The following is a 57,671-nucleotide window of genomic DNA, read 5'->3' as shown; positions in this document are numbered from 1 at the left end:
AACCAATTTAATTCATTCTTGGGAGCGTTCTTAACGCGCCTTGTTAATACTTCATCAGCAGAAAGAGCAAAACTTAATAAAATATTATCCGTTTGCGCTGGCATTGCGAGTAATACTTGCTTTAATCCCCAACCTTCACCTTGATAACGTTCTTTAGGTGAAATACCTTCACCCTTAAAGTTAATGTAATCGAGTAAAATAAAAATACCTTCTGGTGTTGCCGTTAAAGCTGACACTTGTGTTTTTATTTTCTTTTGTTCAGATTCAGAGCTGGCTTGTAAAATGGCTGGAATACCTTTTTCTAAACGTTGAGTGATAAACTTAGCCTGTAAAGGCATGGTATTTTTTAACAGGGTTCTTAAATCACTTAACTTACTATTACTAAAGTCATTATAGAAAGCTTCTCTATTCTTCCAAGGAGCAACTTTAGTTGTTAATAACCAATCGGGAACTTTTACGTTATTGTTAACCAAATAAGCAACAAGTTCAGGAAATTGTTCGATATAAGGCCCCTTTTGCTCAGTCGGGTACCAAATAAAATGACCTATGCCTAGTGAAGGGAAGGCTTCATTTTTATTCCAAACCGTTAAATTTTCAATTAAACCAGCGCCTTCATTTTTCCAAACTAATTGGGCTAAGGTGTTGTTCTGTTGATTTGTTAAAGAAATTGAATAGGATTGAGCAATTGAAGAAAGAGGAAAAAATAACAGAGAGGAAAGCAATAAAATGCGTAACATGAGTAACCTAATTAATGAATAAGAAAGATGGCCTGCACAGTTTGCATCGTTCAGACAACAAAATGAAAACTCATACTTTCTATAATTTCATCTCGTTTCTCTTGATTTGCAACTTCGAAATATTTATCTAAAGCGCCACGGTCTTTGGCAGAAGGTTGATCATAACCTAATGTATCATTTAGCGACTCTTCTTGTTGAGTCGATAAAACTAAAGAGAATTCATTAGGATTAGCTTTTTTAACAACAGGTGTAACTTCGTTAACTTCTGCGGGTTTTTCATTTTTTTTAACTTGCGACAAATTACCTGTATTAATAGGTACATTAGTCATTGCAACGTTATTATGAATCGCCATAAGTTATCCGAACATTCTCTTATTAAATCAATGATAAAAAATCGTTATCAATAGTATAGACAGCTATTGTAAAAAATCATTCACGACCAGGAAGTTTTTTCCATGTCACGGTATCACGTAAATAAACGGGTACTGCTAATTCAGGCTCTACTGCACTGTTTTGTTCAATTAACAATTTACCTGCTTTTAACATATTTGCTGCATTAGGATAAATAATATCCGATATTGTGCAGTTTGCAAAATATTCTTGTAAAGCTGGGTAAGCTTCCCAGCCCGTTCCGACTAAATCGCTGCCAGCAACTATTTCTGTACTTTCAAAACTTGCAATCAGTTGTTCTGGTTTAATGACGATTTCATTTTCTTGAAGTACCATTAAACCTGCATCATTTTTATAATGTGCAAAATAGACTTCGCCCATACGTGCATCAATTGCAGCATAAACACTTTGCGTACCATTAACATCTAACGCTTGTTGTGCCATGGCTTGTAATGTAGAGACTCTGACCATTTTTATTTCTAACCCAAAAGCTAACCCCTGCGCGATGCTGATACCAATTCGAACACCAGTAAAACTACCAGGGCCTTGACCGTAAACAATGGCATCAATATCCGATAAATTTAGTCCCGCTTCTTCCACTACTTCATTAACAGTTGGTAATATTTTTTGAGTATGCTCTCTTGGAGCTAACATAAAGCGCTGATGTACTTTTTCACCTTGAGCTAATAAGGCAATAGAACAAGCCTCTGTTGAAGAGTCTAGGCTTAAAATAGTTAATGAAGATGCTGACATGGGAAACGCCTGTAATAAATAATGTTTAAAATAAAATGATGTTAAGAAAATGAAATAAGTCTATTCGATCAACGATAGGAAATCGATTGCTTTTTCAAGGTCTCTTGTACGTGGCATGCAAGGTAAACTATTCAAGAACAAATTACCATATTGGCGACTTACCAATCGTGTATCACAAACAATTAATACCCCTTTATCTTGCTCAGCTCGAATCAAACGTCCAACGCCCTGCTTTAAAGTGATCACCGCTTGCGGGAGTTGCACATCAAAGAAAGGATCGCCTCCTTTTAATTCAGCATCTTCCATACGTGCTTTTAGTAAAGGTTCTTCTGGTGAAGCAAAGGGGATTTTATCGATGATCACGCAAGATAAGGTTTGTCCGCGTACATCTACGCCTTCCCAAAAACTGCCTGTTGCAACTAACAGCGCATTACCATGAGAAATAAACTCATCTAATAAAGCTTGTTTACTTTTTTCACCCTGTAATAAAACTGGGAAGGTTAAGGTTTCTCTAAAAGCTTGAGCCAGTTGGTTCATCATTGAATGGCTTGTACAAAGAAAGAAACAACGTCCTTTACTGGCTTTAATTACTGGCGTCAACATACTTACTAGCTTAGCTGCTAATCCAGGCGTTCCAGGTTCTGGGATTAATCGAGGAACCACAAATAAACTTTGCGTCGCGTAGTTAAAAGGACTGCTTAACTGTAAACATTTAGAAGATGTTAGCCCAAGTAAATTAGTAAAATGCTTAAACTCCCCTTTTACTGATAACGTTGCTGAGGTAAATATCCAGCTTGCCTCTTTCTTTTGGCATTCAGTTTGAAAACGGGTTGCAACACTCAAGGGAGTTATATTCAATGAAAAGTGTTGCTTGGTACATTCATACCAATAACTAAATCCACTTTCATGTGTGTTATTCAAACGTTCAAACAATAAAATATACTGGTTAATTTTCTCAAAGCAATGATCTAACACTTCGCTCTTACCTAATCGCTCTGTAACAACTTGTTTTAGAAAATCTAATACTTGGCGTAAACGTGTGACATGCATTTGCATTGCTCTGTCTTTGCTTTTATCACGCCAACTGCCCGAACCTTTTTCCATGGCAAAGGCTAAACGAAAATCTAATGACGCGGCTCTTAATTGTTCCGCAGCCTTAGACATTTGTTTCGCTTCCTTCAATTCAGTGCGATAAACAAAATCGATTTCCTTAGCCAGTTCAGTTAACTGCTTACTTGAAAGCGTTTCACCAAAGTATTGGCTTGCGATATCAGGTAATTGATGTGCTTCGTCGAATATATAAGTGCTCGCCTCTGGAATCAATTTGCCAAATCCTGTTTCTTTAACCGCAAGATCCGCAAAAAACAAATGATGATTAATCACAATCACATCAGCATCCATGGCTTTAGTTCGCGCTTTAATCACAAAACAGCCATCGTAACTCGGACATTCCTTACCTAAGCAATTGTCATTGCTACTTGTAATAGACGGAATGATCATGGCGTCTTCAGGTAAATTATCAACTTCAGCAATATCGCCTGTTGATGTACCTACGGACCAATCTTTAATGGTTACCAACTCAGTGTGTAAATTCGGTTGTTTGAAACGCGTTTCTAACATGAACCGGTTTAAACGCTCTGTACACAGATAATTACTCCGACCTTTTAATAGCGTGCAATGGCCAGTAAAATTGGTGGCTTGTATTAATAACGGAAGATCTTTTATATAGAGTTGTTCTTGAAGTGCTTTACTGCCCGTTGAAATAATGAGTTTTTGTCCGAGAGATTTATCTAAATTAAGTAAAGCAGGTGCGAGATAAGCAAAAGTTTTACCGGTTCCTGTTTCTGCTTCAACAACTAATGAACCCTGTTGTTTTATAGCCAAGTCAACGGATTCAGCCATTTTTACTTGTGCATCTCGTCCTCTAAAATGAGGAATAATATTAGCAAGCTCTCCTGTTGGAGAAAAAAACGAAGCAATCAAGACGGTAAACTCTATATCGGATAATAATCATTATTCTACGTCAATTAATGAAAGCTGAACATGACTTAGTATGATTCATTAAATACTTAACCAAATAAAATAATCAAACTAGACGTTTATGCGAGATAAAATAAAATTAACCGGCAACTTAGCTATAGAATTGAAAACAATCATTGCAATGACTGATATCTATTGTCGCGATCATCATTCAACTAAAGAGTGTCAATCCTGTGAAGACTTTATTGAACATGCAAAACTGAAATTAGATAGATGTGTTTACGGGGATAAAAAACCAGCTTGTAAAAAGTGCCCTATTCATTGTTATAAACCAGACAAACGTGAACAAGCTAGAATTATCATGCGCTATTCTGGACCTAAGATGCTATTTAAACACCCATTATTGGCTATCAAACATTTAATTAAAGCGACTAAAAAGTTTCCGGCGACAATACCGGAAGGGATTTCAAACTATCATTTACGAAAAAACAAACAATAGAAGAATGTGTTACCAGTTTAAACAATAATATCTATATGCTCAGTAGTTTCATCATCTTTATCGTCTGCACTTGTTGGATTCTTGCTTTTAGGTTTATTGAATTTTTTATATTCAACTTCCTGTTTAGCCTCTTTCTTATTACCTATAATGGCTTCAACTTTTTCATTTGAATGAAGAGTGTCGGTTTTAATATCGTGAACACTTTCCTCTATATCCTGAGGTGAAGTATTGTTTTTACGATTGGATGCTTGATATTTAACCAATTTCTTATTAACAATCTTTTCTCCCGTTAAAGGTTTAAAGATAGTTGCACGATGAATAAAATCGTTAATCAGATGCTGACTCATATAACCTCCTTAGTTATTGTTCGAGAGAATTGACTTAATTATAGCTGCAATTAAACTTTTCGCGTTATACATCCATTGTTGGTTTAGGACTGTTTACACTGAAATAAAAACACAATAGAAATCAGATTTGAAATTAACCGAATAATCTTTACAATACCGCGTCTAAAAAGGATTTAACATGAACCGTAAAAAGAAAATTAATAGCATTCTTAAGAAGCGTCTTAAAAAGATCAATGCTAAATCAGCGCCTGCCAATAAAGAGAAATATATCTCTAAAGCTGAACGTGCAAAATTAGAAGCACAAGCGAATGAACAAGCGACAACTGATTCAGCAGTGTTAGAGAATAGTTAATAAAAAACTAAGATATTCCTATTTAGTTGAAAATAGATACAAAAAAAGTTTCACATTTTAAGGCTAGATTGGTAATATCAGTGGCAATTAATTTAAAGAGTTTTAATCACAATGAAAAAGAACAATCTGAAAGCACATCACCATCATATTACTTAATCTTTCAGGATTTTCTTGGAAGAGATTTTATGTGCTTCCAGTGGTTACCCAAATTTAAACCCTCGGAAGTTAAACTCCCGAGGGTTTTTTAGTTTTAAATGCAAGGAAAATAGAATGCCAGAACAACGTTTAAGAATCGCGATACAGAAAAAAGGTCGCCTAAGTGACGATACAGTTAAATTATTAAAAGCTTGTGGCGTTAAGGTAAACCTTAATACACAACGTTTAATTGCTCACAGTGAAAACATGCCAATTGATATCCTTCGTGTGCGCGATGACGATATCCCGGGCTTAGTGATGGATGGCGTCGTTGACCTTGGTTTTATTGGTCAAAACGTATTAGAAGAAGAAAGCATGATGCGTAAAGTAGCGAATGAACCTACTGCGCACAAAGTCGTAAAAGAACTCGCATTTGGTGGTTGTCGTTTCTCACTAGCTGTTGACAACGATTTTGATTACCAAGGCGTACAATCGCTAGCAAACTTACGTATTGCAACAACTTACGTACATATCCTTAAACGTTTTATGGCTGAAGCTAACGTACCTTACACATCATGTATGTTAACGGGTTCTGTTGAAGTTGCTCCACGAGCTGGTTTAGCTGATGCAATTTGTGACCTAGTTTCAACGGGTGCAACGCTAGAAGCAAACGGTTTAAAAGAAGTTGAAGTTATTTACCGCTCTACTGCTGTATTAATGCAACGTGACGAACCATTAACAGGTGACAAGCAAGCATTAGTTGACCGTATTTTAACGCGTATTGACGGCGTTCAAACGGCGAAAGAATCAAAATACATCATGTTAAATGCTCCAAAAGCAAATCTAGCTGCAATCACTGACCTGTTACCAGGTTCTGATTTACCAACAGTCATGGATTTAGCTGGTAGTGATGACCATGTTGCACTTCATGTTGTAAGTAAAGAAAACCTGTTCTGGGAAACAATGGAACAATTAAAAGCATTAGGTGCAAGTTCAATTCTGGTTTTACCAATTGAAAAAATGATGGAGTAGTCCAAATCATGGGAATGAAAACGGTCAACTGGGAACAATTAACACCTGAACAGCAAACAGAACTGTTGAGTCGTCCTGCAATGGCAGACTCATCAAGTCTTACTGCAACAGTTTCAGATATTATTACTAATATTCGTAAAAATGGTGATCAAGCCCTGCTTGAATACACAAAACGTTTTGACAAATTAGAAGGTGATAATTTCACGTTAACAAATACAGACATTGAAGCGGCAACCAAACGCCTTGGGTCTGACATAAAAGATGCTATTAAAGTGGCATACGAACAGGTTGTGAAATTTCATAAAGCACAACAGCAAGATGTTATACGTGTAGAAACCATGCCGGGTGTTGTGTGTGAAATGCATACACAAGCAATTGAATCAGTTGGCTTATACATTCCTGGTGGCAGCGCGCCGTTACCATCAACGGTGATCATGACAGGTGCTCCGGCTCAAATAGCCGGTTGTTCACGTTTAGTTTTATGTTCACCACCGCCCCTTGCAGATGAAATTCTATATGCAGCATCACTATGTGGTGTTGATGAGATTTATTCTGTAGGCGGCGCACAAGCCATAGCTGCACTAGCTTATGGTACAGAAACAATTCAAGCGGTAGATAAAATATTTGGTCCAGGTAATTCCTTTGTAACTGAAGCTAAACGTCAAGTTAGCAATGATTTTTCAGGTGCTGCAATTGATATGCCTGCTGGCCCGTCTGAAGTTTTAGTGATTGCCGATGAAAAAGCTGATCCTGCATTCATCGCTTCAGATTTATTATCACAAGCTGAGCACGGCCATGACTCGCAAACCATTTTGGTGACACCATCACAACAAGTTGCTGAACAAACTGCTCGTGAAATTGACAGTCAATTAGCCGTATTAGAACGTCGTGAAATAGCAGAAAAAGCCATTGCCAATAGTGTAAGTATTGTGTGTAAAGATATTGACCAAGCGGTAATGATTTCAAACCGTTACGCACCAGAGCATTTAATTGTACAAACTGAACAACCGCGCTTGTTACAACCTTTGCTTAAAAATGCAGGATCTATCTTTTTAGGCGCTTGGACGCCAGAATCGGTAGGTGATTATGCAAGTGGAACAAACCACGTATTACCCACTTACGGTTATACAAAAACCTATTCAAGTTTAGGTTTGGCGGATTTTGTTAAACGTTACACGGTACAAGAATTAACGCAGGAAGGCTTAAGAAACCTTGCGCCAGCGGTAACTTGTCTTGCTGCTGCAGAAGGATTAACTGCGCACAAACGTGCTGTAACTATCCGTATGGAAAAGCTTGAAAGCCAAAACAATAAATAAGTTAACTAAATAACCTGAGCAAACCGTTGCTCAGGCACTCGTTAGGGATGAAACATCGATGAGTAACATCAAAAAGCTTGCTAGAAAAACAGTTCAGGCATTAACACCTTATCTTTCCGCTCGCCGTATTGGTGGTAATGGAGATGTTTGGTTAAATGCCAATGAAGCTCCCGATTGCAGTATCTATCAACTTGATTCATCAACACTACATCGTTACCCAGAATTCCAGCCACCACAAATTATCAATGCCTACGCAACTTACGCTAAATTAAATGCGGACCAAGTGTTAACTACTCGCGGCGCCGATGAAAGTATCGAAATTTTAATTAGAACATTTTGTGAACCAGGCCTTGATAGTATTTTAATTTGTCCGCCAACCTATGGTATGTACGCAATCAGTGCAGAAACCTGCGGTGTTGAAATTGAAGAAGTACAACTACAAGCTAACTTTGATGTCGATTACGAGGCAGTTAAACAAGCTGTATTAAAGTCTGACGGTAAAATAAAAATTGTATTCTTATGCGCGCCAAATAACCCAACTGGCAACATGTTAGACAAAAGCAAATTAGCTGATTTATTAACAGCAACGGCAGGCAAAGCATTAATTGTTGCCGATGAAGCTTATATCGAATTTTGTCCTGAATTCACGCAAACTGACTTAATTGTTGATCACGACAACTTAGTGATCACAAGAACCCTTTCAAAAGCCTTTGCGTTAGCTTCTATCCGTTGTGGTTTTACATTAGCGCAATCATCAGTGATTGAAATGATGAGTAAAGTGATTGCACCTTATCCTGTACCAGCGCCTGTTGCACAAATTGCAGAACAAGCATTATCCGCTGATGGATTAGAAGTGATGCGCGACCGCGTTGTTGTGTTAAACAATAACCGACTTGTATTAGCTAATGCGCTAAGCAAATTAGATTGTGTTGTCGATATCTTCCCAACAACGGGTAACTTTTTGTTAGTTCGTTTTAAAGATTCAGCTAAAGTGTTTAAAGCCTTTGCTGACGACGGCATTATAATGCGAGATTTTGCAAACAAACCTCGCTTAGAAAATTGCGTTCGTATCACCATTGGTAATAGTGATGAAATGAACAGAACATTAAATACCTTAAACTCACTGTAGGAACCTAAAATGAGTACACAAAAATTTCTATTCATCGATCGAGATGGAACATTAATCGATGAACCTATTAGTGATAAGCAGGTAGATAGCCTTGAGAAGTTGGTTTTTGAACCTTACGTAATTCCAAGCTTATTAACATTACAAGATGCAGGATTCACATTAGTGATTGTCTCTAATCAAGATGGTTTAGGCACAGACAGTTATCCTCAAAGTGACTTTGATATTCCACAAAATAAAATGATGGAAATCTTTGCATCGCAAGGTGTTAAGTTTGAATCAACCCTGTTATGTCCGCACTTTCCAGAAGATAACTGTAGTTGTCGTAAACCACACTTAGGGATGGTGAAAGAATATTTACAGTCTGGCCGAATTGATCACGCAAACTCTTACGTGATTGGTGATCGCCAAACGGATATCGGTTTAGCTGAAAACATGGGTATTACAGGTATTCTTTACAATAAAGAAACATTAGGCTGGAAAAAGATTGTTCACCAACTAACAAGCCGCGGTCGTACTGCTTCTGTTACGCGTACTACCAAAGAAACAGACATCAATGTCTTTGTTGATTTAGACACAACTGGCGAAAACAAAATTGATACTGGCATGGGCTTCTTTGACCATATGTTAGATCAAATCGCTACGCACGGTGGCTTCCACATGAACGTGAGCGTAAAAGGTGATTTACATATTGATGATCATCACAGCGTAGAAGATACAGCACTAGCCCTAGGCGAAGCATTAGATAAAGCATTAGGTGACAAACGTGGTATCGGCCGTTTTGGTTTTGTACTACCAATGGACGAAACCAAAGCAAGTTGTACATTAGATTTATCAGGCCGCCCTTTCTTAAAATTCAAAGCGAATTTCACGCGTGAATTAGTTGGCACAATGTCAACGGAGATGGTTGAACACTTCTTCTATTCATTAGCACAAGCAATGCGTGCAACGATTCATTTAGAAGTTGAAAATGGTAATGCGCATCATATGGTTGAAGGTTTATTTAAAACATTTGGCCGTACATTACGTCAAAGTGTACAAATTATCGGAACGGATCTTCCTTCAAGTAAAGGTGTTTTATGATAGTTATTATTGATACAGGTTGCGCTAACCTATCGTCAGTACGTTTTGCAGTTGAACGTTTAGGTTATGAAGTGGTTGTGAGTAAAGACCCTGTGATTCTACAACAAGCGACGAAACTGTTTTTGCCTGGCGTAGGTACAGCCAAAGAAGCAATGGCAAATTTAATTGACCGCAACTTAGTTGAAGAAATTAAAAAACTAACTCAACCTGTTTTAGGTATTTGTTTAGGTATGCAAATGTTAGCCGAAGGCAGTGAAGAAGTCTTTGCAGAAGAAGCTGCTTCAGAGAATGCTGAAACTGAAGTGATCAACACTTTAGGCTTGGTCGATGGATTCGTTGAAAAAATGGATGTCGCACCTTTACGCTCTCCGCATATGGGTTGGAATCAAATCACACCTAAATTGGACGAGCCTTTATTTAAAGATATCCCTGCAGGTAGCTACTTCTACTTTGTACATAGCTACGCATTACCGGTTAACGAAAACACAATTGCAAGTTGTGAGTATGGTTCTCCGTTTACGGCAGCAGTGAATAAAGACAATTTTTATGGGGTGCAATTTCACCCAGAGCGTTCAGGTAAAGCTGGTGCGCAATTAATCAAAAACTTCTTGGAGCTTTAATACTATGATTATCCCAGCACTTGACTTGATCGACGGTAAAGTTGTTCGTTTATACCAAGGCGATTACGATCAAAAAACAGTTTACAGCGATGATCCACAAAGCTTATACACTATTTATAACGAACAAGGCGCTAATTGGTTACACCTTGTTGATTTAGATGGCGCAAAAGATATTACTAAACGTCAACTTGGCGTGATTGAAAGTTTAATCAAAAACACCCCTGCTAAAGTACAAGTTGGCGGCGGTGTGCGCACAGAAGCTGACGTAAAAGGTTTATTAGATGCAGGCGCTCATCGTGTTGTAATCGGTTCAACCGCGGTTAAAGAGCCAGAAATGGTTGCAGGTTGGATGGAAAAATACGGCCCAGAACATATCGTGTTAGCCTTAGATATCAATATTGATGCTGAAGGTAACAAGATCGTTGCAGTATCAGGTTGGCAAGAAGACAGTGGTCAAACAATCGAATCGCTATTAGAGATCTACATGAAAGTTGGTCTAAAACATGTGTTATGTACTGACATTTCTAAAGACGGTACATTAACAGGCTCAAACGTTGATTTGTATAAAGAAATGGCTGTTGCCTTCCCAAGTGTCGCTTGGCAAGCATCAGGCGGTATCGGTTCATTAGATGATATTGCAGATGTAGCACGCTCAGGCGCACAAGGCATGATCGTAGGACGTGCGTTGTTAGAAGGCAAGTTCACAGTAGAAGAAGCCATTAACCGCTGGCAGAATGCTTAGTTTTTAAGTTTCTCAACTAGACATAAATAAGAACCACCTTTTTAGGTGGTTTTTTGTTTTTATGAACTTGATTTTGAAATTAAGCATCAAAAGAAACGGCAAGCTCAACCCAGTTTTTATAGTCATCAATTACATCATCATTTTTATACATTTCAATAAGTAATAAATGTTTTTTATATGCAACTGAGCCCATACTTGCTCTATCATAAAACCTCTCCGCTCTTTTTCTTCTATTTTGTTCACGTAGATGTGGAGGTTCATTAAATGAATTATATATTTCTGAAAGTAAATCTTTTAATTGAATTGAAAAAAAAGGTTCTTCACTTTTTACAAAGACATATTTATCGACGAAATTTATTACTTGATGTGTAATAGGTTCCAGATTATTCGTGTCGACCGTATTTGATATTTGTAATTTAGATGGATTAATAATACCTGCGTAATTTCTTTTATCTCTATCATGTAACATAAATAAGTAAATTAAAAAAATTAGATTAATTTTTTTATTTGATATTAGAATTACTGCTATTACTTTATCGATTAATTGTTCTAAATCGCGTAATGAATAGTCATAAACTTGCTCCATTTGATTTATTAAACTTACAAAATCATCTATTCCTCTTAATTGTGGCCAAGTTTCCCACTTTTCAAATACAGACTTAGTGAGTTTAAATTTATGGGTTATAAAGTTGGTAATAAATTGTGATTTGGAAACACTTTGTAACGTACATCGGCGGTTAAAAAATCGGCCTAAATAAGTTTGAGCTTCAAAGCCCTGTCCATAAACGGCTTTAACTGCATATTGCAGTTGTTCGGTATCCGTTGCCACCACAAAGATAATATTATCCATTTCAAAGAAATGTTTAATGACTTCTAACATTTGCACCGCATAAGTTGGGCGGCAACGATCTAATTCATCAATAAAAATAAATGCTGGTGCGCTTAATTTTGAATTACCTTGTATCGCTCCAATCCACTCCTGTATGGCTTTTTTAAATGTAGTAATAGAATTTAACGTCGAATTATGATTTTTAATCATTTTATCCGTCACTTTAGCTGCAATGTCACCTAACATTGCCCCATCTGCTTTTGATAGATCATGCTCGCCATCATCATTCAAATCAATGCCCGTAGCTTTCTTCATTACACCTTTTGCAACAATTGGAGCAATATCTTTAATAAAACCACCAACTTTCCCAGCGGTATTACCAATAGTTTTTGCTTCAATTGGTTGAAATTCTTTTAATTGACTAATTATCGAAGAAACAACAGACAGCATAGGATCGTTAGAAAAGTCTTGTTTCCATGCATCAATATAAACAACGGGGTGTTCTTCTTTTAAATTTATCAACCAGCGATTTAAAAAATAGGTTTTACCGGTTCCCCACGGTGCGTTGATGTTTAAAACATAACCACCATGACTTGCTTCTGCAATTAAGAAGTTTGTAAGAAAAGATGCATATCTAGCACGATCTAACGTATCAACTGGATAAGTAATGCCTTCATGAGTTGTTTCGCTATCCCATGAAAAGGTATAAGGTTGTGCATTTCCCATTTTAAATCACCCGCTATGTAATTTGCATTTCACTTTAATATTGGTGGATATATATTTTATAAAGTCTCATTTGGTTTCAATTAAATTTCAATAAAAGTAATAATATTAAATAGAGTGGACTGACTATAAAACATCGACAAATAACTTGTCACCTATGATACATGTTGCGCATTTATTTTTTGTTTCAAATGCCTCTTTTTGACATTTCTCATTTAAAAGATAATATCACATGATATTTTTTTGCCTTACTCGGAAACCTTGTGATTTATAAAACATTAGTTAATAGAAGTTTACTCATCGTTCTTTTTTTCTCACCTCAACTTTCCGCTATCGAATTTAAGCACGAGTTACAAGAAGAACTCGAAACAGCTTATACAGAAGAAGTATTTAGAGATGACAATGGAGCTCCGACAATCTTCTTTGGTAAAAAAGATCCTAAATGTACAAAAAATTGTAGTAACGCTTTATCTTTTGACGGAAAAAGAAAACTAACGTTTCCGAAAAAGTCTTATTTGCTAACAACGACTCGTTATACTGGGGAGAGTTTTGCCATTATTAGGCAGCCTATAAAAGACTCAAGTTACAGTCACTTTTATTTCATCTCAAGTTCATCGTTAAATAAATCATTCTCTTATAAATTAATATTTACGCCGTGCTCTGGTTCATCAACCATCATTACTCGTGATGGAGCATTGGTTTGCCTGTCAGAGAAAACAATCGAAATTTATAAAAAACCAACAGGTCGAGATCAGAAAGTTGACGAGTCCAACGTACAAGTTTTAAAACTGCCTGCAAAAGCACAGATAAGCAAACTCAATAACAATTTAACTGGCGATATTGGTATAGCCATTATCAACACAGAACAACAAAAGCTTTATTATGCTGAACTAAATAATTTATTAATGCTCAATCGAGCAAATTCTGCTTGGTCGTCACACTACACACTCATACATGATCGCTCAGATTCACGCGACGTGTTGGCCGTTTACCCTAACAGCAGTTCTCACGGCGTTGTTGCCGCTTATGAATATGTTAACGTTTTAAATAAAAATACAACCATCTATAACTTTGAAGATAACGCTGCCAGCAGACGTATTATTACTAATAATATAAACGGTAATTTTGGCACTAACCCCGAAGTCTTCTTTTATGATGATGAACAGGTATTGTTTACCGCTAAATCATCAGAAGATGGCGATCTACATTCTTATTTAATTGATGTTGAAACATTAAAAGCAGAAGAAACTTTCTATAGTGACAATCCTGAACAATCTAATATCGACTTTTTATCTGGTTACAGTATTGCTTTAAATAGTTGGTTTATGTCCCAAAGTGCAGGTGATTCCATCAGAACCGATTACGATATTAACAACAGTTTACTGCAGAGTGTTTATTTTCAAGCTCGATATCGCGATACTCAATTAACGTTAAAATACTTAACCAACGAAGTGAAAGAAAGTTCAACAAACTCGGTGAGTTATTTAACTGGTCTTGTAGACTTTAATGGCTTTTTTGATGGAGCTGATACCTTACGTTTACAAGTAGATTGGTCACAACTCAGTGGAACAGCTACGTATAAATCAACAGATTACCTAATTAATGGCGAAAGCGAGTTTTCAAGTAAGTTTGAATCTGATTATAAAAATTTTGAACTGCTCATTTTTAGTGAACATGGCAATTATTTTGGCTTTAGCTACTCGACGATGGCAATGCCAAGTGCCATCGGTTTATCAATATCCGAAGAAAGCACCTCAATCGTTGGTTGGGCATTTGATGAAGATTATAAACAAACAACACTTATGCTCAAAGCGGGTTCTGATGAAGCAGCTTACGGAGCGAGATATGAAGTTAACTATAATCGAGGTTTTTTCCGACCTAACATTGGTGTTGGCCTTGTTGGAAGAGGCATTTCAGACGCCGCAATTACCGAAGCAACTTCATCGACAACGACTAAAAAGATTACTGGGGATTGGACTTGGGTTGCATTACTAGGCCTCGACACCGGCTATACACATCAACGTCGTTGGGAGGAATATAAGGGTATTGGTTACTCTGTTCAACTAGGCTTACGTGCTGAACTTTATTATCAAGCGGAAAGTTATCAAACAGCTGACGATGAAGAACTCTTTGTGAATATGGAACGCGTTGATTTTAATTTGGGACCTTATGTTCAATTCAATGCGATATTTTGATAAAAAATACCAAATAAGAAACGATGCATCGTATAGAAACTTCTATAATTTGGGAAAGTTAAGTGATGGCAGCCTACACTTTACTCATTGTGTGTAACTTATATGCAATCAATATTTGAACAGCCACTTGGATTTCATCAACTAATATTTAATTGTGTTATCACAATGGTTCAATATAAATTTAGTTACTTTCATTCCAACAAGTTTACTCAATCGCATCCTAAGCTAATTTTAAACATTAAATAAGACCTTAGTGTTTTAATTTGTTTTAAACCTTAGAGAGTCTTTAAATTAACCTCACGCATTAAAACTAAAACAGTTTCTAGAACAACTTAATCAATTATTATTTTTTAAAAGAAGGGGAAGGTTGGGATCATATTGATGAACATTTATAATATTGCTCACCGGGCTATTGCTCACTGAAGTATGCCAGAACATACCTCACTTTTTCTTCCTGCTGTTTTTTTAAATCGCGCTTCTACAGATTTAATATAATTTGTTTTTACACTTCCAATCTGCACTTAAATTTAACTAGAAGTTATTGGTTTTGAATGCTGAACGGAATAAATAATGTTATTTAAAACAAAGACAATACCTTCACTCTATTCCTTTAACTTATAGAAACAACATAACTCACCTAGCACAGAGAACCCCACGCAGTGCAGGTAAGCTCTGATTAATGGCGAACCTTGTTACAACACTTTAGCACTCACTTTAATTCCATGCCACTGCGCGACACCACTTCGTCATGCCGCTTAATTTTATCACTTGCAATCAAATCAAGTAGTACCACTAAGCAAAGAGGTTTACTGGTATGACTAAGTTTATATGTCGTATCTTTGAACCATAAAAAAAGCCCCTACAACAATTGAAGTTGTAGAGGCTTATGAGATTATTTTTAAATGAGATTTATTGCATTAAAATTATTTTCTTGCGACTAAATGAACCGTGCTGGTGGATCGTTCTAAAAACGCCCCTTCGCAATAAGCTAAATAATATAACCATAAACGTTTGAATTCTTCATCGTATCCAAATTGTGGTAATTCAGACCAAGAGGCTAAAAAGTTGTCTCGCCAATGAGCCAGTGTTTTTGCATAATCCAAACCAATATCATAAAGGCCTTCGATTACCAATTCAGTATTGTGTGCGACTTGATCTGAAAGAACACTAACAGAAGGTAAAAAACCACCAGGAAAAATGTAACGTTGAATAAAATCTACATTACTCTTGTAGTGTTCGAAACGTTGATCAGCGATGGTGATAGATTGAATCAATAACTTACCACCCTCTTTTAAACGGTCATTACATTGTTGAAAGAAACTTGGTAAAAATTCATAACCTACCGCTTCAATCATTTCAATTGAAACGACTTTATCAAAAGTACCTGTTAAATCTCTATAATCTTCTTTTAACAAAGTTATTTGAGATTCTAGACCGAGATCTTTCACTCGTTGCTCTGCATATTCATATTGTGCATCTGAGATTGTAGTAGTAGTTACCTTGCAACCAAAGTGCTGCGCTGCATAAATAGCTAAACCGCCCCAACCTGTACCAATTTCTAATAAGTGATCTTCTTTTGTAAGTTCTAATCTTTCACAAATTGTTTTTAGTTTATATAGCTGCGCGTATTCTAAGGTTGTTGTTTCTGAGGGGTAAATTGCTGAAGAATACTGCATTTGTGGATCTAAGAATCGAGTGTAAAGCTCATTTCCTAAGTCATAGTGCGCTAAAATATTACGTTTTGAGCCAGACTGCGTATTTCTATTTTGCCAATGAGTGACTGCGTTTTTTATTTTATTAAGTAAGGATTTATTTGCATCTAACTTATCTGTTTGCTGTTGGGCTTTTGCAAAAACACGTATAACATTAGTTAGGTTAGGACTGCTCCATTTACCTGCAATAAAGGCTTCAGCGGCGCCAATACTGCCTCCTTTAACAAAATCACGGTAAACGCTCATATCATGTATTGTAATCTTTGCTTTAAGATCTTCTGAATTAGAAGCCACATTTGGGAAATACTGATGTGAGCCACCTTCTACTACTTCTAATTGACCGTAAGTTATTTTTGTAAATACGGAGTGAACTAATGAACGGCAACGCTTATCAAACCAACTTGCTGATTTCGGTGTAATAACACTTTGTATTTGTTCCATCTAAAACTCCTAAAATGACACTAATCTATAATTAAAATGATTGAATACTTATTATGTTGGTGCACTGACTGTTTACTATTTAGTTATGAACCTAATTTCTGATAACCAATAAAAGGGATTCGTTTAAGGAATAACCTTAATGCTTGCCAGTAAATGCCAATAACTATCTTTACTGTCATAACCGGTAATTGAACCCATATCTTTAATAAGTTACGTTTATTAAATGCTTTTTTCTTTAATATTAAGCTTGCTTCAAATAGTCTGTTAACTTCACCAGTATCTTGATTGGTGCGTTTATTTTCTATTTTAACGAATAAATTATCATCATCCTGCTGTGGTGGCTTTACACGCCAGTGATAACTCATATCTAAATTCATAAATGGCGAAACTTGAAATACTTTTTTATTTATTTGTTGCTCTTGTAATAGATCAACAAGGTAATAATGTCGTTCATTCCAAGGTGTATTACTCACCTCAGCCATCATCTGCGTGCATTCGTTATTGCTGTTATAACAAAAATAAAAATTAGCAGGACTAAAGTAGATGCCAAAACATCTGACTTGCACCAACATTAAAATATTCTGTATATCCTTGTCGCCACTGAGCGCTTTAACTTTATCTTTAATACGTTGTGATAATGAATTAGGTTCATCCCTTAGATAATCTTTTTCAACAAAACGTAAAGGGTTAAACCATGAGAAACCAAACAAGCCAAACCCTTTTTTAGCTTGCTCAATTTCATCAACGTTTAATGCCAACATGTATAGAGAGGAATTAAAGCTATGGTTTTTAGGGTGAAAACGTTTATGTATGACATTGCCCGAGTAAATGGCACTATGTTTAAAAGGTGAAGTCGCCGTTTCTGAAGAATCATCTACAGAATTAGTTTCTGAATCACTGTTTATATCAATGACAGACATATACGAGTCCCTACTTGCTTAGTAATTATTTTGAAAATGTATTAAGAAAACAATCAAAACGAGCCGCAACTTCAACGCCACTTCTGACGCCATCTTCATGAAATCCGTTATGCCAATAAGCACCCGCATAATGAGTATGGTTGTGACCACAAATAATCGCCCTTTTTTTCTGTGCTTTAATGGATTCAGCAGAAAAAATAGGATGATGATAAATGAATTCTCTTAATATTTTTTTAGGGTCAATGACTTCTTTCTGATTTAAGGTGACACAGAATGTTTCTTTACTCTCAATACCCTGCAAGATATTCATATTGTAAGTGACGCTTGCCGCCTTAGAACGGTCATCACTGAGTTGATAATTCCAACTTGCCCAAGCCGCTTCACGATCGGGTAACAATGCGGTATCAGTATGCAATACAACTGAGTTTTCGCTGTAAGGCATGGCTGAAAGAATCTCAATCTCTTCCTTGCTCGCATCACCTAATAACGCTAACGCTTGGTCTGAATGACACGCAATAACCACTTCATCAAACTCTTGTGTTTCAGCGTCACTGAATGCAACCTGAGCTTTACCATTATTACGTGTGATCTTAGTAATGTTGACGTTCAAATGAATATTACTTTTAAAGGGTTCACATAAAGGCGTTAAGTAACTTCTTGAGCCGTTTGGTACCACGTACCACTGTGGTCTATCTGCAATATTTAATAAACCATGGTTATGGAAGAATTGCACAAAGAAACGAAATTCAAAGTCTTCCATTTGCGCTAATGAACTTGACCAAATTGCAGCGCCCATTGGTAATATGTAGTGCTCAGCAAAAAATGCATTAAAATGATTGGTTTTAAGAAACTCGCCAAGTGTTAAACCTGGTTGATAGCTGTTTTTCTCAAAAATGTGCTTACATAGTTTGTTAAAACGTAAAATCTCTTTTACTAGCATCCAGAATTTAGGTTTAAATAAGTTGCTACGCTGAGCAAATAAGGTATTTAGATTATGCCCGTTGTATTCCATGCCTGTTTGACAGTTATGAACAGAAAAGCTCATCTCAGTTGCTTGTTTACCAATACCAATTTCATCTAATAAAGCGAGGTAGTTTGGGTAGGTTTTATCGTTAAAAACAATAAAACCAGTATCAAGAACGTAAGTTTGGCCATCTTTTTCAATTTCGACTGTTGCTGTATGTCCGCCAATATAGTCATTTTTTTCAAACACAGTAACATTATGTTTTTTAGATAATAAATAGGCGGCTGTTAACCCTGAAACACCTGAACCAATAATTGCGATATTTTTCATTAATGACTGCCTTTTAAAATAAGCTTTTGCCAAACAAAAGAAGGTAAGAAAGAGATAAATTTAAGTAAAAGTGTTAAACGTTTAGGAAAGTGAGCGTAACGTTTACGTTGCTCAATGGCTTGAATAAGTCGTTGTGAGGCTTCTTCACTCGTAAGCAGAAAAGGCATCGGAAAATCATTTTTATCCGTTAAAGGCGTTTTGATAAAACCAGGATGAATTAGCGTCACGTCTATTTTCTCTTTCACTAGATCTAAGCGTAGACTGTTTGCTAAATAATCCATACCTGCTTTTGAAGCGCCATAAGCTTCACTTCGAGTGAAAGGAAGTAAAGTGGCACTTGAGCTTACAAAAACAACTTGCCCGCCCTTTTTCACTTTCGGTAAAAAATAGTGTAATAACCAACCTAATGAGATTAAGTTAGTTTGAATAACATCGGCAAATAATTCTCCATCAAAGTTTTTTGCATCATCGATGTAACGACAGTTACCTGCGTTTAGAATCAAAATATCCAACGATTCTACATTTGCAGCTGCACCTTCTATTTGTAGTTTATCGGTCATATCAAATTGACAGACTTGCGAAGCTTTACTTTGCATCGCTGCAAGTTGTTGTTGGTTACGACCACAGGCAATCACTTGATGCCCTTGCGCAGCGTAATCGTCAAATAGAGATAAGCCTAAGCCAGACGTCGCTCCAGTAATTAAAATTGATTTAGTAGACATTATTTAGCCGCCTTTTCTTTTATCAATTTGATAACTTTTCCTAGTACAGGTAATTGCTCATATAGCATGGCACCTAAATCTAAGAAATCACGATGATAAATCACTTTTCCGTCTTTAGATTTAATGTGAGTCGTGCCATAAACAGTGACGTCTTTACCTTTATTTAATTTAGGATGTTGATAAATCATTGTCCAAAATAAAGAAGCTTCTGAACCTTGCTGAAGGTAATTATCAATAACAAAATCACAATGTTGTAGATTTTGGTACAAACCAGCAAAGTAAGAAGCTAATTGATCAAAGCCTTGGATTTGATGAATAGGATCAATGAAAGTAATGTCGGAATGATAAATGCAGCCTAATAAGTCTAAATTATCAGTGGTAAGACGCTGATAAACAGAAATAAAGTTGGCTAACCATGGAGATGGTTCACTTAACTCGATGCTTATTGAGTCATCGTTAATGGGGGCAACGTTTTCGTTTTTAGACATATTATTTATTGTATTCATCATTTATCCCGTTTGCTTATTATGCAAATCCGTTGATCAACCATGCATTAACTTATTTATAAAAGGCTAACGCATTTAATCTTGCTTCTTTATGGTCAACAATGGCTGACCAATAAATCGATAAATTCTGTTGCTTGATAAATTTATGTGGAAAATGAATTTGTTTATCAGGCACAGCATTCAGTTCTGGTATAAATTTACGGATGAAATCACCATTTGGATCAAATCTTTCGCTCTGTCTGATTGGATTAAATATTCTGAAGTAAGGTTGAGCGTCACAGCCTGTACTTGAAGCCCACTGCCAACCGCCATTATTTGATGCTAAATCCCCATCAATTAAATGTTGCATGAAGTATTTTTCACCTAAACGCCAATCAATTAATAAATGTTTAGTTAAGAAACTCGCAACGACCATACGTAAACGATTATGCATCCACCCTGTTTGGTTAAGTTGTCGCATTGCCGCATCCACAATCGGATAGCCGGTTTTACCTTCACACCAAGCTTTAAACAATTGTTCATCGTAAGGCCAATGAACATCATGATATTTAGGATTAAAGCATTGGTGTTTGCATAAACGAGGTTGATCAAACATAAGGTGTCGATAAAATTCACGCCAAATGATTTCATTTAACCAACAAAATTCAGCGCTATCGGTTGCAATAAGGATATCTGGAAATTGGCTTAATAAATCATTAAAAATACGGCGAGGACTAAGAACTCCTGCCGCTAAGTAAGGCGAGATACCACTAGTACCTTTAACAGAAGGAATATCGCGCTTATTTTCGTAATGACTAATCTTGTACTCATAAAAAGAAGGTAAAGCTTTCTCGACAAGTTCGTGAACCAATGGCCATTTGGAGGATAAAGACTCGCTTGAGCTTGTTACTGGAGGCGTTGATATTGATGATGTTGAAATTGGATTTTGTACATCACCCAAATAATTAAAACCGAATTCGCGTACGTAGGCTAACCAAGCTCGTTTAAAAGGCGTAAATACTTTATACATTCCACCAGATTGATTGCGTATTTCTCCTTTCGGAACAATCACATCTGCTTCGAATAAAACTAAGGGAATGTTGTTTTCAGTACAGTTGTGGTCACGTTGTTGTTCATTAAACTCTAATTCACTATTAGCAATAACCTGTTCAACATTATGCTCTTCACAATAGGCCTTTAAGTACTTAATTTGAGCGGCAAAGTCAGGAACGGTAACCAGCGATAATTGAATGCCAATTAATGCTAATTCATCAACTAAGGCTTGAGCATGACGTTTTACGAAGTCTATCTTGATGGGAGCCCAATGATGTTCGGTCCATTGGGCTTCAGATATAAAAAAAATGGCTTTAGCAGTATTTTCTGTTGATTGCTGGTTAATAAAATACTGTAAAGCCGGATTGTCGTTTGTTCTTAGGTCGTTACGAAACCATAAAAGCTGTTCACCAGTTGACACTTTGTTCCCTTAACTTGAAATTTAATTTTTATAAAATCTAGCTGCGCTTTAGTAAGCGTAGCGAAGTCTTAAACTATCAGGATAAGGAGCCAAATAAGATTGCCCTTTCAAATAGTCTTTTGGATAGTGTAATAAATAATGATTAAGTAACGTTAAAGGTGCAATCAAAGGTAGTAAACCAAGACGGTAACCATCAATTTTTTCACACAATTCTTTACGTTGGAGCGCGTTTAGGTGTTCAGTAAAGTAACCTTGAATATGCGTTAATGTATTTACATGGTTTTTACGTGTAGCAGGTATTTTAAGTGCTTCCATTAACCCTGAAATATACTGTGACGATTTCTCGTGTAATGACAGTTCATCGTTGGCAAGTAACTGCCCTAACTTTCTATATGCCACTAAGTTATGACTCATGACAGTGTATTTATAATGGCTGTGGAAAGTAGTTAATTTATGCTTTGTTAAACCAGAAGCATAAACCTGCTGCCAATGTTTATAAGCATAAACACGTGCTACAAAATTTTCACGAATATGCATATCGTTTAAGCGACCATTTTCTTCACAGGGTAATAATGGATTTGCTTCCATTATTTCTTTCGCAAAAGAACCAATACCATCTGATTTTAATGAATTACCTTCAGGTGAATAGATTTTGACACGCTCCATTCCACAGGTAGGACTTTTAGCACAGAAAATATAACCACTTAAGTGTTGAGTCATGCTAGCCACTTTTTTACCATAAGCTTGTAAAGCTTCGGTTACGTCTCCGCTTCCATCAGGTCTAGCAACATGAATCATGTCGTCTTTCTTAATTTGACGAATAGTCGGTCTTGGAACCGGTAAACCAATGGCTACTTCAGGACAAAATGCTTCATATTCTACATGTTCCGACAATTCATCAATACAAAAGCGCGATGGTTTATTACTTGAATCAAAGCGTACCTTTTGCCCAATTAAACAAGCACTAATACCAATTTTTAGGTCTTTTTTTTCAACATCGAAAATCATTTAAAGCTCCGGCTAATAAATAAAGTTACCAATAGGATTCAATAACTTATTAATTCCTTGGGTAAAGTGTAGTGCATCATTAGCAACTGTGTAACATAAACATCCATCTTGTGAGATAGGATTATGTTTTATGCTTGTATCAAGCATTATAAAATCACCTTTTACATATTCACCTTTGTCATCACTAAAAGAGCCATCGAGTAAAACCGTTAGCTCAAAGCCTTTATGAGTATGCTCAGGGACACCACCACCGGCATTGATATGTAACAAGCTTGAATGAATTTCGTCTTCATCAAGCTGTAAACGCGTTCTTGATAATTTACCTACATTAGCAGTCTTGCCTAATTTTATACGGTTCAATACTTTTGGTAATTGGTATGTTTTAGTTTTAAAAGTAATTGTTTTAGTGACTGGTTTTGCCACTTCATCAAGCTCTGCTGACAGAGTAATGTTATTGATCATACTTTCAAAATCAAAACTAGTATCAGAACTTGTGTCACCAATACTTGTTGATTCAGTTTCTATCGTTTGCGCTTCAAAGCTAGATTCAGCCACTTGCTCTGTTAGTTGCGCAATCTTTTGTTGACAAGCAGGACACATTTCAGCGTGAATAGAAATCCCCATAGACAATGAAGCAGGTAGATCACCGTTAACATAAGCTTGAATTAATTCGAATTTTGGGTGATGTTTAATCATTGTTTTCTCCTAACTGCCCTTTTAATTTAGCTAAGGCTAAACGTAATCTTGATTTGATAGTACCAAGAGGTAAATTTAAATGGTTGGCAAGTTGTTCTTGCGACATTTCCATTAAATAAAAACCTTTAACGACTTCTTTTTGAGCTTCTGGCAGCGTTTCAATTACATCTAATAATTGTTTATTTTCTAGATGATCTTCATAAGCTTCATCCTGTGATACTTCACCTTCAATAACAGGCCAAATGTCATCACTTAGGTTATCTTCTCTATTACTTTTGATTTTTCTTAATAAATCAAAAGTAACATTGCGCATCACTGTATATATCCAAGTGGTTGCCGCTCCTTTGTCAGGATCAAAGAGGTGCGCTTTACGCCACACATTACTCATTGTTTCCTGAACCACTTCATGTGATTGAGCTTCATTAGGAAATTTACTACGTGAAATTCGTTGTATTTTAGGCGCAAAAAAATGAAACAGGTGCGTAAACGCGACCTTGCATCTTAATTCTGCCACTTGTTTTAGCCACTCACTAAGCTGAGCGTGATCTATAGATTCATTCATATGAGTAGATTTATCATGACTTATAGATGTTGGCAATTGAGTTTGTGTTGTTACCATATTTAATTCCTAAATTTGGACTCTAGGACTTAATACGGATAAAAATAAGTTAGGATCACTATTAGTTAAAATTAATTTTAAAATAACAGCACTTATTAAATAATTGAATTAACTAACTTTTTGGCATCAACATAAGAACTTGCAGAAACAAATGAATTTTTAACTTCAAAAGGAATAGGTAACAGTTCTAACCAACGAGCAACGACCCAATAAGGGTTGTTTATAATTTTATCTGTATACAGGTCTTTTAATAAATCATGACTTTCAAATAAAGAACTTAATGAACCAGTTAATTTGCCTAAATCTGTATTTGCTTTTTTCTGCGACCAATGTGAAATCTCACTCGCAGCAGTAAATTGCACTCCTTGTATAAAGTGTTGAGGCTCAATAACTTGCGCGTCTATATTAACTAATGATTTACAACGTACATCAATTTCAAGGACGCCATCTTTCCCTTGGTCGAAGTTAATTATTTCAACCCAGCTTCCCCAGCGTTTTTCCCGATTGTTTTGTGCTTTAGAAATAATAAATCCGTTACTTGCGATAGCCACCATCTTTAAATAACGCGGTTCAAAGATCCTCAAGCGAGTTATGCCACCTGGTAAAAGGAAGATACTCAAGGGAAATAGCGGTAGTTCAATATTAAGACTGTTCATAGTGGTTCCTAATATTTGTTTTTAGTTTAATAATAAGTTGCATACTGTTTATATTTCGCAAGTTTTAATAGGCAATTGTTTATCGAAAAAAAGTGTTACATTAGCCACATTGAATCCAAATTTATTAATGGCCGTTTTATTCATGACTCTGTACTCATCTAATTGATACATCCAGTCATCCATAGAAACTTCATAAACACTGTCATTTACCTTTAAAGCCAAAGTATATTGGAGTTGAAAGGCGAAACCTTGGTGCTTACCAATAGCATGACCAATAACATCTTCAGCAAGTCCTCGATAAGTACCATCCTTATTTTTAGTTAATTGCCAATTTCTATAACTTATTTCACCATCATCAAAGTAGAATTTTTCAGCTAAAACACCTTCATTCCCTTGCCAAGTACCTTCCAATTCAACACAAAACCGCCTAGTCACTTTATCACTGTGATCTTGAATGGTTCCCCATGCAATAACATCACCATTAAAATACTCTTTAAGATCAAAGCTATTTTGCTTTTCGCTATAATCCGTTAAGTTAGCTGAACAGCTTGAAAGCAATAAGCTTGAGACTAACAGGCTTAATAATTTAAAATAGCTACGCACAATTATTTTCTCCCTAATAATTCTTTTCTTAATTCAGGCTCACTTGTTTTCTCTGATAACCAAATATCTAAAAACAATGGGCCAAATTCAATATCCCCCATAACACCAACCAATCGTTTGTTGTGGTAGAAAGCGCTATTGCTATTGTTCATCACGAAAGTTAATTTATCGCCAGGATTTATATCAGGCCAAATACGTTGCAACTTATTAAGATAAGGTTCATAACGAGAGCCTTCGTAACCAAGGTGCTGCCATTGTTCGACTGTTTTCTCTACCAAACTCTTCGCAGAAATCGCTTTGAAGTATTCGATTTCGTAAAGTAATTTGTCATCTTCAGATTGAAGTGGAAATTGCTTTGAAGTGGTAAGCAACTTACTTTTATAAAGATCCCAAAATAGAAAACTAAAGACTGTATTACCAATTGGCTTAAATGCATTTTTTTCAAGCGTTTCAGACAATTCAAGAGCCCATTGCTCAGCAACGATTTGCTTATTTGCGAGTGCACTACTTTGATTAAAAGTAACCAAAATAAGTGCCAATATGAATTTACGCATAATTCACCTCTTTATTATTAAAACGAGCTTTCAAGGAAAAGAACAACAGAAGTAGCATTGCCCACGTTGTCCCCAAAATAAAGTGAGTGGACAAATAAGATTGCCCAAATTCAACAGCACCAAGCATTTCACCTGATTTATAACTAAGTGGCGCCATAATAAAGCCAAGTAATAGTTGTAGAGGTTTATAAGCAGCGAGGAATGACAGGCTATGACTGATTGTGGTCGCAAAACCAATCCAGATAAAGACTAGCCATACTGGTATATGATTATTATTTGGGAAAATAAAAACGTTAGTTAATTGGAATAATGAATCAACACTGATGCCAATCAAAGTCACCAAAAATACTAAGGTGATTTCACTTTTACTCTTTGAAAGCCACTTGAAATGCGCTAATAGCATTAACAAAGCAATAGGTACAAAGCTGTTACCTAAATAGATAAGCCCGAACCAAGCCACATTAAAACCAATCATATTAATTAACATATAAGAAATCCTCCGTTATTCTTTAATACGAGGATTAACTCACTTTAGATCTTTTTAAGTTTAAATAAAATTTGAAACTCATGGATTTACAGTCTTAAGCAATATAAGAATAAAATTAAGGATATAATGAAGTAGAGTAGAGACAATAAAATTTTTTATTAGAAACTTAAAAGCCAAATAAATGATTTATTTGGCTTTTAATAAAGGAGCATGGTTAAGCAATCATCATAAATTTATTCATCGTAATTGTTGTCCCCTAATTCTGAACGATAAGTATTCCATAGTTCAGCTGCCGATGTATCAATACTATTTCCAAATAAGCTGCTAGATACACTTTCACCTTGGATAGAAAAGTAACGGTCTGAATAATCAAACATTGCAGGCCAACCCCACTGTTCTGTTGCCCCCATCATTTTTACAGCTAAGGAAGTTACTACATAAACATTACCTGTTACTGTTCGATATCTTGAACCCCAGTCTGCATTTAAAAAGTTGGCCGTACCGTCCCAATAACGGATGCCCCATTCTGGTAATCCTATATCTGAACTTGTGTAATCTACTTGATCTTCTTCGTCATCAGCCACTGAGCGGTCTATCTCAGTTTGGCTTACATAAAAAGTTTGTTGGTCTTCTGAAAACAATAAATTATTGCCATTTTGAGCGTCTGCGGCGGCTAACATGCCTGAATGATTTAATACTAATCCACCAATTAGCAAAGGTAGTTTACGGCCTTGATTATGCCCACCACTGTTATACCAGTAATAACCTTCTTTATCGTCTATTGGCCCATTACCTAAAATACCATAAATATCAATAGCATATTGAACCATTGCAACTAAGGCATCTTGTTTTTCTTGATCGGTATAATCGAGCTGTAATTGTAGACCAATAATACTGGTTAACTTGCCCAGTTCACGACCATATAATGGCATTGATGACTCAGGGTGAATCTCTCTTTGTGTCCACTCTGTATTATGATCTAACCAAACACCTTCAATATATGGAACATAATCACTGATATCTGGCGTTGTCTCTAAACGAGCATATTTACCTAAGACGTTAAAGTTCAAGTCAGTTAATGTCGCTAGGATAGTTTTATCTGTACCAACATAAGCTGGACGAAATGAATTATTTGGAGGCGTTTCACTGAGTATTGTTAATATCGCAGCTTGAGTAATGAACGGACGTTGCGTATTTTCTTCTTTAGAAATCGCTTTAACAACTGAATTTCCAGCGGCTAAAATTAAAGATTCGCCTGTGTTCCCAGGATCGACATTTTTACTTGAGTCATAGGCCATATCGGTAGCAATGACATCTAAGTCCCTAAGACCATCAAACCCTTGAGTACTTTCGTTAAGTGGATTAATTTCAGCGCCATTACGTACTCGGCCATTGTCATCAAATGAGTCTGGAGAAATAGAAGTGATCTCTACGTTCCCACCATTATTGTGAACCCACCATTGTCCATCTAAAAATTGACCGGTTTCATACTCATCGCCAAAATTAAAAGTAATATCGCCTGAAGTTACACTACTAACACTTCTTGGATCATTTCTTTCATTTTCTGAATCGCAACTAGTTAGTAAGAGTATCGCAAACAGCCCAAAAGCTTGTTTTATCATATGATTTCCTTTGAATTAGGCAAATGTATTGTTCATATTTGTTTAATCGTTAATATAGATTGTTGATAAATCAGTCAAATAAACTATACAGATCTGTACTCAAAAAGAAATGTTTTTACATAACGAGATAGAAAAAATAATATTTTGTTTAGGTAAGCTTATTATATTGCTGATAAATATATTCATTTGAATAAGATTAATTAGTGATTTACAAATAAAAATACAGAAATTGTAATCACAATATTCTAATTCGAATATTGCCCGAAGCACCAGTCCGCATACAAGTTCCTTAAAAAAAACGCCTTTTTCTAAGCTTAGCTACTACAAACCTTTGTTCATTAGCTATATAATGCGCGCTTACTTATTCAAGATGCTACAACCCCAGTTCTTATAATAGCGAGGCTCCATGTTAGCAAAACGTATTATCCCTTGTTTAGATGTTAAAGATGGACAAGTCGTTAAAGGTGTTCAGTTTCGAAACCATGAAATAGTGGGAGATATTGTACCTCTTGCTAAACGCTACGCTGAAGAAGGCGCAGACGAATTGGTATTTTATGATATTACTGCAAGCTCTGATGATCGTGTTGTCGATAAAAGCTGGGTAAGTCGCGTAGCAGAAGTTATTGATATTCCATTTTGTGTTGCTGGCGGTATTAAAACAGAAGAAGATGCTAAACGTATCCTTGAATTTGGAGCCGATAAAGTATCAATCAACAGCCCTGCACTTGCAGATCCAAGCTTAATCAATCGTTTGGCAGAAAAATTTGGTACACAATGTATTGTTATTGGTATTGATTCATACTTTGATGAAGCAACAGGTCAACATCAAGTTAAGCAATTTACAGGTAATGAAGATGCAACCGTAACGACCAAATGGAATACATTTGATTGGATCAAAGAAGTACAATCTCGTGGCGCAGGTGAAATCGTTCTAAACGTGATGAATCAGGATGGTGTTCGTTGTGGTTATGATATTGACCAACTCAGCCAAGCTCGTGCAATTTGTAACGTTCCATTAATTGCATCAGGTGGTGCAGGTGAAATGGTTCACTTTAGAGACGTGTTCAATGATGCCGATGTAGATGGTGCATTAGCTGCGAGTGTATTCCACAAACAAATAATAAATATTGGTGAGTTAAAATCTTACCTTAAAACAGAAAAGGTAGAGATTCGATTATGAATTTAATGAAACAAGAACAACTTCAGTCTTTAGATTGGGCAAAAGTAGACAACCTTATGCCTGTAGTCGTGCAAAATCGTACTTCAGGTAAAGTGTTAATGTTGGGTTATGTTAATGAAGCATCTTTAGCCGCAACACTTGAATCTGGTAAAATGACTTTCTTTAGCCGCACTAAGCAACGTTTATGGTGTAAAGGTGAAGAGTCAGGCAACTTTTTAAATGTTGTTGAAATTAGTAGCGATTGTGATAATGATACATTGTTAGCCATCGTCGATCCTGTCGGTCCTACTTGTCATTTGGGAACTGAAACTTGTTTTAAAAACGAGTTAGAGCCTTCTTTAAGTTTCATTGCTGATTTAGAACAAATCGTTAAAAGTCGCAAAGGTGCAGATCCAAAAAGTAGTTATACCGCAAGCTTGTATGCACGAGGAACTAAACGCATTTCTCAGAAAGTCGGTGAAGAAGGTGTTGAAGTTGCATTAGCAGCAATGGCAAACGATATGGATGAATTAACTTGCGAAAGTGCTGATTTGTTATATCACTTAACTGTTCTATTACAAAATGAAGGGTTAACGTTAGCTGACGTTGCTGCAAAATTGAAAGAACGCCATACTAAATAACCCATTTAGTTTAACGTGTATTTAAACCGCTATTTAGCGGTTTTTTTATGTGCGAAATAAAAGCGAATGCTAAATTTTGCAATATAAATTAGTATAAATATAGAATTTACAACCAATTAGAGAGTTAATCATGAATGTTTTAACGGTAGATTATACAGCAGATGATGCTGCACGACGCTTTGTAGAATCATTACATCAAACGGGTTTTGGTGTGTTAACTAATCACCCCATTGCTAAAGAGAAAGTACAGGCCATTTATGATACTTGGTACGATTTCTTTATGGATGAAGCAAAGCATGGTTTTACTTTTAATCCTGAAACACAAGATGGCTATTTCCCACCTTCAGTTTCTGAAGTTGCTAAAGGACATTCAATTAAAGATATTAAAGAATATTTCCACTGTTACCCTTGGGGGCAAATGCCTGAGAACTTAAAAGCACAGGTAATGGAATATTATGATCTTGCTAATGGTCTAGCACAAGAGTTATTAGGTTGGATCGAAGAGTATGCGCCAGCAGAAGTAAAAGCTAAATTTACTCAATCACTACCATCAATGGTAAAAGAGAGTGCTGGTACATTATTACGCGTTTTACATTACCCTCCAATGACAGGAGAAGAAGAGCCAGGTGCTATACGAGCCGCTGCACACGGGGATATTAACTTATTGACTGTTTTGCCTGCAGCTAACGAACCCGGATTACAAGTTATTGCAAGTGATGGAAGCTGGTACGATGTACCTTGTGATTTCGGTAATATTATTATCAATATTGGTGATATGTTACAAGAAGCTTCAGGTGGTTATTATCCTTCAACCATTCATCGAGTGATTAATCCAACGGGTGAACGTAGTACTAAATCACGTATTTCATTACCGTTATTTTTACACCCGAAACCAGAAGTGGTGTTATCAGAACGCTATACAGCTGAAAGTTATTTAGATGAACGTTTACGTGAATTAGGCGTTAAAAAATAATATCATTTGGGGAGTATTAAACTCCCCTACTCAATTCGAGACTAACCATTTAACAAATAGAACCTATTCAGTTTTGCCTTCTAACTCTTTAAGTTTATTTATTAAACTTTCATTATCTTTTTTAAGTTTACTTAGCTCTTCAATTTGAGAAGTATTAAATAATTGAAGTTTTTCGAGTTGAGTCGTTAATCGCTCTGTATCTTTATTTGCATGTAACTCTTTAATTGCAGTAAGGATAAGCTCAATTTGTTTTTCTCTAGATTGGTTTCGATAATCAGAACGACTTAGCGCAGAAGAAATAGATAGCAATTTATTTTCAAAATCTAATACAACCGGTTCAAATTTATTATTTCTCACCTTACTTAATAATTTAATTTCGTTATCTACATTTTTTAAGTGTGATAATCCAAATTTTACTTTATTAACAAGCTGCTCAATTAATACAACATGACGAGTATCTGAGTTAATAATAGCGACTGCATCACCTAATTCAGTTTTAACTCTTGCGTAACTAATAGGAGCTCTTTTATCAATCCCTTCTCTTTTCAAAAGAGTCATTTCTCTCTCTAACGGGGTGATGTATTTCTTTAAAACAATTTCAGCTTCTAAGTGTTTAGCTTGTTTTAAAAACTTTACTTGTTCTGTTCGAGCTTTCGAGAGTTGGTTTTTTTCTACATATTTAAAAAGACTGAGGTAATCACTGTAAGTGCTTTTATATTCACTAGGAAAAAGTTCAGCGGCACTCATGTGCTCTAAATATTCAATTTGTGAGATGGACTCTGCGAGCGTTAGGTCTGACTTTTCTTTTAACCTTAATAATTTTTCATAATTATTTTGTGTTTCGTTTAAACGTTCTTGAAATTTTTGGGCGTATGTACCTGATGAAAAAAGTGAATAACTTTCTGTCGCTTTCGCAGGTTTATTTGCAAAAGCATTATAAATTTCAGCAGAGTCATTCCATGACGTTAATAAATCATTGTATAAATTAGACGAGTAAAATTTTAAATTGTTAGTATTTTTAATTTTAACAAGCCAAGTATCATAAGACTCTTTAGATTGCTGGTAAGCATTAAATGCCACATTATTATTTTCTTGCGCATTTGTTTGCACTGCACTTGGTTCATCAGATGTACTTTGACATCCAGTAACCGCAATTAAAATCGTTAATGCTAAAGTTAAATTTTTCATTTTATCTAGTGTTCCTTATGTGTCTTATAAAAAACACGTTATTGATGAATAGATTGCTATTTTATTAGTGAACATATAACTATCACGAGTAGATATTAAACCAAGTTTATTTCAATTAAAGGAAGTAATAAGCGCCGAAAGAATCATGCGACTTGATCACTTGTTTTAGATAAAAGAAACAAATGTAAGTTGTTAAAAATGGCTTCTATTAATTTGACAGATTAAAGTTTAAAATTAGATTTTAAATTCCATTGATGAGAAACTGCTAGCGCCCACCCTAAAGGAACAAAAGCACAAGCAAAGGTAAAATAAGAAGCTTCATATTGCCCCATACTTAAAGACCAAATTGTAATTAAAATACAATTAGTACTAGTAAATACAGCAACATACCAAAATATACCTAGAAAAATACTGAATATTTTTTGGGTTATAAATGTTTTATTTAAATTCTGAAAACCAAACATGGTTTTTAGGAGCCAGTAGCCCATGAAACTCATTAATCCAAACACTACAACCGTGATAATACCCTGTAAAATACCGATAGATAATAAGCCAGCGGCTAGTAAAATGATGCCCCAAGTGAGACTGACTTTATAAAACCATTTTTCTGTCAATGCGTAATGAATCGGTTTCTTTTCCTGTGATTCCATAACTCATTCCTTCTGTCCAATTACAAATTTTGAATTTAACAAATAATTATATTAACTCGTTTGATAAGTCGTTTTTATTCCATTGCAAGTAACAGTAAGCTGGTTATGAGCAAACTCTATCGAGTCCCATTTGATAGCTGATGATGAACCATCATCAATAATAATAGAAGATTCATTGATGATCTCATATTGATAAAGCGGACCAGCTAAAGGCCCATCTTTAATGCCAATAACCGCAGACAAATGATTGCTTGAATTTGAAAATGAATAAACGGTCACGATTTCATCATCAATCAGTTCCGCACGTAAACCTTTCAGTTTTTCTTCTAACATACTATCTCCAAGTCACTCATTATATTTGTAAACACAGGGTAATTTCTTCAAGATTCAGCAGTAAGCAAATATTCGGATATTTTATTACACCAAGTTGAAATCACCGGAGGTTTTGCTGTTATATGTTTGTCTTTAATTAAACGGCTAACAAGTAAAACCTTATCTATTTCACTAGAACTGTCCTTAAGGTAATCAAGCAAAATATCACAAGATAATGCACATTCTCTATTCCACTGCGCCAAATCTCCGCCTTGATTCGCTTTTTCCTGAAAACTTGAAACCAAGCTATTACCCATGACCATTAAGTCATTTTTATTAGGCATTACTTACCTCGTTTGCATAATATTGCACATTTATTTTTACAATAATAAACATCATATTTTAAAGCTTAAGTTTACCAGTCGAGTTTATTACCTTGCCATGTCAAAAAATGACCGCTTTGAGACATAGTTAAATTACATGCAATTTCAAGAATTCCTGTGGCGCTTTCCTCGACACTGATATCTGCTTGTTGACCTCCCATATCAGTCTGAACCCAACCAGGATGAATCAAGCAAACGGCAATACCTTGATCTTTAAGCTCTACTGACAGTATTTTCATTACTTTATTAACTGCTGCCTTAGAACTGCGATAAGCATACATGCCTACACTATCGCTATTAATAGATCCCATCAAACTAGATATAGTGAGGATACGAGGTTTGCTGGCCGCTTGTATTGACGGTAAAACAGCGTGGCTAACCATCAATGGAGCTATCGAATTGGTTGCAAAAGTATTTAACCAATCCTGCTGTTTTATCTCGGCCATAGATTGTTGTTCGGGACCAATAACACCTGCATTATTAATCAAGATATCTATTGTGATGCCAGATAAAGTACGAGATAAATTTGAAATTGAATCTTCATTGGTCACTTCTAATTCAATAAGAGTGAGATTTTTATTAGATGTAAGTGTGTCTAACGCTAATGAAGGTTTAACACGATAGGTAGAAATTACTTTATAGTTAAGATCGAGAAATTGCTTAGTTAACTCAAGACCAATACCTCTTGATGCACCTGTAATTAAAACAGTTTCCATTTTGGCAATCCTCTTTGTAATATTACTCGTTAACTTTAGTTAACGTACTCGTATCTGTATGATCAAAGCTACGTCCGTAAATATCTAACAGCATATTTTGCGTGTAATGTAAGCTATTACCAGATAATGTTACCTGCTGTGTATAGCTTTTTACTTTGGCTTTTTGTTGTAAAAAAGTCGATTGAATAATTGGCCATTGTTCACTCCCCACTTGCGCTTCGACATTGAAAAGCGTTTGTTTTGATTCTTCAATAACTTTACCGCCAGCGAGTACACAAATACCACGAGGAATAGTTAAGGAATGAATAACATTATCAGTCCCCTGTTCCCACATCCAATACCCTGTTTCTTGGTGTAACACTTTATCGTTGGTTATTCTGCGAACTTTTTGAACGTAATGTACTGCACTTAAATTTTCTTCTTCAGCATTGGCTAAGTCATCGGCGGCTGTAAATACAATTGTTTCATAGAATTCGTTATTCTCAGTGCCATCTGGTTCAGGCGCAAGATCTTTGCCTTTATTGCCTTTCCAAGTACCGATTAAACCTGTTAATGGACCATAATCAATTACGTTTTCGTCTTGCATAATTTGAATGCCTTGAATTAAATAGTGATTGTGATGATATGTTAATGAAAATAAAACAAGTTTGGAAAAAGTTTCCTTTATGAAGTAACGCTTAAAGTATTATCTAACACTTTAAGCGTTATTAAAAAGCCTTAATGTTGTTTAAGTGCTCTTTTAACGAAGGACTTTGTTCTTTCATTTTGTGGTTGTTCAAATATTTGCTGCGGTGTACCTTGTTCAACAATATAACCATCTTCCATAAAAATAACACGATCAGCAACTTCTTTTGCGAATTGCATTTCATGGGTCACTACGATCATTGTTTGCCTTTCAACTGCAAGTTGTTTCATTACCGCTAAGACTTCGTCAACCCATTCAGGATCCAGCGCTGATGTGGGTTCATCAAATAAAATGACTTCGCCCTTTGCTGCCATTGCTCTTGCAATCCCGACACGTTGCTGTTGTCCGCCTGACAAACGTGATGGGTAAGCATCAAGCTTATCAGCTAACCCCACTTTAACTAATATTTCCTTCGCTATCTTTAAGGCTTCAGAGGTTGGTGTTTTCCAAACAGTGATCAAGCTTTCAGCCACATTCTGTATTGCTGTTTTGTTAGCGAATAATGAATAATTTTGAAAAACAAAACTACTTTGTTGACGTAATGCAGTAACTTCTTTTTGTTTATGATTAACTGCATCTATATCAACATTACCAATTTGTATTTTCCCTGTTGTTGGAGTTTCAAGGTAATTAAGGCAGCGCAATAACGTTGACTTCCCCGTTCCAGAAGGGCCAATGATCACAATGATCTCCCCTTTTTCAACAGTAAAGTTAATATCTTTTAATACTGCTAACTTACCGAATTCTTTGCTTAAGTTGGATATTTTAATCATAGTTAATAAGCCTCATTCAGTTTGTATTCTAATAGATGTTGGATACGAGTAAAAAACAATACAATTATCCAATAAATAACAGCAACAGCTAAAAAGCTTTCAAAAAATTTAAAGCTTGAGGACGCTTCCATTTGAGCTTTTGCCATAATTTCAGCCACACCTAATGTAAAAGCTAACGAGGTACTTTTTATCATATCAATAAAATAATTCATCAATGAAGGCGTCGCTACCCTTGAGGCTTGGGGTAATATTACGCGTTTCATTGCCTGTAATCTGGTCATCCCAATACTTAAACAGGCTTCCATTTGAGATTTATCTATTCCTAAAATGGCAGCTCTAATACTTTCAGCCATATAAGCAGCAAAATGCAAAGTTAAACCAAGCACGGCGGCTGTGAATGCATCCATTAAAAATAAAGGAGAAATTTGCGGTAATCCGTAATACAGCAAAAAGAGCTGTACTAATAAAGGCGTTCCACGGAAAAATGAAATAAATAGAGCAGCTAAGTGTTGGATTACTGGAATTTTAAACACTCGCACTAGCGCTAAGCCCAGTGCAAGTATTAATGCAAATACAAACCCCCAAAGCGCCATTTCCATCGTCACCCCAAGATACCTAAATAAAGTGGGTAATAATTCAAATACATATTGAAAATCAAAGGAATTTTGCATAAAAATGACTCTTTAAGGTTAATATTATTGAGTGATGTCTGTATCGAACCACTTGTTAGAAATTTCAGTTAATTTACCGTCTGCACGCATTGAAGCTAAGGCTTTATCTACTTGATCACGTAATTTAAGCTGTTTTGCACTGTTTAAAAAAGGCATTGCATTTTCAATCTTTTCAAAAGGTTTACCAGCTAGTTGTAACGGTAAGCCAGCTTTCTTGATTAATTGAACAGAAGAAACACGATCCATGATGAACGCATCTGCACGACCTAATGCAACATCTTGCTCTAAACCTGAGTCATAGGTAACTATGTTGATTTCATTCTTTGTATCGTATTTACGTAATGTTTCTTCAAAGTTACTACCTAAATTCACCGCTACCTTTTTACCTTTTAGATCTTCAAAACTTTGAATATCATCGCGGCCACGACGCACTGTAATTTGTACACCGTCAATAACATACGGAGTAGAAAAAGCATATTTAGCAGTACGTGCTTCTGTAATGGTAATTTGGTTAGAAATTGTATCGATATGACCCGCTTCTAACATGCCAAATAAACCAGAGAATGTAGCTGTTACAAATTCAACTTTGTAATCAGAACGCTTTGCAATTTCATTCCACACATCAACTTCAAAACCTTGAAGTACATCATTTTTTTGAAATGTGAATGGGAAATAACGACCTGACATCCCTACTTTTACCGTTTCTTGTGCAAAAGCAGGAACGGTTAATAGACTGCTAATTGCTGTGATCGCAATTAATGTTTTTTTCAAAAATTTATTCATAATATTCCTATTCGTACTTAAATGAGTACTGCTCAAATGTGACTAAATTGGTTTGTTATATTGAGTAAATTATATAACTAACATTGGTTATACCTTAAAGTTATAACCAATTAAACTCAAAACGCACTTTACCATTAGATATTTAAAATCAATAGATTGTACAGTTATCAGTTATAACCTTATATTCTACAATGAATTAAATGGTTAAAGCATTTAAAAAAATATCAAAGATAGGTAGTTGAACTGAGGGGGTTTTAACCGTTTATAGTTAAACGGTTAAAGCATAAAGTTTGTTTATAGGACGGCTAAGACTGTACAGTTACAAAGGTCGTCACTTTCAAAGGCAGTTAAAGCGCCGGCTTTCAATCCCGGAACAGGAAAAACTCTCACTGTTAACGGTTTGTTTAGTCGAAACGCCATAGTGCCTGTATCTCGCATCATGGCTGCAATCTTATTAATAGGCGTTCCACCAGGAATAGGAACTGTGTCTAAACCAATCCCACACACTGAGCTATAGGTTAATAGAGAACGAATATCAAATTGATGCAATTGACTGCCTTTAGCTAGCCCTCGATCTTCGGTCAATGCCAGCATTAAGCCAGAAAAACCAACTAATGGCATTCCTGTAATAGATTTAAAGACGCGCGTTAATAATGCAGAAGCTTCGACAGTACCTGATGCACCAAAATATTCTACTCCCATCAACTCATACACATCGGTCATACTTGCGCAATCTTTTGAAGGAGCGGCAGAGCTGTCTAAGCCAGCAAATTCAAATCCTTTATTAAGGTGCTTATTTTCGATGATCTTTTTTAATTGATCGACATGATGCTGTAAATTATTTTTTAACGAAGTGTAATAACCATCGAATGCCTGTTCATGTAGCAAAGATGGATTTTCTTGATTAAACGCTTTTAATGTCGCGACTAATAAATCAGGTGTTTCAAGGCCAATCACAAAGGAGTTGGGTAGATGCTTCTCAAAATAACTAGCAGGAAAGTAAGGAATCAAAGGTTTGCAATTAAAGTTAACCGTAAAATTAAAATTACCTTCTCCACGAGGAGTTATTTGACTAATATGATTGACAGTTTTAGCGGCTTCTTCAATCAGTTGATTATCTAGAAAACCATTTTCATTCATTGCAATGTTGACACAAACATTACATAAATCACCAAATTCTTCAATTAACTCAGGCACTAAACTCAATTGATGTGCATCAGTTGCTTCACCAATGGCGAACCTAAGACGTAAATCAGAATCTGCTTGTTGGTATTTATTTAATAAAGCGCTTAATTGGCGAAGGTCTTTCTGTGCTGTTGTTAAATTAGTGGTATCGATATATTCAGCAAAGGCATTGGTGACTATACGAATAGATTGAACGAGATAACCTTTATTCTTGAAATCTTTTGCTAAGGATTGGCAAAAATCATTCGCCTGTTGAATCAATTCCGGCCATTTAGTTTGATTTGAGTCTAAAGTAATAAATGTAGTAATGGTTCTTATTTTACAAAGATTTTTGTCGAGTAAAATTTTTGGAAATTGCATATAACCCCTCGAGTTTCAATTGAATTAACTCATCTTAGTTAAAAGTTTATGTAAGTATAGATACAATTATGAAAAATTGAGGGAGTACAGTTTTTTTACTCAATAAAATAAACACTTATATTAACGTTGTGATTCATCCACTCTGCGATTTACTGGATAACGTTCAAAATCCTCCCAATAATGAATCCCGCCAATCATTTCTTTTACTGCGTATCCTAATGCAGATATTTTCATCGCGGCTTTCGTTGCGCCATTACATCCTGGCCCCCAACAATAAACAACAAAAACAGTTTTTTTTGAAAATACAGATAATGCCATTTCATTTATTTCATTGTTTGGCATACTTAACGCAGTCACCGCGTGGCTTTTATTGAAAGCTTCGGTACTGCGTACATCTAAAAGCACAAAATCATCATGGCCATTTTTAATATCGGCATAAACATCAGAACAATCTGTTTCATAACCTAGCTTATTATTAAAAAATTGATTTGCTTGATCACTTTTTGCAGCTGGATAAGCCAACACATTTGATTGGATTGTCATATTATTTCCTATTATTTTTAATAATTAAAGTGTTCCATTTAAGGCGAGAACACTATAACTAGACAAACTGAAAAACTGAATTCATCAATACTGAACAAACTATTAAGATAATATGAATACACTTAATTTTCGTTAAATACATAATAGATGAGCTAACTAAATCTATTAAATAAAGAGAAACACATTATGGAGTTTTATCATTTACGGTCTTTTGTTGTGGTTGCTAAAACAGGTAATTTAACACTTGCAGCAAAACAACTATTTACAACACCTCCTGCAATCAGCGCACATATAAAAGCCTTAGAAGAAGAACTTCAAACTTCCCTTTTTGTTCGCTCTAGTAAAGGAATGCAGCTAACCGAGAAAGGAAGACTGCTTTTACCTAAAGCACAAAATACACTTGATTCAGCGTTATCTTTAGTCAATGAAGCGGCTGATAATCAGCATGAAATTATAGGAACATTTAAATTAGCCATTAATCAGAGCGCAGCACAATTAAAAATACCAACCTTAGTGGCGAATATTCAAGAGAATATTCCGGGTGTTTCTATAGACATAACGTCAATGGCAACGGGTAAAACACTTGAAGCAATACGAGGCAATCAAATAGATGGTGGATATATTTACGGTGACATTCCAGAAGACTGTTTTGCAATTAAAGTTAAAATGCAAAAAATCACCACCATTACCAATAAGGAATTTCAATTAACAGATAAAACCATCAAGCAAGAAGATTGGATCACAATGGGCTTCTATTGTCCTTTTGATCAGTTTTTAAAGTCAAAAATTGGTAATAATATTAAATCAGTTGCAAGCAGTGATGATGAAATCTCGCGTCTTGAGCTAGTAAAAAGTGGATTAGGGTTAAGTTTTTACGAGCGAGAAGAAGCAGAATTTTATGAGGATAAAGGACAGATTAAATTACTTTCTAATTTAGATTTTGAAACGCCTTTGTATTTTGTGGTCGCTAACAATAAAGTTAACGACCCTGTTATTAAAGCCCTACTGCAAGAAATTAAAATATTATGGGAAATTAAGCCTTAAGCATACAAGCGTTTAGCTTTTAATAATGCACCAAACACCACTGAACTAAAGGCATCAGCGACTGTAATTGCAATATTAGGGTAACGTATAGCAATGGCTTCCTGTACTAATGGTGATAACCCCATACCACCCGTTAAATAGATAATTTGAGGTTGTCGATTTGCTTGCTCTATGGCGGTATCTATCATAACAAACATCTTATCAAACCACTTTTCCATGGTATCAGCGACTTCATTACGTTGAATATCAACCTTTAAAGTGCTTTCAATAAAAGGCATATTAAGCACTGTTTCAGGTTGATCACTTAGTTGTATTTTTGCAAATTCAATGGCATGCATCAGCTCATGCGTTAACCTTTGTTTTTGTACTCGCTGTAAACGCATTAAAGGCAATGGATCTTCACTTTGAAATATATATTCACCAATGGCTTTATTACGAGCAGGTGAATAAAATTCACTCATCAGTGGGATATTATCAATATCGTATACACCAGAAAAAAGCATATTAGGAATGGCTTTGCCAGAATCTGTTCGCCCACCTCGCCCAAACAGAGGAGACACAATACCGCTGGCTAATAACTTGTCACAAACAATCCCTCCTTGCCGAATCCCTTTCGTTGAATAAATATCGGCTTCACGATCTAACTGCTTTGCTTTATCTTGGCTTAAAGAACAAAATGTCACATCTGAAGTACCACCACCTAGATCGACAATCATTGCATCTGTCGCTTGTTTAATATTTTGCTCAAAATGATAGGCAGCGGCCAACGGTTCATGGATAAAATCAACTTGATCAAAACCAACTTTATGAGCGGCACGTAACATTAAAGCTTCTGCTTGTTTATTTCCTAATTCCCCCATAGTTGAATGGTAATTAACAGGTCGCGCAATCACTACTTTGGTAATGTTCGTTGTTAACTGTTTTTCAGCACATTGTTTTAAATAAGAAAGAAATCTAACCACTAATGTTTCAAAGTTATCTAATAGTCGTTTTGGAATCTTAGCGCCGAGGAAGTTTTTAGGACTATTTACATAACGCCCCTCGTGTGGTGTTAGTAGGAATGCATTAAAGCCTTGTTCACCAAATAAAATCTCGCCCGCTGTAAGCATATCATTCAGTGTTTGTTCATTTGCCAGTGCATCTTGGCTATCAACACCTGAATCATCGTGAGCTAAATAAATTGCTGAGCGGATCTTATATGGATTTTCACTATTTTCATCAACAACAATTAACGTCGGCTTATCATTAACTAACGCAGCAACCGCACAATTACTTGTTCCAAAATCAATTCCAATAAAATCAGCGGCCATTATATTTCCAAAGTCATAAAAAAGTGGCGATTCTACATTATGAAAAACGAAATACAACTATCAAAACAAACCGTTAAGCCCAATTTAATTATTTAGTTAAAAGATAATTAATCATGATCTGGAATAGCCTATGAACAAAGGGTTTAAAGTATATTTTTAATTATTCATTTACAGACAACCTTAAAGATGTAAAATAAATACATCTTATTAATTTAAGGCATAAACATGCAAATTACACGATATACAGATTATTCATTACGGGTTTTAATTTACTTGGCAATAAATAAACAGCAACTAACAACAATCAGCGATATAGCGACGAGTTATCAGATTTCTAAGAATCATTTGATGAAAATCGTACAGCAGCTTAATCAGCAAAGTTATGTATTGGCAACGCGTGGTAAAAATGGCGGCATTAAGCTTAACCGAGATGCCAAAGAGATTAATGTTGGTGCACTAGTCAGAGAAATAGAAGATAAAAGCAAATTGATTGAATGCTTTGGAGCTGAGAACAAATGCGTGATCACCCCTAGCTGCCAATTAAAGAATATCTTCGCCGAAGCACAAGAGAATTTTTTTAAAACATTAGACGCTTACACATTACAAGACCTTATTGGTGAACAAGAAGAAGCGGCTTTAACCAATCTATTGGCGATAAACTTACTCTAAGTTATAGGCTTAACACAATGGTGAAACCATGATTAAAATTTCAGAACCAAACAATAAAGAAAAACAACCAATGGCTTTTTTAGAGTTTGCATTCCGTCCCTTCTTTTTATTTGCTTCGGTATTTAGTACTTTCAGCTTAATTATTTGGGCAGGAATTTTATCTGGAAAAATGCAGGTCAATTTATATGGTGGCGGTCTTTGGTGGCATATCCATGAAATGTTATTTGCCTTTGCTGCAACAGTGATTGTTGGTTTTTTATTAACGGCAGTACAAAATTGGAGTGGGGTTAGAAGCCTACATGGTAAAGGTTTAGGTGCTTTAGTTATTATATGGTTATTAGCTAGAATCGCCTTGTTTATGCCGGAACAACTACCAATCTATCTACCAATGATTTTAGATATAGCTTTTTTACCTTTGGCGGCTCTAGCGTTAGCTGTACCGATTATCAAAACAAAGTTATGGCGGAATCTCATGTTTGTGCCAATTTTATTAATCATGGCAGCGACCAACAGTGTTTTTCATTATAGTGTCATGACTTTTAACCCAATATTAACAAACCAAGCTGCGACATTTATGGTGTTATTAATTACCCTTGTGATGTGTATTATGGGCGGACGTGTATTTCCTATGTTCACTGCAAATGGTACTCAAACACCCAGAGTAAATGCCAATCCATTATTAGAAAAGTTATCCATTATCAGCATTGTATTATCAGTCATCTCAGTGTCAGCGATTGTTGAACTACCGACAGGATTAATTGCAACTTTATTCATAATTACTGCGGTGATTCATGCCATTAGAGTATTCCGTTGGAAATTTTCTGTAACATTAACAACCCCATTAGTTTGGTCTCTTCATCTTAGCTATTGGTGTATTGCTATTGGTTTATTAATGTTTGGCCTGGCAGAAGTCGGGGTTGTTAGTCATTCACAAGCTATACATACCTTAACACTTGGTGCGATGGCGACAATGATACTAAGTATGATTTCACGAGTTTCATTGGGCCATACAGGTCGTATGATTGTAGTTGGAAAAACCATGAGCTTTGCTTTTGTCAGCATCATTTTAGCTTTTGTCGTACGAGTATTTGGCACTTATTTTATTGATAATTACATTCATGTGATCTCATTAACTGTTCTTCTATGGACGGTCGCATTTGGATGTTTCATTGTCGTTTATTTGCCTATTTTGGTTAAGCCAAGAGTGTCTTAGAACTCGATTTAAAAGATATCTAAGACATTACATTTTTTATTTATTCTTATTAGGAGGAAACAATGAGTTGTTGTGGTGGATGTGGTGGATCAAGTCACGAAGATCAAAAGAAGCAAGAAGCGCAGGAAAAACAAGAAAAAGAGTAGCGATAAAACTCACTCTCTTTTATTAAAAGCAGTCTTTGAAGGCTGCTTTTTCGTACCTACAAAGTAATAAGATTACCCCGCCTTTTTCAGAACCTATGATCACAGAAAATAAGCTCTTCATTTTAACGCGTTAGAACTGCACTACTTTTGTGCACCTCTGCAGTGCGTGATTACATTTATTTTACTTTTATTGTGCACTTAGATTGCGCGTTCAAAACACACAGAAACACTAAAAAAACATCTAAGCAACTGATTCAAAACAACTACTAATAAGTGGCACACATTGTGCCTTATTAAGAATGTTAAACACATGTTAACTTTTGAATCGATTTAGAATTTAACTAAAAATGACTATGACACGAATAAAACAAAATCAGGTCATTCTGTTTTTCATTTAGTAAAGCAACAATGCTTCTTAATCCCCTTCTCAGAAAGGTATTAAGAAACATTATTTGAAATGTTATTAAACACTTTATTACATTAAAAGGATCTTACCCATGAGTTGGATTAAACCAGTCAAGTTCGCCGCTAAAAAACTAGCATTAGGTCTCGCAATCTCTGCGACACTAGTATCATTTTCACAAGCTGAAAAATTAGGGTACCCAGAAAAGGAAGAGCTAAAATTCGGTTTCATCAAACTAACTGATATGGCACCAATTGCCATTGCTTATGAAAATGGTTATTTCGAAGATGAAGGTCTTTATGTAACTATCGAAGCACAAGCAAACTGGAAAGTATTATTAAACGGATTAATTGATGGCAGCCTAGACGGTGCACATATGTTAGCTGGCCAACCAATTGCTGCAACAATGGGTTTTGGTACCAAGGCACATATCATTACTCCTTTCTCTATGGATTTAAACGGTAATGCCATTACTGTTTCAAATGACATTTGGGCTCAAATGAAGCCAAATATTCCTAAAATGGCAGATGGCCGACCAGTACATCCAATTAAAGCAGATGCGTTAAAACCAGTTGTTGAATCTTACAAGAACCAAGGTAAACCATTCAATATGGGTATGGTATTCCCAGTATCAACGCATAACTATGAATTGCGTTACTGGTTAGCCGCTGGCGGTATCCACCCAGGTTTCTATGCACCTCATAAAGGTGATACGAGCGGACATATTGATGCAGATGCAATCTTATCTGTAACACCACCACCGCAAATGCCTTCTACTTTAGAAGCAGGCACAATCTACGGTTACAGCGTAGGAGAACCATGGAACCAACAAGCTGTATTTAAAGGTATCGGTGTGCCAGTAGTAACAGATTACGAAATCTGGAAAAACAATCCAGAAAAAGTATTTGGTTTAACTGCTGAGTTTGCTGAAAAATACCCTAATACGACTATCCGTTTAACACGAGCATTAATTCGTGCAGCAATGTGGTTAGATGAAAAAGATAATGCAAACCGCCCTGCGGCAGTAAAAATCTTATCTCAGTCTAACTATGTAGGCGCAGATTATGAAGTTATTGCAAATAGTATGACGGGAACGTTTGAATACGAAAAAGGCGACAAACGTGCAGTGCCTGATTTCAACGTATTCTTTAGACATAATGCAACTTACCCTTACTACTCAGATGCTATTTGGTACTTAACGCAAATGCGTCGCTGGGGTCAAATTTCAGAAGCTAAATCAGATGAATGGTACAAAGACTTAGCGAAAAAAGTTTACCGCCCAGATATTTACCAACAAGCAGCACAGTCATTAATTGATGAAAAACTAGCAGATGCAAAAGACTTTCCTGATTTTGCAACAGAAAAAGGTTTCCGCGCACCACAGAAACATTTCATCGATAATCTAACTTACGATGGTAATACACCAAACGCATATATAGATTCATTTAAAATTGGTCTAACTAAAGATACAAAATTATAAAATCTAACAGAAGGCTTATTGTTAACACTTCGTTTTCATTAAGCCTTCATTTAACTAATAAATAAGTTGTAGTAAATAAAAATATCGTTTTAGGCGAGTTAAATTAACTCGTAACTAAACTAAGTAAACAGTTCAAACAGCGTTTAAAAAGGATGAGTCATAATGACAAGTACCTCTCTATCGAGTAAGTTTTCAATAGCAAATTTATCGTCGATCAATATTCTAGGATTAATCAAGTCTGTCGGTAAAGCATCAATTCTACCGCTTGTAGGCATCATGATTTTTCTTATGCTTTGGAGTATTGCAGCCAAAAACATTAATACATCACTCGGTCAATTCCCTGGTCCAACCGCTGTTTATGAGCAATTTGGTACATTATATGATGAACATGTCGCAGAGCGTGTTAAAGCAGAAAAATTCTATGAACGTCAAACAATCAGAAATGAAAAGCGCGTAGCAGCAGATCCTAGTTATCAACCAAAAGTAAGAGATTACACAGGTAAAGAAACATTTTTAGATCAAATCATCACTAGTTTAATTACAGTGACAAGCGGATTTTTATTAGCAGCGATTATTGCTATTCCACTAGGTATCGCCATGGGGTTAAGTAAAAACTTAAACTCTGCCATCAACCCAATTATTCAAATATTCAAACCTGTTTCTCCATTAGCATGGTTACCCCTCGTAACTATCGTTGTAAGTGCATTGTATGTAACGGATGACCCTGTGGTAGCGAAGTCATTCATCAATTCATTATTAACAGTAACCTTATGTAGCTTATGGCCTATGGTCATTAATACTTCGATTGGTGTTTCATCGTTAGATCAAGACTTGAAAAATGTAAGCCGAGTTCTACGTTTACCAATATTAAAACATGTTCAAAAAATTGTATTACCCGCTTCTGTACCAATGATCTTTACAGGTATGCGCTTATCATTTGGTGTCGCTTGGATGGTATTAATTGCTGCAGAAATGTTGGCACAAAACCCAGGTCTAGGTAAGTTTGTTTGGGATGAATTCCAAAATGGTAGTTCAGATTCATTAGCGCGCATCATGGCCGCGGTTATTGTTATTGGTTTTATAGGTTTTGTTCTTGATAGAGGCATGTTGCAGCTACAACGCATGGCATCTTGGGATAAATCAGCAACGACTGTTTAACACACTGATTCATAAGAGATTGAGGAAATTACAATGAGTGCATTACTTGATATAAGCCATATTGATATGGTATTCCCGACTCCATCGGGTGATTTTACAGCGCTGAAAGGTGTTGATTTACAAATTAAAAAAGGTGAATTTGTTTCACTAATTGGGCATTCAGGCTGTGGTAAATCTACAGTATTGAATGTGGTGGCAGGTCTTTACCAAGCTTCAAAAGGCGGTGTTATATTAGCCGGTAAAGAAGTGACAGAACCCGGACCTGAACGTGCAGTGGTATTCCAAAACCATTCTTTACTGCCTTGGTTAACTGCTTATCAAAATGTTGAATTGGCTGTTGAACAAGTCTTCGGTAAAACCATGAGCAAACCAGAAAAGAAAGATTGGATTGAACATAACCTTAAATTAGTTCATATGGATCACGCAATGTACAAGCGCCCTAATGAAATATCTGGTGGTATGAAGCAACGTGTGGGAATTGCGCGTGCTTTAGCAATGCAGCCAGAAGTTTTGTTAATGGATGAACCTTTTGGTGCATTAGATGCGTTAACAAGAGCCCATATGCAAGATTCATTAATGGAAATTCAAAACGAATTAAACAACACGGTGATCATGATCACCCATGATGTTGATGAAGCCGTTTTACTTTCAGACCGCATTGTAATGATGACTAATGGTCCAAGTGCAACGATTGGTGAAATCTTAGATGTTAATTTAGAGCGTCCACGTGACCGTTTAAGCTTATCTAAAGATGCTAATTACAACCGTCTAAGATCGGAAGTATTAACTTTCTTATATGAAAAACAACGTAAAGTAGATACAAGCACTAAAACTGCTTAATTTGATACTTTAGATATAAAAATGGGGACTTAATTGTCCCCTTTTTATTGCTTTGAAATTAATAAACTATCTCACATAAAGCGCGATTGAAATAAAATGGCTTATCGATCCTACCAAAACAAATAGATGCCAAATACCATGTGCATGTTTAAGTTTCTTCATGCCATCTAAAACATAAAAAATCACACCAATGGTATAAGCTAAACCACCAATTGTTAACCACAATACTCCATCACCGGGAATTGCAGTTTGTAATGCTGAATATTTAAAAACACAGATCCATCCCATGGCCAAATAGATTAGGATTTGTAACCACTCGATGCGTTTTTCAACAAATAGGTCAATACATAATCCCACAACCGCTAATCCCCATACAATGGCAAGCATCAACAATCCGTCGCTATTCTCTAATGAAAGCAACATATAAGGTGTATAAGTACCTGCAATTAAGAGATAAATTGAAGCATGATCTAACTCTTGGAATATCTTTTTGAGCGCAGGAGCGCGAAAGCTATGATATAAAGTCGACATGCTATAAAGCATAATTAAGGTTAAACCGAATACAGTAAACCCAACAATAATACGCCAATGATACGCTTCGAGCGCAATAGTTAATAACACACCAAAACCAACTAATGCTAAAATAGCGCCAATAAGGTGTGTAATACTATTTAATTTTTCACCATAGTACATAAAACACTCCATTTTCTGTAAGCTGATGCATAACATCGCTAATAATAAAAGTAGATAGTAAAGCGATAGCAAGCCTACTACAACTCATTAAAAATAAAAGTGGGTCATAATTGACTAATAAAACAGCCACTTAAATACACTAAAGGAACAATAATGCCAAAGAATGCATTTTACCCTATAGGTTCAGCGGGTTTACCTTGGACCGATCAAGATAAAAAGACTTGGTTTGAATCCAACGTAAAAAAACGTTCATATCAAGATCAAGTGGTCGCTAAATTAAAAGCTTTAGCTGACGGCTTTGAACTCGTTCAATATGGCTCACTTTCTATTAATCCAGAAGCTTATCCATTATTTGCGCTTAAAACTAAAAATTGGCAACCTAACAAACCATCAATATTAATTACCGGTGGCGTGCATGGTTATGAAACCAGTGGCGTGCAAGGTGCAATACAGTTTTTAAAAGAGTTAGATAACACCTACCTCTCACATTTCAATATACTCACGTTACCTTGTGTTAGCCCTTGGGGTTACGAACATATTGTCCGTTGGAACCCTTATACTGTTGATCCAAATCGCTCATTCATCAAGCAAAGCCCAAGTGAAGAAGCAAATAGCGTGATGCAATTCATTGCTAAATTAGAGACTGAATTTGTAATGCATATTGATTTACACGAAACCACTGATTCAGATGAAACAGAGTTTCGCCCCGCTTTATGTGCGCGTGACGGTAAAGAATATAATCAAGAATCTATTCCAGATGGATTCTATTTAGTGGGTGATTCAGAAAATAAACAAACTGAATTTCAGGATGCAATCATCAATGCCGTTTCTAAGGTGACACATATTGCACCAGCAGATGAAAAAGGCGAAATCATTGGTTCTAAAGCCGAAAGTGAAGGAGTTATTTACTACCCTCTGACTGAGTTAGGATTATGTGCAAGCGTCACTAATGCCTCTTACACAACCACAACAGAAGTTTATCCTGACAGTGACAAAGTAACTGACGCTGATTGCAACAACGCACAGGTAGCAGCGATCAAAGCAGCCTTAGACTTCATCATCAACAAGAGCACTTAGTGGTGACACTTGTGATTTTAAGTTTTATTTAAATATCAGTTACTTTCATAATTAACTTCAAGTGGCGTTAAATAGCGCCATTTTCCTACTGCTACATCAAGCTTTATATTTCCAATTTGCTGTCTATGCAAAGAAACAACACGATTACCTATGGCAGCAAACATGCGCTTTACTTGATGGAATTTACCTTCAGTAATAGTTAACAATACTTCTTTTGAATTAATGATTTTTATTGAAGCTGGCAGAGTCAGTTGTGCTTCACCCTGTAATTGAATGCCCTGCTCAAACTGACTGATTAACTCAACTTTGAATGGTTTTGATAAACCGACACGATACACTTTCTTACAACCACTGTTAGGTAAAGTAATATTATAAGTCCAGCTCCCATCATCAGTTATCAGCACTAATCCCGTGGTATCTGCATCTAGGCGACCTGCTATATGAAACTCATCAGAGTTAAGTGCAATAGAGTCACTTCCTTTAAATTCAGTATTAACGATTTCATTCTCAAACGTTAATAAATTAAAGGCAGAAGGATAAACTTCATCAACATTGGAGCAAATCATTGCGGCAGGTTTATGCATTAGAATATAACGAAAAGGACGAGGAACTAATACTTGGTCGTTTAAAGTGACCTTATTATTATCATGCACTTGAAATGCAGGATCAATAATAAGGTCGCCATTCACTGAGACTTTTTTACCTTGAAGTACCAACAACGCTTGTTGTTTATCCAACTCCGTACTTTTACAAATAAACTTATCTAAGCGCATCTTTCTCTACTATTTTATTGCTAACAACCTACTATTTATTTCTATAAATCAGTCGCTTATTAACTGCCAAGTGTTAGCCGCGGAAATAACTTTGTGCAACAAAAGGCATTTTTTCAACAGTCATGGCTAGTTTTTTGCCGCGTACTTCAGCAAATACTTCAGTGCCAATAGTTGCAAAGGCAGTAGCAATATATCCCATCGCAACTGGAATCCCTTTAGATGGTCCAAAAGTACCGCTGGTCACAATGCCAATTTCATTATCGTCTGCATCAAATAACTTAGCCCCTTCACGCACAGGCGCTTTAGTTTGTCCAACTAACCCAATACGTTTGCGAGAAACATTTTTAGTCGCGATTTGATCTAGAATGATCTCACTACCAATAAAACCACCGGCGCGAAGTCCATCAGCTCGGCGAGCTTTACTAATTCCCCAAAGCAAACTTGCTTCAACAGGCGTTGTTGTTTCATCTAGATCGTGGCCGTATAAACACAATCCACATTCTAAACGTAATGAATCACGAGCACCAAGACCAATCCATTCCACTTCTTCATTGGCTAATAATTCACGTGCTAATTGTTCAGCTTGTGCTGCAGGAACTGAAATCTCAAAACCATCTTCACCCGTATAACCCGATCGGCTTACGTAACATTCAACACCAACTAATTCTACTTTCTCTGCATCCATAAACACCATGTTGTTCACGCTTGGGTTTAACTTAGCTAATACATCGACAGCTTTAGGACCTTGAATCGCTAATAAAGCACGATCTTCAATGATTTCTAATTCCACATCAGCAGATAGATTCGCTTTCAAATGGGCAATATCTTGTGTTTTACACGCAGCATTGACTACCACAAATAAATGGTCACCGAAGTTTGTCACCATCAAATCATCGCTAATACCACCTTGTTCATTAGTGAAGAAAGCATAACGCTGTTTACCATTAGGTAAATCAATAATATCAACTGGCACTAATTTTTCTAATTCAGCCGCTGCATTCACACCTTTTAAACGAAGCTGTCCCATATGCGATACGTCAAATAATCCCGCTTGTTGACGACAATGTAAGTGTTCTTTCTTTACACCTAAGGGATATTGCACGGGCATATCATAACCAGCAAAAGGCACCATTCTTGCGCCCATCTCAATATGTAAAGCATGTAATGGTGTAACCAGTAATTGTTCTGACATCTCAGTTTTACTCCAAAATAGATAAAATTAACGTTTTAAGATTTATTATAGTGTTAACAGTTTTAGATAAATGTTGTTTCAAAGTGCGTTATTAAGAGGCTGTTACCCACAAAATAGAAGCATCTTCTTCACTCACAGAAACCAGCATATGCCCCATATTCGCATCATAATAAACAGAATCACCTTCACTCAAATTAACGGGTTCGTAATATTCCGAATAAAAGGTAAGTTCACCGCTTAATACTAATAGAAATTCTTCGCCGTCATGGCGTATCCAATCGGCATAAGCATCAAAATCACGCGCACGTATTAAAGATTTAAAGGGCATCATCTTTTTATTAGTCAATTGTGTCGCTAATAACTCATGCTCATAAGTTGAAGTAGGATGTGGTTTACCTAAATCTTTACGGGTAATGTCACGGCGTCCTGTTGTATTCACCTTTTTAGGTGCTGCAAATAGTTGTGGGATATTAATTTGCAATCCACTGGTGAGTTTTTGCATCGCTTGGAAAGTCGGAGAAATTTGTTCATTTTCAATTTTAGATAAAGTCGAACGCGCCAAACCTGTTTTTTGGCTTGCTTCTTCTAGCGTTAATCCCAATGACGTACGTATTTCTTTTAAGCGCTCACCTAACTTGATAGGTGCAATTTTTTGCTCGCTTTGATCCGTTGAAATGGTCATTGATGGATAAATATCTTGTTGTTGCTGGTCACTCATTACTACTCTCCTGATTCGTATCCACTATATTAAACATCCAAAATAAAAGCGCACGACAAAATAACGATCTAGATCACATTCGAGAAATAATGTTTCCTTTTGGAAACTTTTGCTCAACATTGGATAAATAACCCCTTATAATACCTCGAAATTGTTAGCCACTTGTTAACTAATGCGACAATCAGTCGATAAATTAGACTGTTTAAGCAGGTTTTACACAGTTGATTAACAAAATTCCATTATTGGAAACATTTTGAAAAGCACGCTTTGGTTTCAACATTAAGTTAATTTAAACATCATTTACTAGCTAAGGATTATTATGGAAAGCACATTAAAGTTCACAGAAACGCACGAATGGGTATTAGATAACGGTGACGGTACTATCACTATGGGTATTTCAAACCAAGCTCAAAAATTATTGGGCGATGTTGTGTTTGTTGATTTACCAGAAGTAGATGATGAGACTGAAGCGGGCGAAGCTTTCTCATTAGTTGAATCAGTTAAAGCGGCTTCTGACTTATATGCTCCAGTAACTGGTCAAGTTGTTGAAATTAATGAAGACCTTGAAGGTAGCCCAGAATTAGTAAATGAATCACCTTACTCTGCAGGTTGGATTGTTAAAATCAAACTATCTGATGAAGCTGAACTAGAGAACTTACTATCAAGTGAAGATTACCACGCAGCAAATCCTGAAGAAGAAGATTAATTCTTCAAAATATTAAATTAAATAAGGTGTACGAATCACTAAACACCTTTATGTTTAAACGCGCTTAGCTAAGAGCAATAAGATTCTAAGCGCGTTATATCAAGAACATTAAGAATACAGCCACTTTTTCTGCCACTGTTTAGGATAATTATGACGACTCAAACATTACTCGACTTATTAAGTGATCAACAGGAATTCGCATCACGTCACAACGGACCTAATGCTGATCAACAACAAACTATGTTGGATACTATTGGCGTAGCCAGTTTAGAGCAATTGATTGACGAAACCGTCCCTGCTGCTATCCGTTTACCTGAAAAAATGACATTAGCGGAGCCACAAAGTGAAACTGAGATGCTAGCGTCATTAAAAAGCATTGCAGAAAAAAACATAGTTAACCGTAGTTTTATCGGTCAAGGTTATTACAACACATTCACACCTAATGTTATTTTACGTAATGTGTTAGAGAACCCAGGTTGGTACACGGCTTACACTCCTTACCAACCAGAAATTTCTCAAGGTCGTTTAGAATCACTTTTAAACTACCAACAAGCAGTGATGGATTTAACGGCAATGGATTTAGCGAATGCTTCTTTATTAGATGAAGCAACAGCTGCCGCTGAATCAATGACATTATGTAAACGTGCCACTAAAAATAAAAGTAACGCATTCTTTGTCAGCAACGATTTGCACCCACAAACCATTGACGTTATTCGTACTCGTGCAGAATACATTGGTTATGACATCATTACAGGCAGCGCAGAAGAGTTAGCGAACCACGATGCATTTGGTGCCATTTTACAATACCCAAGCACAACCGGTTCAGTACAAGATCTAACAGAGATCATTGAACAAGCACACGCTAAAAAGACATTAGTAACGGTTGCTTCAGACCTCTTAGCACTAACCGTATTAAAAGCGCCGGGTGAAATGGACGCTGATGTTGTGATTGGTAGTGCACAACGTTTTGGTGTACCAATGGGATTTGGTGGCCCACATGCAGGCTTCATGGCAACGCGTGATAAATTCAAACGTACTATGCCAGGCCGTGTTATCGGTGTTTCTAAAGACAGCAAAGGCAAACAAGCATTACGTATGGCAATGCAAACACGCGAACAACATATTCGCCGTGAAAAAGCCACTTCTAACATTTGTACTGCGCAAGCATTACTTGCAAACATGGCGGCATTTTATGCGTTATACCACGGGCCAAAAGGATTACTTAAAATTGGTCGTCGTATCCATCATTACACAGCAATCTTAGCGGCTGCATTACAAAGCCAAGGTGTTGAGTTAGTTAATAACACTTTCTTTGATACCTTAACGTTAAATACTAACGATCAAACTGCAACGATTTATCAGCGTGCATTAGCACAAGGTATGAACTTACGTCAGTTTGCTGCAGCAAATGGCAAAACCGTTCAACTAGGCATTAGTTTAGATGAAACAACAACAGCAAAAGATGTTGAAGATCTAGTACTTGCCATTACAGGTGAAACAATCTCAGTCGATAGCTTCAGTGAAACCATCGCAAAAGATGAGTTTGCAGCGATTCCAGCAAGTTGTCGCCGTACTTCAAGCTACTTAACGCACCCTATTTTCTCTGCACATCATAGTGAAACTAATATGATGCGTTACATGAAGAAACTAGAAAACAAAGACTATTCATTAACACACGGAATGATCCCACTAGGTAGCTGTACCATGAAGTTAAATGCTGCCGCTGAAATGTTACCTGTAACGTGGCCTGAATTTGGACAAATGCACCCTTTTGCACCAACCAATCAAAGTTTAGGTTACCAAGAATTAGCAGATAGATTAACGACGATGTTGTGTGAAATCACCGGTTACGATGGTTTCTCACTACAACCAAACTCAGGTGCACAAGGTGAATATGCAGGGTTAATCGCTATTCAGCGTTACCATGAGCATAATGGCGATGCACACCGTAATGTTTGTTTAATTCCAAGTTCAGCACACGGCACTAACCCTGCTTCTGCGGCAATGGTATCGATGAAAGTGGTTGTGGTTGCCTGTGATGAACTAGGTAATATCGACCATGCTGATTTAAAAGCAAAAATCGAACTACATCGCGAAAACTTATCGTGCATCATGATCACTTATCCTTCGACACACGGTGTTTACGAAGAGTCAATTCAAGAAGTGTGTGAATGGGTTCATGAAGCTGGCGGTCAAGTTTACTTAGATGGCGCAAACATGAATGCACAAGTTGGGTTAACCACTCCGGGCTTTATTGGCTCTGATGTATCACATCTTAACTTACATAAAACCTTCTGTATTCCGCATGGCGGCGGCGGCCCAGGTATGGGACCAATTGGTGTTAAATCGCATTTGATTCCTTTCCTACCGGGACACGTTGAATCTGATCCTTTAATGGGTAAAAAAGCGCAACGAAGCGAGCAAGCTCAATATGCGGTGTCAGCTGCCGAGTTAGGCTCAGCGTCAATTTTACCGATTTCCTATGCGTACATTGCAATGATGGGTGAACAAGGATTAACGGAAGCCACTAAGCTTGCAATTTTAAATGCAAACTACGTGATGGAACGTTTACGTCCACACTACCCTGTTTTATTCAGAGGGTCACAAGGTCGCGTAGCACATGAATGTATTATCGACATTCGCCCATTAGAAGCAACATCTGGCATTTCAGGTGAAGATATTGCGAAACGTTTAATGGACTTTGGTTTCCACGCACCAACGATGTCATTCCCAGTTGCCGGCACGCTAATGATTGAGCCGACGGAATCAGAAGACTTAGGCGAACTAGATAGATTCTGTGACGCCATGATTGCCATTCGCCATGAAGTTAGCCAAGTAGAATCAGGTGAATTCACGCTAGAAGATAATCCACTAGTAAATGCACCACATACACAGGTTGATTTAATGGAAACTGAATGGACACACGCTTATTCACGCGAGCAAGCTTGTTTCCCTTCCGCATTCAGCAAAGGCGCTAAATACTGGCCGACCGTAAACCGTGTTGATAACGTATTTGGAGACCGTAACTTAATTTGTTCATGTCCGAGCATAGAAAGTTATATGGAAGACTAGTTCTTCTCTTTATTACTAAGTTGATATGAAAAGCGAATCAGAGATGATTCGCTTTTTTGTTTTTGGGTGATGTAGATTCATCAGAACAACAAATGGAAACAAGAATTCCATTCTATAAATAACATTAAGTGTAAATTCCGTATTTCGGTTGTTAATACGGAAATTTTCCGCCTTTCCACATGATGATGATTTTACTTTTTCCTTTAATGTATTGATTTACAACTTGTGAAGCGTAATATTAATCAAATTTTAAACAATTAATGTATTCCGTATTTCCACCGTAAGTGCGGAATTGTTCCGTCTAATAAGATGTTAGGCGAAAACTGCTAACCCACAGGATCTAAATATGAATATCGCAATATTAACCTTCGAGGGCTTTAATGAACTAGATTCGTTTATCGCCGCTGGCGTACTGAATCGCATGAAAGGCTCTGGCTGGAATGTGCAGATTACATGCCCTTCTGAAAATGTAACCTCAATGAATGGCGTTCAAATTACTGCTCAACAGCCATTAGAATTTGCAGAAAACGCTGACGTTGTGCTCGTGGGCAGTGGAATCTACACACGAGACATTGCTAAAGATAGTGAAATTCTGGATAGGCTCAACTTAAACCCCGAAAAGCAACTAATTTGCGCACAGTGCTCGGGCACTTTGCTACTTTCTGTTTTAGGTATTTTGAACGGGTTACCTGCCTGTACTGATTTGACCACTAAACCTTGGGTTGTCGAATCAGGAGTAAAGGTACTAAACCAGCCTTTTTTTGCTGAGGGGAATATTGCAACCGCAGGTGGCTGTATGTCATCACAATACTTAGCAGCTTGGATAATTGCCAAGCTCGCAGGTATTGAGGCTGCCGAGTCCGCAATACATTATGTTGCTCCAGTCGGAGAAAAAGATTCAACGGTAGCGCATAGCATGTCAGTCGTTTCTCCATTTTTACAAACGACGAATGCCGCCTAACAAGTAGCTGCACAGGAAAAAACACTCGCTGCGCTCGCATTTTTCCTGTGAGCTAGGCGTTGAGGCTGTAGAATTTCTCCAAAAAACGTATTTTCATGCATTTTTCTAATTACATCTAATTGTATAAAAAACAACCTTGATTGAGCTGTTCGTCTGTGATCTAATAGTTATTATTCGCTCAGAGTTAAACGTGATGGCCAACTATAAACCTGACCTATCTTGCCAAAGTAAATTCATTCCAATTGATTTCGCACAGCAAATTATTCCCGGTACCTTTGAATACGCTCTTTCCCATATCGTCGATAAACATCTTGATTTAAGCTCTTTTGATAAATGGTATGACAATGATAAAGGCGGAGCAGCAGCTTACTCTCCATCGGTGATGTTAAAGATAATTCTGTTTGGTTATTCTCGTGGGTTAATTAGTAGCCGACGCATTGCGAATGCCTGTGAAAGCAATATTACCTTCATGAGTTTGTCGGGAGATGAACAACCACATTACACTTCTATCGCTAACTTTGTTACCAAAATGAAAGACCAAATAGAGCCGTTGTTCACACAAGTCTTGATGATATGCGACAAAGAAGGATTGATAGGACGAAACATGTTCGCTATCGATGGATGTAAAATTCGTTCGAATGCTAGCAAAGAATGGAGTGGAACATTTGATGAGCTTGAGCGTAAGCAAATGAAGTTACGCCGAGCAAGTCAACGTATTCTTGCACGTCATCAAGCACAAGATGGGTTGAGTGAAGATGAAGTGGCGCATGATTTAAAGCAGCAGTCCAAGCTTGATAAAAGTGCTAATAAAATTAAAGCATTTTTAGCAATGAATGAAGAAAAGTTAGGCAGTCGTAAGACGCCTGTGAAAAGTAATATCACAGACCCAGACAGTGCGAAAATGACCACCAGTAAAGGAACGATTCAAGGTTATAACGGTATTGCGATTAATGATGATAAACACCAGATTATTTTACAAGCGCAAACATGGGGCTCAGTTGGTGAACAACAAACCTTAAAACCTGCCATCGAACAGCTACAA

General features: G+C 36.4%; 59 protein-coding genes and 1 other annotated feature (1 of these 60 running past the window's edge). Of the genes, 23 read left to right on the top strand and 36 right to left on the bottom strand.

Annotation, left to right across the window (positions count from 1 at the left end; all coding sequences use genetic code 11):
- From E2R67_RS00295 to yoaA, 4 genes are all read right to left on the bottom strand, one after another.
- Positions 1–737 carry the 5' portion of a hypothetical protein gene (locus E2R67_RS00295; protein WP_134288905.1) on the bottom strand. 52 nt of this gene lie to the left of the window's left edge, so 737 of the gene's 789 nt are visible here — the first part of the coding sequence; its start codon is at positions 735–737; the stop codon falls past the left edge of the window.
- Between the two features lie 50 nt (positions 738–787).
- Complete coding sequence (locus E2R67_RS00290) at positions 788–1,090, bottom strand: hypothetical protein (RefSeq protein WP_134288904.1); 303 nt, start codon at positions 1,088–1,090, stop codon at positions 788–790.
- 76 nt (positions 1,091–1,166) lie between these two features.
- Complete coding sequence (tsaB, locus tag E2R67_RS00285) at positions 1,167–1,880, bottom strand: tRNA (adenosine(37)-N6)-threonylcarbamoyltransferase complex dimerization subunit type 1 TsaB (RefSeq protein WP_134288903.1); 714 nt, start codon at positions 1,878–1,880, stop codon at positions 1,167–1,169.
- A 60-nt stretch (positions 1,881–1,940) separates the two neighbouring features.
- The gene (gene yoaA / locus E2R67_RS00280; protein ID WP_134288902.1) at positions 1,941–3,863 is read right to left on the bottom strand and encodes a DNA repair helicase YoaA; all 1,923 of its coding nucleotides are present in this window, start codon (positions 3,861–3,863) and stop codon (positions 1,941–1,943) included.
- 118 nt (positions 3,864–3,981) lie between these two features.
- Between yoaA and E2R67_RS00275 the strand changes: the two genes are divergently transcribed.
- Positions 3,982–4,359, top strand: coding sequence for a nitrous oxide-stimulated promoter family protein (locus tag E2R67_RS00275; RefSeq protein WP_134288901.1), 378 nt, complete (start codon positions 3,982–3,984; stop codon positions 4,357–4,359).
- Between the two features lie 17 nt (positions 4,360–4,376).
- Here E2R67_RS00275 and E2R67_RS00270 read toward each other — a convergent pair whose 3' ends face one another.
- Entirely contained in the window at positions 4,377–4,706 is a 330-nt protein-coding gene (locus E2R67_RS00270; RefSeq protein ID WP_134288900.1) for a hypothetical protein, read from the bottom strand.
- A gap of 178 nt (positions 4,707–4,884) precedes the next feature.
- Here E2R67_RS00270 and E2R67_RS00265 point away from each other — a divergent pair, with 178 nt between their 5' ends.
- The 7 genes from E2R67_RS00265 (at position 4,885) to hisA (ending at position 11,112) form a co-directional block, all read left to right on the top strand.
- Positions 4,885–5,058, top strand: coding sequence for a DUF2986 domain-containing protein (locus E2R67_RS00265; protein WP_134288899.1), 174 nt, complete (start codon positions 4,885–4,887; stop codon positions 5,056–5,058).
- A 134-nt stretch (positions 5,059–5,192) separates the two neighbouring features.
- Positions 5,193–5,307: a sequence feature (His leader region), on the top strand.
- Between the two features lie 21 nt (positions 5,308–5,328).
- Complete coding sequence (gene hisG / locus E2R67_RS00260) at positions 5,329–6,225, top strand: ATP phosphoribosyltransferase (RefSeq protein ID WP_134288898.1); 897 nt, start codon at positions 5,329–5,331, stop codon at positions 6,223–6,225.
- Positions 6,226–6,239: 14 nt separating this feature from the next.
- A complete protein-coding gene (hisD, locus tag E2R67_RS00255; RefSeq protein WP_134289031.1) occupies positions 6,240–7,541 on the top strand; it encodes a histidinol dehydrogenase in 1,302 nt (433 codons plus the stop codon).
- A 58-nt stretch (positions 7,542–7,599) separates the two neighbouring features.
- On the top strand, positions 7,600–8,670 hold the full coding sequence (hisC, locus tag E2R67_RS00250; protein ID WP_134288897.1) for a histidinol-phosphate transaminase: 1,071 nt from the start codon (positions 7,600–7,602) through the stop codon (positions 8,668–8,670).
- Between the two features lie 9 nt (positions 8,671–8,679).
- A complete protein-coding gene (gene hisB, locus E2R67_RS00245) occupies positions 8,680–9,750 on the top strand; it encodes a bifunctional histidinol-phosphatase/imidazoleglycerol-phosphate dehydratase HisB (protein ID WP_134288896.1) in 1,071 nt (356 codons plus the stop codon).
- Complete coding sequence (hisH, locus tag E2R67_RS00240) at positions 9,747–10,370, top strand: imidazole glycerol phosphate synthase subunit HisH (RefSeq protein ID WP_134288895.1); 624 nt, start codon at positions 9,747–9,749, stop codon at positions 10,368–10,370. The genes hisB and hisH overlap by 4 nt, the downstream gene beginning before the upstream one ends.
- A gap of 4 nt (positions 10,371–10,374) precedes the next feature.
- A complete protein-coding gene (hisA, locus tag E2R67_RS00235; protein ID WP_134288894.1) occupies positions 10,375–11,112 on the top strand; it encodes a 1-(5-phosphoribosyl)-5-[(5-phosphoribosylamino)methylideneamino]imidazole-4-carboxamide isomerase in 738 nt (245 codons plus the stop codon).
- Positions 11,113–11,191: 79 nt separating this feature from the next.
- Here hisA and E2R67_RS00230 read toward each other — a convergent pair whose 3' ends face one another.
- Positions 11,192–12,667, bottom strand: coding sequence for a KAP family P-loop NTPase fold protein (locus E2R67_RS00230; protein ID WP_134288893.1), 1,476 nt, complete (start codon positions 12,665–12,667; stop codon positions 11,192–11,194).
- A 260-nt stretch (positions 12,668–12,927) separates the two neighbouring features.
- Here E2R67_RS00230 and E2R67_RS00225 point away from each other — a divergent pair, with 260 nt between their 5' ends.
- Entirely contained in the window at positions 12,928–14,859 is a 1,932-nt protein-coding gene (locus tag E2R67_RS00225; RefSeq protein WP_134288892.1) for a hypothetical protein, read from the top strand.
- A 923-nt stretch (positions 14,860–15,782) separates the two neighbouring features.
- On the opposite strand, the gene E2R67_RS00220 is transcribed toward E2R67_RS00225, so the two are convergent.
- The 14 genes from E2R67_RS00220 to E2R67_RS00155 all read right to left on the bottom strand — a co-directional run bounded on the left by E2R67_RS00220 (position 15,783) and on the right by E2R67_RS00155 (position 28,152).
- Positions 15,783–17,012, bottom strand: coding sequence for an SAM-dependent methyltransferase (locus E2R67_RS00220; protein ID WP_134288891.1), 1,230 nt, complete (start codon positions 17,010–17,012; stop codon positions 15,783–15,785).
- Positions 17,013–17,095: 83 nt separating this feature from the next.
- The gene (locus tag E2R67_RS00215; protein WP_134288890.1) at positions 17,096–17,932 is read right to left on the bottom strand and encodes a DUF1365 domain-containing protein; all 837 of its coding nucleotides are present in this window, start codon (positions 17,930–17,932) and stop codon (positions 17,096–17,098) included.
- 25 nt (positions 17,933–17,957) lie between these two features.
- Positions 17,958–19,226, bottom strand: a complete 1,269-nt coding sequence (locus E2R67_RS00210; RefSeq protein ID WP_134288889.1) for an NAD(P)/FAD-dependent oxidoreductase — start codon at positions 19,224–19,226, stop codon at positions 17,958–17,960.
- The gene (locus E2R67_RS00205; protein WP_134288888.1) at positions 19,226–19,948 is read right to left on the bottom strand and encodes an SDR family NAD(P)-dependent oxidoreductase; all 723 of its coding nucleotides are present in this window, start codon (positions 19,946–19,948) and stop codon (positions 19,226–19,228) included. The genes E2R67_RS00210 and E2R67_RS00205 overlap by 1 nt, the downstream gene beginning before the upstream one ends.
- A complete protein-coding gene (locus E2R67_RS00200; RefSeq protein ID WP_243836911.1) occupies positions 19,948–20,454 on the bottom strand; it encodes a nuclear transport factor 2 family protein in 507 nt (168 codons plus the stop codon). The genes E2R67_RS00205 and E2R67_RS00200 overlap by 1 nt, the downstream gene beginning before the upstream one ends.
- A 52-nt stretch (positions 20,455–20,506) precedes the next feature.
- Complete coding sequence (phrB, locus tag E2R67_RS00195) at positions 20,507–21,907, bottom strand: deoxyribodipyrimidine photo-lyase (RefSeq protein ID WP_134288887.1); 1,401 nt, start codon at positions 21,905–21,907, stop codon at positions 20,507–20,509.
- A 48-nt stretch (positions 21,908–21,955) separates the two neighbouring features.
- Positions 21,956–22,915, bottom strand: coding sequence for a YbgA family protein (locus E2R67_RS00190; protein ID WP_134288886.1), 960 nt, complete (start codon positions 22,913–22,915; stop codon positions 21,956–21,958).
- Positions 22,916–22,927: 12 nt separating this feature from the next.
- The gene (locus tag E2R67_RS00185; protein ID WP_134288885.1) at positions 22,928–23,611 is read right to left on the bottom strand and encodes a ChrR family anti-sigma-E factor; all 684 of its coding nucleotides are present in this window, start codon (positions 23,609–23,611) and stop codon (positions 22,928–22,930) included.
- Positions 23,604–24,230: a sigma-70 family RNA polymerase sigma factor gene (locus E2R67_RS00180; protein WP_134288884.1), complete on the bottom strand. Its 627-nt coding sequence runs from the start codon at positions 24,228–24,230 to the stop codon at positions 23,604–23,606. Before E2R67_RS00180 ends, E2R67_RS00185 begins: the two co-directional genes overlap by 8 nt.
- 95 nt (positions 24,231–24,325) lie before the next feature.
- The gene (locus E2R67_RS00175) at positions 24,326–24,886 is read right to left on the bottom strand and encodes an LON peptidase substrate-binding domain-containing protein (protein ID WP_134288883.1); all 561 of its coding nucleotides are present in this window, start codon (positions 24,884–24,886) and stop codon (positions 24,326–24,328) included.
- Positions 24,887–24,934: 48 nt separating this feature from the next.
- On the bottom strand, positions 24,935–25,489 hold the full coding sequence (locus E2R67_RS00170; RefSeq protein WP_208379426.1) for a DUF3833 domain-containing protein: 555 nt from the start codon (positions 25,487–25,489) through the stop codon (positions 24,935–24,937).
- Between the two features lie 2 nt (positions 25,490–25,491).
- A complete protein-coding gene (locus tag E2R67_RS00165; RefSeq protein ID WP_134288882.1) occupies positions 25,492–26,043 on the bottom strand; it encodes a chalcone isomerase family protein in 552 nt (183 codons plus the stop codon).
- Positions 26,036–26,530, bottom strand: a complete 495-nt coding sequence (locus tag E2R67_RS00160; protein ID WP_134288881.1) for a DUF2878 domain-containing protein — start codon at positions 26,528–26,530, stop codon at positions 26,036–26,038. The genes E2R67_RS00165 and E2R67_RS00160 overlap by 8 nt, the downstream gene beginning before the upstream one ends.
- Positions 26,531–26,763: 233 nt before the next feature.
- Positions 26,764–28,152, bottom strand: coding sequence for a hypothetical protein (locus tag E2R67_RS00155; protein ID WP_134288880.1), 1,389 nt, complete (start codon positions 28,150–28,152; stop codon positions 26,764–26,766).
- A gap of 406 nt (positions 28,153–28,558) precedes the next feature.
- Here E2R67_RS00155 and hisF point away from each other — a divergent pair, with 406 nt between their 5' ends.
- The 3 genes from hisF (at position 28,559) to E2R67_RS00140 (ending at position 30,925) form a co-directional block, all read left to right on the top strand.
- Complete coding sequence (gene hisF / locus E2R67_RS00150) at positions 28,559–29,332, top strand: imidazole glycerol phosphate synthase subunit HisF (protein ID WP_134288879.1); 774 nt, start codon at positions 28,559–28,561, stop codon at positions 29,330–29,332.
- Positions 29,329–29,952: a bifunctional phosphoribosyl-AMP cyclohydrolase/phosphoribosyl-ATP diphosphatase HisIE gene (hisIE, locus tag E2R67_RS00145; RefSeq protein WP_134288878.1), complete on the top strand. Its 624-nt coding sequence runs from the start codon at positions 29,329–29,331 to the stop codon at positions 29,950–29,952. The genes hisF and hisIE overlap by 4 nt, the downstream gene beginning before the upstream one ends.
- A 130-nt stretch (positions 29,953–30,082) precedes the next feature.
- Positions 30,083–30,925 carry a 2OG-Fe(II) oxygenase family protein gene (locus tag E2R67_RS00140; protein ID WP_134288877.1) on the top strand — a complete coding sequence of 281 codons (843 nt, stop codon included), beginning with the start codon at positions 30,083–30,085 and terminating at the stop codon, positions 30,923–30,925.
- A gap of 63 nt (positions 30,926–30,988) precedes the next feature.
- On the opposite strand, the gene E2R67_RS00135 is transcribed toward E2R67_RS00140, so the two are convergent.
- From E2R67_RS00135 to E2R67_RS00085, 11 genes are all read right to left on the bottom strand, one after another.
- A complete protein-coding gene (locus tag E2R67_RS00135) occupies positions 30,989–32,113 on the bottom strand; it encodes a hypothetical protein (protein ID WP_134288876.1) in 1,125 nt (374 codons plus the stop codon).
- A 221-nt stretch (positions 32,114–32,334) separates the two neighbouring features.
- Positions 32,335–32,763: a hypothetical protein gene (locus E2R67_RS00130; RefSeq protein ID WP_134288875.1), complete on the bottom strand. Its 429-nt coding sequence runs from the start codon at positions 32,761–32,763 to the stop codon at positions 32,335–32,337.
- Positions 32,764–32,814: 51 nt separating this feature from the next.
- On the bottom strand, positions 32,815–33,096 hold the full coding sequence (locus E2R67_RS00125; RefSeq protein ID WP_134288874.1) for a hypothetical protein: 282 nt from the start codon (positions 33,094–33,096) through the stop codon (positions 32,815–32,817).
- 47 nt (positions 33,097–33,143) lie between these two features.
- The gene (locus E2R67_RS00120) at positions 33,144–33,419 is read right to left on the bottom strand and encodes a hypothetical protein (protein WP_134288873.1); all 276 of its coding nucleotides are present in this window, start codon (positions 33,417–33,419) and stop codon (positions 33,144–33,146) included.
- 71 nt (positions 33,420–33,490) lie between these two features.
- The gene (locus E2R67_RS00115) at positions 33,491–34,174 is read right to left on the bottom strand and encodes an SDR family oxidoreductase (protein WP_134288872.1); all 684 of its coding nucleotides are present in this window, start codon (positions 34,172–34,174) and stop codon (positions 33,491–33,493) included.
- 22 nt (positions 34,175–34,196) lie between these two features.
- A complete protein-coding gene (locus E2R67_RS00110; protein ID WP_134288871.1) occupies positions 34,197–34,760 on the bottom strand; it encodes a heme-binding beta-barrel domain-containing protein in 564 nt (187 codons plus the stop codon).
- A gap of 131 nt (positions 34,761–34,891) precedes the next feature.
- Complete coding sequence (locus E2R67_RS00105) at positions 34,892–35,632, bottom strand: amino acid ABC transporter ATP-binding protein (RefSeq protein WP_134288870.1); 741 nt, start codon at positions 35,630–35,632, stop codon at positions 34,892–34,894.
- A gap of 2 nt (positions 35,633–35,634) precedes the next feature.
- Entirely contained in the window at positions 35,635–36,303 is a 669-nt protein-coding gene (locus E2R67_RS00100; RefSeq protein ID WP_134288869.1) for an amino acid ABC transporter permease, read from the bottom strand.
- Positions 36,304–36,327: 24 nt separating this feature from the next.
- Positions 36,328–37,086: an amino acid ABC transporter substrate-binding protein gene (locus E2R67_RS00095; RefSeq protein WP_134288868.1), complete on the bottom strand. Its 759-nt coding sequence runs from the start codon at positions 37,084–37,086 to the stop codon at positions 36,328–36,330.
- 294 nt (positions 37,087–37,380) lie between these two features.
- A complete protein-coding gene (locus E2R67_RS00090) occupies positions 37,381–38,631 on the bottom strand; it encodes a DUF711 family protein (RefSeq protein WP_134288867.1) in 1,251 nt (416 codons plus the stop codon).
- A gap of 120 nt (positions 38,632–38,751) precedes the next feature.
- Entirely contained in the window at positions 38,752–39,174 is a 423-nt protein-coding gene (locus E2R67_RS00085; protein ID WP_134288866.1) for a rhodanese-like domain-containing protein, read from the bottom strand.
- Between the two features lie 186 nt (positions 39,175–39,360).
- On the opposite strand from E2R67_RS00085, the gene E2R67_RS00080 reads away from it, so the two are divergent.
- On the top strand, positions 39,361–40,218 hold the full coding sequence (locus E2R67_RS00080) for a LysR family transcriptional regulator (RefSeq protein WP_134288865.1): 858 nt from the start codon (positions 39,361–39,363) through the stop codon (positions 40,216–40,218).
- On the opposite strand, the gene E2R67_RS00075 is transcribed toward E2R67_RS00080, so the two are convergent.
- Positions 40,215–41,528 (bottom strand): Hsp70 family protein, encoded by a 1,314-nt coding sequence (locus E2R67_RS00075; protein ID WP_134288864.1) that lies wholly within the window; start codon positions 41,526–41,528, stop codon positions 40,215–40,217. The genes E2R67_RS00080 and E2R67_RS00075 overlap by 4 nt on opposite strands.
- Positions 41,529–41,753: 225 nt before the next feature.
- Between E2R67_RS00075 and E2R67_RS00070 the strand changes: the two genes are divergently transcribed.
- From E2R67_RS00070 to E2R67_RS00050, 5 genes are all read left to right on the top strand, one after another.
- A complete protein-coding gene (locus E2R67_RS00070) occupies positions 41,754–42,197 on the top strand; it encodes an RrF2 family transcriptional regulator (protein WP_134288863.1) in 444 nt (147 codons plus the stop codon).
- A gap of 28 nt (positions 42,198–42,225) precedes the next feature.
- On the top strand, positions 42,226–43,410 hold the full coding sequence (locus E2R67_RS00065) for an NnrS family protein (RefSeq protein ID WP_134288862.1): 1,185 nt from the start codon (positions 42,226–42,228) through the stop codon (positions 43,408–43,410).
- Positions 43,411–44,053: 643 nt separating this feature from the next.
- Positions 44,054–45,439: a CmpA/NrtA family ABC transporter substrate-binding protein gene (locus E2R67_RS00060; RefSeq protein ID WP_134288861.1), complete on the top strand. Its 1,386-nt coding sequence runs from the start codon at positions 44,054–44,056 to the stop codon at positions 45,437–45,439.
- A gap of 162 nt (positions 45,440–45,601) precedes the next feature.
- Positions 45,602–46,597 carry an ABC transporter permease gene (locus E2R67_RS00055; protein WP_134288860.1) on the top strand — a complete coding sequence of 332 codons (996 nt, stop codon included), beginning with the start codon at positions 45,602–45,604 and terminating at the stop codon, positions 46,595–46,597.
- A 33-nt stretch (positions 46,598–46,630) separates the two neighbouring features.
- Positions 46,631–47,437 carry an ABC transporter ATP-binding protein gene (locus E2R67_RS00050; RefSeq protein WP_134288859.1) on the top strand — a complete coding sequence of 269 codons (807 nt, stop codon included), beginning with the start codon at positions 46,631–46,633 and terminating at the stop codon, positions 47,435–47,437.
- Positions 47,438–47,503: 66 nt separating this feature from the next.
- Here E2R67_RS00050 and trhA read toward each other — a convergent pair whose 3' ends face one another.
- Positions 47,504–48,130, bottom strand: a complete 627-nt coding sequence (gene trhA / locus E2R67_RS00045) for a PAQR family membrane homeostasis protein TrhA (protein WP_134288858.1) — start codon at positions 48,128–48,130, stop codon at positions 47,504–47,506.
- A 153-nt stretch (positions 48,131–48,283) separates the two neighbouring features.
- Between trhA and E2R67_RS00040 the strand changes: the two genes are divergently transcribed.
- Positions 48,284–49,207: a M14 family metallopeptidase gene (locus E2R67_RS00040; protein WP_134288857.1), complete on the top strand. Its 924-nt coding sequence runs from the start codon at positions 48,284–48,286 to the stop codon at positions 49,205–49,207.
- 35 nt (positions 49,208–49,242) lie between these two features.
- Here E2R67_RS00040 and E2R67_RS00035 read toward each other — a convergent pair whose 3' ends face one another.
- The 3 genes from E2R67_RS00035 to E2R67_RS00025 all read right to left on the bottom strand — a co-directional run bounded on the left by E2R67_RS00035 (position 49,243) and on the right by E2R67_RS00025 (position 51,890).
- On the bottom strand, positions 49,243–49,980 hold the full coding sequence (locus tag E2R67_RS00035) for a pseudouridine synthase (protein WP_134288856.1): 738 nt from the start codon (positions 49,978–49,980) through the stop codon (positions 49,243–49,245).
- A 73-nt stretch (positions 49,981–50,053) separates the two neighbouring features.
- Positions 50,054–51,172, bottom strand: a complete 1,119-nt coding sequence (gene gcvT, locus E2R67_RS00030; protein ID WP_134288855.1) for a glycine cleavage system aminomethyltransferase GcvT — start codon at positions 51,170–51,172, stop codon at positions 50,054–50,056.
- 91 nt (positions 51,173–51,263) lie between these two features.
- Entirely contained in the window at positions 51,264–51,890 is a 627-nt protein-coding gene (locus E2R67_RS00025; protein ID WP_134288854.1) for a helix-turn-helix domain-containing protein, read from the bottom strand.
- A 319-nt stretch (positions 51,891–52,209) separates the two neighbouring features.
- Between E2R67_RS00025 and gcvH the strand changes: the two genes are divergently transcribed.
- The 4 genes from gcvH to E2R67_RS00005 all read left to right on the top strand — a co-directional run.
- Complete coding sequence (gcvH, locus tag E2R67_RS00020; RefSeq protein ID WP_134288853.1) at positions 52,210–52,596, top strand: glycine cleavage system protein GcvH; 387 nt, start codon at positions 52,210–52,212, stop codon at positions 52,594–52,596.
- A gap of 150 nt (positions 52,597–52,746) precedes the next feature.
- Complete coding sequence (gene gcvP, locus E2R67_RS00015) at positions 52,747–55,668, top strand: aminomethyl-transferring glycine dehydrogenase (protein ID WP_134288852.1); 2,922 nt, start codon at positions 52,747–52,749, stop codon at positions 55,666–55,668.
- 346 nt (positions 55,669–56,014) lie between these two features.
- A complete protein-coding gene (locus E2R67_RS00010) occupies positions 56,015–56,629 on the top strand; it encodes a DJ-1/PfpI family protein (protein WP_134288851.1) in 615 nt (204 codons plus the stop codon).
- 193 nt (positions 56,630–56,822) lie between these two features.
- A partial coding sequence (locus E2R67_RS00005) for a transposase (protein ID WP_134288850.1) occupies positions 56,823–57,671 on the top strand: 849 nt, incomplete at its 3' end.

Source organism: Psychromonas algicola, from assembly GCF_004378355.1.
Taxonomy (GTDB): Bacteria; Pseudomonadota; Gammaproteobacteria; order Enterobacterales; family Psychromonadaceae; genus Psychromonas.
Note: the sequence above shows the minus strand (reverse complement) of the source record. Positions and strands in the feature narration are given on the sequence as shown.

Excerpts from the sequence above, each read along its gene's own strand:
- E2R67_RS00290 (WP_134288904.1), bottom strand. The coding sequence starts at position 1,090 with ATGGCGATTCATAATAACGTTGCAATGACTAATGTACCTATTAATACA.
- tsaB (WP_134288903.1), bottom strand. The coding sequence starts at position 1,880 with ATGTCAGCATCTTCATTAACTATTTTAAGCCTAGACTCTTCAACAGAG.
- E2R67_RS00275 (WP_134288901.1), top strand. The coding sequence starts at position 3,982 with ATGCGAGATAAAATAAAATTAACCGGCAACTTAGCTATAGAATTGAAA.
- E2R67_RS00270 (WP_134288900.1), bottom strand. The coding sequence starts at position 4,706 with ATGAGTCAGCATCTGATTAACGATTTTATTCATCGTGCAACTATCTTT.
- E2R67_RS00265 (WP_134288899.1), top strand. The coding sequence starts at position 4,885 with ATGAACCGTAAAAAGAAAATTAATAGCATTCTTAAGAAGCGTCTTAAA.
- hisG (WP_134288898.1), top strand. The coding sequence starts at position 5,329 with ATGCCAGAACAACGTTTAAGAATCGCGATACAGAAAAAAGGTCGCCTA.
- hisD (WP_134289031.1), top strand. The coding sequence starts at position 6,240 with ATGAAAACGGTCAACTGGGAACAATTAACACCTGAACAGCAAACAGAA.
- hisC (WP_134288897.1), top strand. The coding sequence starts at position 7,600 with ATGAGTAACATCAAAAAGCTTGCTAGAAAAACAGTTCAGGCATTAACA.
- hisB (WP_134288896.1), top strand. The coding sequence starts at position 8,680 with ATGAGTACACAAAAATTTCTATTCATCGATCGAGATGGAACATTAATC.
- hisH (WP_134288895.1), top strand. The coding sequence starts at position 9,747 with ATGATAGTTATTATTGATACAGGTTGCGCTAACCTATCGTCAGTACGT.
- hisA (WP_134288894.1), top strand. The coding sequence starts at position 10,375 with ATGATTATCCCAGCACTTGACTTGATCGACGGTAAAGTTGTTCGTTTA.
- E2R67_RS00230 (WP_134288893.1), bottom strand. The coding sequence starts at position 12,667 with ATGGGAAATGCACAACCTTATACCTTTTCATGGGATAGCGAAACAACT.
- E2R67_RS00220 (WP_134288891.1), bottom strand. The coding sequence starts at position 17,012 with ATGGAACAAATACAAAGTGTTATTACACCGAAATCAGCAAGTTGGTTT.
- E2R67_RS00215 (WP_134288890.1), bottom strand. The coding sequence starts at position 17,932 with ATGTCTGTCATTGATATAAACAGTGATTCAGAAACTAATTCTGTAGAT.
- E2R67_RS00210 (WP_134288889.1), bottom strand. The coding sequence starts at position 19,226 with ATGAAAAATATCGCAATTATTGGTTCAGGTGTTTCAGGGTTAACAGCC.
- E2R67_RS00205 (WP_134288888.1), bottom strand. The coding sequence starts at position 19,948 with ATGTCTACTAAATCAATTTTAATTACTGGAGCGACGTCTGGCTTAGGC.
- E2R67_RS00200 (WP_243836911.1), bottom strand. The coding sequence starts at position 20,454 with ATGAATACAATAAATAATATGTCTAAAAACGAAAACGTTGCCCCCATT.
- E2R67_RS00190 (WP_134288886.1), bottom strand. The coding sequence starts at position 22,915 with ATGATTTTCGATGTTGAAAAAAAAGACCTAAAAATTGGTATTAGTGCT.
- E2R67_RS00185 (WP_134288885.1), bottom strand. The coding sequence starts at position 23,611 with ATGATTAAACATCACCCAAAATTCGAATTAATTCAAGCTTATGTTAAC.
- E2R67_RS00180 (WP_134288884.1), bottom strand. The coding sequence starts at position 24,230 with ATGGTAACAACACAAACTCAATTGCCAACATCTATAAGTCATGATAAA.
- E2R67_RS00175 (WP_134288883.1), bottom strand. The coding sequence starts at position 24,886 with ATGAACAGTCTTAATATTGAACTACCGCTATTTCCCTTGAGTATCTTC.
- E2R67_RS00165 (WP_134288882.1), bottom strand. The coding sequence starts at position 26,043 with ATGCGTAAATTCATATTGGCACTTATTTTGGTTACTTTTAATCAAAGT.
- E2R67_RS00160 (WP_134288881.1), bottom strand. The coding sequence starts at position 26,530 with ATGTTAATTAATATGATTGGTTTTAATGTGGCTTGGTTCGGGCTTATC.
- E2R67_RS00155 (WP_134288880.1), bottom strand. The coding sequence starts at position 28,152 with ATGATAAAACAAGCTTTTGGGCTGTTTGCGATACTCTTACTAACTAGT.
- hisF (WP_134288879.1), top strand. The coding sequence starts at position 28,559 with ATGTTAGCAAAACGTATTATCCCTTGTTTAGATGTTAAAGATGGACAA.
- hisIE (WP_134288878.1), top strand. The coding sequence starts at position 29,329 with ATGAATTTAATGAAACAAGAACAACTTCAGTCTTTAGATTGGGCAAAA.
- E2R67_RS00140 (WP_134288877.1), top strand. The coding sequence starts at position 30,083 with ATGAATGTTTTAACGGTAGATTATACAGCAGATGATGCTGCACGACGC.
- E2R67_RS00135 (WP_134288876.1), bottom strand. The coding sequence starts at position 32,113 with ATGAAAAATTTAACTTTAGCATTAACGATTTTAATTGCGGTTACTGGA.
- E2R67_RS00130 (WP_134288875.1), bottom strand. The coding sequence starts at position 32,763 with ATGGAATCACAGGAAAAGAAACCGATTCATTACGCATTGACAGAAAAA.
- E2R67_RS00125 (WP_134288874.1), bottom strand. The coding sequence starts at position 33,096 with ATGTTAGAAGAAAAACTGAAAGGTTTACGTGCGGAACTGATTGATGAT.
- E2R67_RS00120 (WP_134288873.1), bottom strand. The coding sequence starts at position 33,419 with ATGCCTAATAAAAATGACTTAATGGTCATGGGTAATAGCTTGGTTTCA.
- E2R67_RS00115 (WP_134288872.1), bottom strand. The coding sequence starts at position 34,174 with ATGGAAACTGTTTTAATTACAGGTGCATCAAGAGGTATTGGTCTTGAG.
- E2R67_RS00110 (WP_134288871.1), bottom strand. The coding sequence starts at position 34,760 with ATGCAAGACGAAAACGTAATTGATTATGGTCCATTAACAGGTTTAATC.
- E2R67_RS00105 (WP_134288870.1), bottom strand. The coding sequence starts at position 35,632 with ATGATTAAAATATCCAACTTAAGCAAAGAATTCGGTAAGTTAGCAGTA.
- E2R67_RS00100 (WP_134288869.1), bottom strand. The coding sequence starts at position 36,303 with ATGCAAAATTCCTTTGATTTTCAATATGTATTTGAATTATTACCCACT.
- E2R67_RS00095 (WP_134288868.1), bottom strand. The coding sequence starts at position 37,086 with ATGAATAAATTTTTGAAAAAAACATTAATTGCGATCACAGCAATTAGC.
- E2R67_RS00090 (WP_134288867.1), bottom strand. The coding sequence starts at position 38,631 with ATGCAATTTCCAAAAATTTTACTCGACAAAAATCTTTGTAAAATAAGA.
- E2R67_RS00085 (WP_134288866.1), bottom strand. The coding sequence starts at position 39,174 with ATGACAATCCAATCAAATGTGTTGGCTTATCCAGCTGCAAAAAGTGAT.
- E2R67_RS00080 (WP_134288865.1), top strand. The coding sequence starts at position 39,361 with ATGGAGTTTTATCATTTACGGTCTTTTGTTGTGGTTGCTAAAACAGGT.
- E2R67_RS00075 (WP_134288864.1), bottom strand. The coding sequence starts at position 41,528 with ATGGCCGCTGATTTTATTGGAATTGATTTTGGAACAAGTAATTGTGCG.
- E2R67_RS00070 (WP_134288863.1), top strand. The coding sequence starts at position 41,754 with ATGCAAATTACACGATATACAGATTATTCATTACGGGTTTTAATTTAC.
- E2R67_RS00065 (WP_134288862.1), top strand. The coding sequence starts at position 42,226 with ATGATTAAAATTTCAGAACCAAACAATAAAGAAAAACAACCAATGGCT.
- E2R67_RS00060 (WP_134288861.1), top strand. The coding sequence starts at position 44,054 with ATGAGTTGGATTAAACCAGTCAAGTTCGCCGCTAAAAAACTAGCATTA.
- E2R67_RS00055 (WP_134288860.1), top strand. The coding sequence starts at position 45,602 with ATGACAAGTACCTCTCTATCGAGTAAGTTTTCAATAGCAAATTTATCG.
- E2R67_RS00050 (WP_134288859.1), top strand. The coding sequence starts at position 46,631 with ATGAGTGCATTACTTGATATAAGCCATATTGATATGGTATTCCCGACT.
- trhA (WP_134288858.1), bottom strand. The coding sequence starts at position 48,130 with ATGTACTATGGTGAAAAATTAAATAGTATTACACACCTTATTGGCGCT.
- E2R67_RS00040 (WP_134288857.1), top strand. The coding sequence starts at position 48,284 with ATGCCAAAGAATGCATTTTACCCTATAGGTTCAGCGGGTTTACCTTGG.
- E2R67_RS00035 (WP_134288856.1), bottom strand. The coding sequence starts at position 49,980 with ATGCGCTTAGATAAGTTTATTTGTAAAAGTACGGAGTTGGATAAACAA.
- gcvT (WP_134288855.1), bottom strand. The coding sequence starts at position 51,172 with ATGTCAGAACAATTACTGGTTACACCATTACATGCTTTACATATTGAG.
- E2R67_RS00025 (WP_134288854.1), bottom strand. The coding sequence starts at position 51,890 with ATGAGTGACCAGCAACAACAAGATATTTATCCATCAATGACCATTTCA.
- gcvH (WP_134288853.1), top strand. The coding sequence starts at position 52,210 with ATGGAAAGCACATTAAAGTTCACAGAAACGCACGAATGGGTATTAGAT.
- gcvP (WP_134288852.1), top strand. The coding sequence starts at position 52,747 with ATGACGACTCAAACATTACTCGACTTATTAAGTGATCAACAGGAATTC.
- E2R67_RS00010 (WP_134288851.1), top strand. The coding sequence starts at position 56,015 with ATGAATATCGCAATATTAACCTTCGAGGGCTTTAATGAACTAGATTCG.